General features: G+C 68.8%; 51 protein-coding genes and 2 pseudogenes (1 of these 53 running past the window's edge). 19 read left to right on the top strand and 34 right to left on the bottom strand.

What is annotated here, in order from left to right; all coding sequences use genetic code 11:
• Positions 1 to 385 carry the final stretch of a phosphodiesterase gene (locus CA951_RS16725; protein WP_087557907.1) on the top strand. 545 nt of this gene lie to the left of the window's left edge, so the window shows 385 of its 930 coding nt (coding positions 546-930); its start codon lies off the left edge, out of view; its stop codon occupies positions 383 to 385.
• Here CA951_RS16725 and CA951_RS16720 read toward each other — a convergent pair whose 3' ends face one another.
• Positions 386 to 739: a helix-turn-helix domain-containing protein gene (locus CA951_RS16720; protein WP_087557906.1), complete on the bottom strand. Its 354-nt coding sequence runs from the start codon at positions 737 to 739 to the stop codon at positions 386 to 388.
• A gap of 57 nt (positions 740 to 796) precedes the next feature.
• Between CA951_RS16720 and ppk2 the strand changes: the two genes are divergently transcribed.
• Positions 797 to 1,741 carry a polyphosphate kinase 2 gene (ppk2, locus tag CA951_RS16715; RefSeq protein ID WP_087557905.1) on the top strand — a complete coding sequence of 315 codons (945 nt, stop codon included), beginning with the start codon at positions 797 to 799 and terminating at the stop codon, positions 1,739 to 1,741.
• Here the strand turns inward: ppk2 and CA951_RS16710 are convergent, their stop codons facing one another.
• From CA951_RS16710 to CA951_RS16660, 11 genes are all read right to left on the bottom strand, one after another.
• On the bottom strand, positions 1,742 to 3,238 hold the full coding sequence (locus tag CA951_RS16710) for a stealth family protein (RefSeq protein ID WP_373413924.1): 1,497 nt from the start codon (positions 3,236 to 3,238) through the stop codon (positions 1,742 to 1,744).
• Positions 3,239 to 3,402: 164 nt separating this feature from the next.
• Positions 3,403 to 3,828 (bottom strand): hypothetical protein, encoded by a 426-nt coding sequence (locus tag CA951_RS16705; protein WP_087557904.1) that lies wholly within the window; start codon positions 3,826 to 3,828, stop codon positions 3,403 to 3,405.
• 64 nt (positions 3,829 to 3,892) lie between these two features.
• The gene (locus CA951_RS16700; protein WP_218780499.1) at positions 3,893 to 4,519 is read right to left on the bottom strand and encodes a type II toxin-antitoxin system RelE/ParE family toxin; all 627 of its coding nucleotides are present in this window, start codon (positions 4,517 to 4,519) and stop codon (positions 3,893 to 3,895) included.
• Positions 4,516 to 4,842, bottom strand: coding sequence for a type II toxin-antitoxin system Phd/YefM family antitoxin (locus CA951_RS16695; RefSeq protein WP_087557903.1), 327 nt, complete (start codon positions 4,840 to 4,842; stop codon positions 4,516 to 4,518). Before CA951_RS16695 ends, CA951_RS16700 begins: the two co-directional genes overlap by 4 nt.
• 57 nt (positions 4,843 to 4,899) lie before the next feature.
• Complete coding sequence (locus CA951_RS16690) at positions 4,900 to 5,322, bottom strand: thioesterase family protein (protein WP_087557902.1); 423 nt, start codon at positions 5,320 to 5,322, stop codon at positions 4,900 to 4,902.
• Positions 5,323 to 5,374: 52 nt separating this feature from the next.
• Complete coding sequence (locus CA951_RS16685) at positions 5,375 to 6,526, bottom strand: Wadjet anti-phage system protein JetD domain-containing protein (RefSeq protein WP_087557901.1); 1,152 nt, start codon at positions 6,524 to 6,526, stop codon at positions 5,375 to 5,377.
• On the bottom strand, positions 6,523 to 9,810 hold the full coding sequence (locus CA951_RS16680) for an ATP-binding protein (RefSeq protein WP_087557900.1): 3,288 nt from the start codon (positions 9,808 to 9,810) through the stop codon (positions 6,523 to 6,525). The genes CA951_RS16685 and CA951_RS16680 overlap by 4 nt, the downstream gene beginning before the upstream one ends.
• Positions 9,807 to 10,412: a DUF4194 domain-containing protein gene (locus tag CA951_RS16675; RefSeq protein ID WP_087557899.1), complete on the bottom strand. Its 606-nt coding sequence runs from the start codon at positions 10,410 to 10,412 to the stop codon at positions 9,807 to 9,809. The genes CA951_RS16680 and CA951_RS16675 overlap by 4 nt, the downstream gene beginning before the upstream one ends.
• A complete protein-coding gene (locus tag CA951_RS16670) occupies positions 10,409 to 11,905 on the bottom strand; it encodes a DUF3375 domain-containing protein (RefSeq protein ID WP_087557898.1) in 1,497 nt (498 codons plus the stop codon). The genes CA951_RS16675 and CA951_RS16670 overlap by 4 nt, the downstream gene beginning before the upstream one ends.
• 15 nt (positions 11,906 to 11,920) lie before the next feature.
• Positions 11,921 to 13,243 (bottom strand): DUF2786 domain-containing protein, encoded by a 1,323-nt coding sequence (locus CA951_RS16665; RefSeq protein ID WP_087557897.1) that lies wholly within the window; start codon positions 13,241 to 13,243, stop codon positions 11,921 to 11,923.
• 19 nt (positions 13,244 to 13,262) lie between these two features.
• Positions 13,263 to 16,475, bottom strand: a complete 3,213-nt coding sequence (locus tag CA951_RS16660; RefSeq protein ID WP_087557896.1) for an SNF2-related protein — start codon at positions 16,473 to 16,475, stop codon at positions 13,263 to 13,265.
• 155 nt (positions 16,476 to 16,630) lie between these two features.
• Between CA951_RS16660 and mddA the strand changes: the two genes are divergently transcribed.
• Positions 16,631 to 17,413: a methanethiol S-methyltransferase gene (gene mddA / locus CA951_RS16655; RefSeq protein WP_087557895.1), complete on the top strand. Its 783-nt coding sequence runs from the start codon at positions 16,631 to 16,633 to the stop codon at positions 17,411 to 17,413.
• Positions 17,414 to 17,416: 3 nt separating this feature from the next.
• Here mddA and CA951_RS16650 read toward each other — a convergent pair whose 3' ends face one another.
• From CA951_RS16650 to CA951_RS16640, 3 genes are all read right to left on the bottom strand, one after another.
• Positions 17,417 to 18,145 (bottom strand): SDR family oxidoreductase, encoded by a 729-nt coding sequence (locus CA951_RS16650; protein WP_087558083.1) that lies wholly within the window; start codon positions 18,143 to 18,145, stop codon positions 17,417 to 17,419.
• A gap of 27 nt (positions 18,146 to 18,172) precedes the next feature.
• Positions 18,173 to 18,661 carry a hypothetical protein gene (locus CA951_RS16645; RefSeq protein WP_087557894.1) on the bottom strand — a complete coding sequence of 163 codons (489 nt, stop codon included), beginning with the start codon at positions 18,659 to 18,661 and terminating at the stop codon, positions 18,173 to 18,175.
• Positions 18,662 to 18,740: 79 nt separating this feature from the next.
• A complete protein-coding gene (locus CA951_RS16640; protein ID WP_087557893.1) occupies positions 18,741 to 20,252 on the bottom strand; it encodes an ATP-dependent DNA ligase in 1,512 nt (503 codons plus the stop codon).
• A 92-nt stretch (positions 20,253 to 20,344) separates the two neighbouring features.
• Between CA951_RS16640 and CA951_RS16635 the strand changes: the two genes are divergently transcribed.
• Positions 20,345 to 21,640 carry an NtaA/DmoA family FMN-dependent monooxygenase gene (locus tag CA951_RS16635; protein WP_087557892.1) on the top strand — a complete coding sequence of 432 codons (1,296 nt, stop codon included), beginning with the start codon at positions 20,345 to 20,347 and terminating at the stop codon, positions 21,638 to 21,640.
• Here the strand turns inward: CA951_RS16635 and CA951_RS16630 are convergent.
• Together CA951_RS16630 and CA951_RS16625 are read right to left on the bottom strand one after the other, a co-directional pair.
• Complete coding sequence (locus tag CA951_RS16630) at positions 21,637 to 22,419, bottom strand: DUF427 domain-containing protein (protein ID WP_087557891.1); 783 nt, start codon at positions 22,417 to 22,419, stop codon at positions 21,637 to 21,639. The genes CA951_RS16635 and CA951_RS16630 overlap by 4 nt on opposite strands.
• A gap of 45 nt (positions 22,420 to 22,464) precedes the next feature.
• A complete protein-coding gene (locus CA951_RS16625; protein WP_256973898.1) occupies positions 22,465 to 23,112 on the bottom strand; it encodes a DUF998 domain-containing protein in 648 nt (215 codons plus the stop codon).
• A gap of 130 nt (positions 23,113 to 23,242) precedes the next feature.
• On the opposite strand from CA951_RS16625, the gene CA951_RS16620 reads away from it, so the two are divergent.
• The 5 genes from CA951_RS16620 (at position 23,243) to CA951_RS16600 (ending at position 30,127) form a co-directional block, all read left to right on the top strand.
• A complete protein-coding gene (locus CA951_RS16620; RefSeq protein WP_087557889.1) occupies positions 23,243 to 26,152 on the top strand; it encodes an FAD-binding and (Fe-S)-binding domain-containing protein in 2,910 nt (969 codons plus the stop codon).
• 1 nt (position 26,153) lies between these two features.
• A complete protein-coding gene (locus tag CA951_RS16615; protein ID WP_087557888.1) occupies positions 26,154 to 26,582 on the top strand; it encodes a pyridoxamine 5'-phosphate oxidase family protein in 429 nt (142 codons plus the stop codon).
• Positions 26,583 to 26,738: 156 nt separating this feature from the next.
• The gene (locus tag CA951_RS16610; RefSeq protein WP_087557887.1) at positions 26,739 to 28,334 is read left to right on the top strand and encodes an FAD-dependent oxidoreductase; all 1,596 of its coding nucleotides are present in this window, start codon (positions 26,739 to 26,741) and stop codon (positions 28,332 to 28,334) included.
• Positions 28,331 to 28,669 (top strand): ferredoxin family protein, encoded by a 339-nt coding sequence (locus CA951_RS16605; RefSeq protein ID WP_087557886.1) that lies wholly within the window; start codon positions 28,331 to 28,333, stop codon positions 28,667 to 28,669. Before CA951_RS16610 ends, CA951_RS16605 begins: the two co-directional genes overlap by 4 nt.
• Before the next feature lie 90 nt (positions 28,670 to 28,759).
• Complete coding sequence (locus tag CA951_RS16600) at positions 28,760 to 30,127, top strand: bifunctional lysylphosphatidylglycerol flippase/synthetase MprF (RefSeq protein ID WP_087557885.1); 1,368 nt, start codon at positions 28,760 to 28,762, stop codon at positions 30,125 to 30,127.
• A 9-nt stretch (positions 30,128 to 30,136) separates the two neighbouring features.
• Here the strand turns inward: CA951_RS16600 and CA951_RS43455 are convergent, their stop codons facing one another.
• From CA951_RS43455 to CA951_RS16590, 3 genes are all read right to left on the bottom strand, one after another.
• The gene (locus CA951_RS43455; RefSeq protein WP_179220219.1) at positions 30,137 to 30,289 is read right to left on the bottom strand and encodes a hypothetical protein; all 153 of its coding nucleotides are present in this window, start codon (positions 30,287 to 30,289) and stop codon (positions 30,137 to 30,139) included.
• 124 nt (positions 30,290 to 30,413) lie between these two features.
• Complete coding sequence (locus CA951_RS16595; RefSeq protein WP_087557884.1) at positions 30,414 to 30,821, bottom strand: nuclear transport factor 2 family protein; 408 nt, start codon at positions 30,819 to 30,821, stop codon at positions 30,414 to 30,416.
• Entirely contained in the window at positions 30,814 to 32,265 is a 1,452-nt protein-coding gene (locus CA951_RS16590; RefSeq protein ID WP_087557883.1) for a cytosine permease, read from the bottom strand. The genes CA951_RS16595 and CA951_RS16590 overlap by 8 nt, the downstream gene beginning before the upstream one ends.
• A gap of 121 nt (positions 32,266 to 32,386) precedes the next feature.
• Here CA951_RS16590 and CA951_RS16585 point away from each other — a divergent pair, with 121 nt between their 5' ends.
• Positions 32,387 to 33,898: a PucR family transcriptional regulator gene (locus tag CA951_RS16585; protein ID WP_087557882.1), complete on the top strand. Its 1,512-nt coding sequence runs from the start codon at positions 32,387 to 32,389 to the stop codon at positions 33,896 to 33,898.
• Between the two features lie 3 nt (positions 33,899 to 33,901).
• Here the strand turns inward: CA951_RS16585 and CA951_RS16580 are convergent, their stop codons facing one another.
• Positions 33,902 to 34,957, bottom strand: coding sequence for a 2,3-butanediol dehydrogenase (locus CA951_RS16580; RefSeq protein ID WP_087557881.1), 1,056 nt, complete (start codon positions 34,955 to 34,957; stop codon positions 33,902 to 33,904).
• A 190-nt stretch (positions 34,958 to 35,147) separates the two neighbouring features.
• Between CA951_RS16580 and CA951_RS16575 the strand changes: the two genes are divergently transcribed.
• Positions 35,148 to 35,789, top strand: coding sequence for a restriction endonuclease (locus CA951_RS16575; protein WP_087557880.1), 642 nt, complete (start codon positions 35,148 to 35,150; stop codon positions 35,787 to 35,789).
• Positions 35,790 to 35,867: 78 nt separating this feature from the next.
• Here CA951_RS16575 and CA951_RS16570 read toward each other — a convergent pair whose 3' ends face one another.
• Both CA951_RS16570 and CA951_RS16565 read right to left on the bottom strand, forming a co-directional pair.
• The gene (locus CA951_RS16570) at positions 35,868 to 36,329 is read right to left on the bottom strand and encodes a 6,7-dimethyl-8-ribityllumazine synthase (protein ID WP_087557879.1); all 462 of its coding nucleotides are present in this window, start codon (positions 36,327 to 36,329) and stop codon (positions 35,868 to 35,870) included.
• 23 nt (positions 36,330 to 36,352) lie between these two features.
• A complete protein-coding gene (locus CA951_RS16565; protein ID WP_072945874.1) occupies positions 36,353 to 36,865 on the bottom strand; it encodes an Lrp/AsnC family transcriptional regulator in 513 nt (170 codons plus the stop codon).
• Between the two features lie 137 nt (positions 36,866 to 37,002).
• On the opposite strand from CA951_RS16565, the gene CA951_RS16560 reads away from it, so the two are divergent.
• A complete protein-coding gene (locus tag CA951_RS16560; RefSeq protein WP_087557878.1) occupies positions 37,003 to 40,515 on the top strand; it encodes an indolepyruvate ferredoxin oxidoreductase family protein in 3,513 nt (1,170 codons plus the stop codon).
• Positions 40,516 to 40,521: 6 nt separating this feature from the next.
• On the top strand, positions 40,522 to 41,616 hold the full coding sequence (locus CA951_RS16555; RefSeq protein ID WP_087557877.1) for a Glu/Leu/Phe/Val dehydrogenase dimerization domain-containing protein: 1,095 nt from the start codon (positions 40,522 to 40,524) through the stop codon (positions 41,614 to 41,616).
• A gap of 66 nt (positions 41,617 to 41,682) precedes the next feature.
• Here the strand turns inward: CA951_RS16555 and CA951_RS16550 are convergent, their stop codons facing one another.
• The 6 genes from CA951_RS16550 to CA951_RS16525 form a co-directional block, all read right to left on the bottom strand.
• Positions 41,683 to 42,096: an ester cyclase gene (locus CA951_RS16550; protein WP_087557876.1), complete on the bottom strand. Its 414-nt coding sequence runs from the start codon at positions 42,094 to 42,096 to the stop codon at positions 41,683 to 41,685.
• 91 nt (positions 42,097 to 42,187) lie between these two features.
• The gene (locus CA951_RS16545) at positions 42,188 to 42,652 is read right to left on the bottom strand and encodes a helix-turn-helix domain-containing protein (protein WP_087557875.1); all 465 of its coding nucleotides are present in this window, start codon (positions 42,650 to 42,652) and stop codon (positions 42,188 to 42,190) included.
• Positions 42,653 to 42,767: 115 nt separating this feature from the next.
• The gene (locus CA951_RS16540) at positions 42,768 to 43,343 is read right to left on the bottom strand and encodes a TetR/AcrR family transcriptional regulator (protein ID WP_087557874.1); all 576 of its coding nucleotides are present in this window, start codon (positions 43,341 to 43,343) and stop codon (positions 42,768 to 42,770) included.
• Between the two features lie 40 nt (positions 43,344 to 43,383).
• On the bottom strand, positions 43,384 to 44,586 hold the full coding sequence (locus tag CA951_RS16535; RefSeq protein ID WP_087557873.1) for an acetyl-CoA C-acyltransferase: 1,203 nt from the start codon (positions 44,584 to 44,586) through the stop codon (positions 43,384 to 43,386).
• 69 nt (positions 44,587 to 44,655) lie between these two features.
• Positions 44,656 to 45,843: an acyl-CoA dehydrogenase family protein gene (locus CA951_RS16530; protein ID WP_087557872.1), complete on the bottom strand. Its 1,188-nt coding sequence runs from the start codon at positions 45,841 to 45,843 to the stop codon at positions 44,656 to 44,658.
• Positions 45,844 to 45,886: 43 nt separating this feature from the next.
• Positions 45,887 to 46,630, bottom strand: a complete 744-nt coding sequence (locus CA951_RS16525; RefSeq protein ID WP_087557871.1) for an SDR family NAD(P)-dependent oxidoreductase — start codon at positions 46,628 to 46,630, stop codon at positions 45,887 to 45,889.
• 297 nt (positions 46,631 to 46,927) lie between these two features.
• Here CA951_RS16525 and CA951_RS16520 point away from each other — a divergent pair, with 297 nt between their 5' ends.
• The 3 genes and pseudogenes from CA951_RS16520 to CA951_RS16510 all read left to right on the top strand — a co-directional run bounded on the left by CA951_RS16520 (position 46,928) and on the right by CA951_RS16510 (position 51,061).
• Positions 46,928 to 48,217 carry an MFS transporter gene (locus CA951_RS16520; RefSeq protein ID WP_087557870.1) on the top strand — a complete coding sequence of 430 codons (1,290 nt, stop codon included), beginning with the start codon at positions 46,928 to 46,930 and terminating at the stop codon, positions 48,215 to 48,217.
• A pseudogene (locus CA951_RS16515) lies at positions 48,217 to 49,858 on the top strand (AMP-binding protein). Before CA951_RS16520 ends, CA951_RS16515 begins: the two are co-directional and overlap by 1 nt.
• A gap of 81 nt (positions 49,859 to 49,939) precedes the next feature.
• On the top strand, positions 49,940 to 51,061 hold the full coding sequence (locus CA951_RS16510) for a class I SAM-dependent methyltransferase (RefSeq protein ID WP_087557869.1): 1,122 nt from the start codon (positions 49,940 to 49,942) through the stop codon (positions 51,059 to 51,061).
• A gap of 131 nt (positions 51,062 to 51,192) precedes the next feature.
• On the opposite strand, the gene CA951_RS16505 is transcribed toward CA951_RS16510, so the two are convergent.
• The 4 genes from CA951_RS16505 to CA951_RS16490 form a co-directional block, all read right to left on the bottom strand.
• Positions 51,193 to 51,483: a hypothetical protein gene (locus tag CA951_RS16505; protein WP_087557868.1), complete on the bottom strand. Its 291-nt coding sequence runs from the start codon at positions 51,481 to 51,483 to the stop codon at positions 51,193 to 51,195.
• 491 nt (positions 51,484 to 51,974) lie between these two features.
• Positions 51,975 to 53,333, bottom strand: a complete 1,359-nt coding sequence (locus tag CA951_RS16500; RefSeq protein ID WP_087557867.1) for a hypothetical protein — start codon at positions 53,331 to 53,333, stop codon at positions 51,975 to 51,977.
• A 70-nt stretch (positions 53,334 to 53,403) separates the two neighbouring features.
• A complete protein-coding gene (locus tag CA951_RS16495; RefSeq protein WP_087558082.1) occupies positions 53,404 to 54,069 on the bottom strand; it encodes an ESX secretion-associated protein EspG in 666 nt (221 codons plus the stop codon).
• A gap of 14 nt (positions 54,070 to 54,083) precedes the next feature.
• Positions 54,084 to 54,989: a hypothetical protein gene (locus tag CA951_RS16490; RefSeq protein WP_087557866.1), complete on the bottom strand. Its 906-nt coding sequence runs from the start codon at positions 54,987 to 54,989 to the stop codon at positions 54,084 to 54,086.
• Between the two features lie 123 nt (positions 54,990 to 55,112).
• Here CA951_RS16490 and CA951_RS16485 point away from each other — a divergent pair, with 123 nt between their 5' ends.
• On the top strand, positions 55,113 to 56,324 hold the full coding sequence (locus CA951_RS16485; RefSeq protein ID WP_087557865.1) for an MFS transporter: 1,212 nt from the start codon (positions 55,113 to 55,115) through the stop codon (positions 56,322 to 56,324).
• 3 nt (positions 56,325 to 56,327) lie between these two features.
• Here the strand turns inward: CA951_RS16485 and CA951_RS16480 are convergent, their stop codons facing one another.
• Positions 56,328 to 56,870: a hypothetical protein gene (locus CA951_RS16480; protein ID WP_087557864.1), complete on the bottom strand. Its 543-nt coding sequence runs from the start codon at positions 56,868 to 56,870 to the stop codon at positions 56,328 to 56,330.
• Positions 56,871 to 57,170: 300 nt separating this feature from the next.
• On the opposite strand from CA951_RS16480, the pseudogene CA951_RS42820 reads away from it, so the two are divergent.
• Both CA951_RS42820 and CA951_RS16475 read left to right on the top strand, forming a co-directional pair.
• Positions 57,171 to 57,287: pseudogene (locus CA951_RS42820) on the top strand (FAD-dependent oxidoreductase); the annotation flags it as partial.
• A gap of 240 nt (positions 57,288 to 57,527) precedes the next feature.
• Positions 57,528 to 57,671: helix-turn-helix domain-containing protein (locus CA951_RS16475; protein ID WP_179220218.1), on the top strand; the 144-nt coding region annotated here is incomplete at its 3' end.

Genomic DNA, 57,671 nt, shown 5'->3' with positions numbered 1-57,671 from the left:
CCTGGCGGTGCTGGTGGAACTACGCGACCAGCCGCGCCTCGCCGACGTGCTCCGCGGCAGCGACGTCCGGTCCATCCTCGCGGGACACCTGCACTACTCGACGACGGCGACGTTCGCGGGCATCCCCGTCTCCGTCGCGTCGGCCACCTGCTACACCCAGGACCTCAACGTCCCCGCCGGGGCACTGCGCGGACGCGACGGCGCCCAGGGATACAACCTCGTGCACGTGTACCCGGAGACGATCGTGCACTCGGTGGTCCCGATGGGCAGCTACGACACCGTCGGCGAATACGTCACCGCCGAGGAAACCGAGCAGCGGCTCGCGGCCGAGGGCGTGCGAATCCCCGACGCCGGCGAGCAGGCCGTCAAGCCCGTCCGGGTCTGATCAGCTGCTGCGCGGGAACTGCTCCCGGTAGGCCATGACGTCGGACAGCCGGAACCGGCGATGGGTGCCGCGCATCTCGATGGGCAGCGCGCCGGAGTCGGCGAGCCGGCGAACGTAGGTGTCGGAGACGCCGAGGATCTCCGCGGCCTGCGACGTGGTGAGCAGGTCGGCCACCGCGCCGAGCGCCACGCTCTGACCGTCGGCGAGCAGGGTGAGCAGTTCGAGGACGGCATCGCGCGCGGAGTCGGGCAGCACCATCCCGTCGAGGGTGACGACCGGCGACCCGTCGAGGGCGGTCCGAAGCTCGGCCGCGACCTTGGAGCCGAGCGCGGAAACGATGTGGTCGATGCTCATGTGGTCCACGATCTCATGAGTCCCGCCGGCGAGGCCTCACAGCGGTAGCCTTTGGGAATGGACGAGTTGCACCATCCCACTGCATTCGAACTCGCGCGCGCCGACCAGATCGACGTGACACCGGAGATCGACGAAATCGGTGAATTGCTGCGCAAGTCCGGCCGGAAACACGCGGTCGACGACGAGGACGAGCCCTGGCGGCACGGCTACCCGTACGACAAGAAGATGACGCGGCGGCAGTACGAGAACCGCAAGCGGAAACTGCAGATCGAACTGCTCAAGTTCCAGGCCTGGGTGAAGGAGAACAGCGAGAAGGTCGTCATCATCTTCGAGGGCCGCGACGCCGCAGGCAAGGGTGGCGCGATCAAACGGTTCACCGAACACCTCAACCCTCGTGGCGCGCGCGTGGTGGCGCTCGAGAAGCCCACCGAACGCGAACGCACCCAGTGGTACTTCCAGCGGTACGTACAGCACCTGCCCGCGGGCGGGGAGATCGTGATGATGGACCGCTCCTGGTACAACCGGGCCGGCGTCGAACGCGTCATGGGCTACTGCACCCCCAACGAGTACCTCGAGTTCACCCGGTCTGCGCCGGAGTTCGAGCGGATGCTGGTGCAGTCGGGCATCCACATCGTGAAGTTCTGGTTCTCGGTGGGCCGCGAGGAGCAGCACGCGCGGTTCGTCTCCCGCAGCACCGACCCCGTCAAGCAGTGGAAACTCTCACCCACCGACCTCGCCAGCCTCGACAAGTGGGACGCCTACACCGAGGCGAAAGAGGCCATGCTGTTCTACACCGACACCCCGCACGCGCCGTGGACCGTCGTGAAATCGAACGACAAGAAACGGGCGCGGCTCGAGGCGATCCGCTGGATCCTCGCCCGGTTCGATTACACCGGCAAGGACGACCGCGTCGTCGGCAAACCCGACTCGCTCCTCATCGGTTCTCCCGCAACGGTCTACGACGAGGGCGAGCGCCCGGCCGACGCGTTCCCCAACGTCTGATCAGGCCCCGGTCTCCCACGGCGCCGGGATCGGGTAGTAGTTCTCCAGGAACTGCGTCACCTTCCGGGTCCGCAATTCCAGGTCGATCTCGGGTGCGCTGCCGTCGTTGAGGCAGAAGAAGTCCATCGACCGTTTCGCGAGCAGCGAATCCATGTCGCGCAGCCCCGACTTCATGGTGGTGTCGACGTACTTCACCCGCGCCGCCGTCTGCACCACCGCGCGGCCGCTCATCAGGGCGTAGTAGTGATACAGCGAATTCGTCACCGAAATGTTGGAGCTGGCGCGGAAAGTGCTTGCGGCCGTGGCGGCGAACTCGTCGGGGAACTCCTTCTCCATCTCCTCCATCACGGATTTGCGGAGCGGGGTGGCGGCGTGCTCGAGGTGCCGAGTGGTCATCAGCCCGAACCGGTCCTGCAGCAGCCGGCGGTTGACGCGGGCCGCGTTCTCGAAGCCGCTGCGCTCGTCGTCGTTGTGGCCCAGCCCGATTCGGGTGGTGGCCTCGATGAACATCGTGATCCCGCCGGGGGAGAAGAACATCTGCGGGCCCACCGCGCGGCCGAAGAACATGTCGTCGTTCGAGTACAGGAAATGCTCGGCGAGACCGGGGATGTGGTGCAGCTGGCATTCCACGGCCTGCGAGTTGTGGGTGGGCAGCACCGACGGGTCGGCGAAGAACTCCTCGCTGGGCACGAACGTCACCCGCGGGTCGTCGGCCAGCCACGCCGGACGGTCGGAGTCGGTGGCCACGAAGATGCGGCGGATCCACGGCGCATACATGTGCACCGAGCGCAGCGCGTACTTCAGTTCGTCGATCTGCCGGAACCGGGCGGCGGAATCGTCACCCTCACCGACCACATAGTTCTGCATCCGCTTCGCGCGCTGCGCCTGGAACTCCGCCGAGGAGCCGTCCACCCAGGAGAACACGAGGTCGACGTCGAAATTGATGTCCGACGCGTGGTCGGCGAACATGTTCTCGATGGTCGGCCACACCCGCCCGAACCGCTCCACGGTGCCGCGGACCGCCTCCTCCGACCGCACCACACGGCGGGTCAGCGAATTCTCCATCGGCAGCACGATCTCGTCGTCGCTGATCGACCACAGTTCGATCTGCACGCCCGTCGACGCCCCGTACGCCAGACCGCTCGTCAGGTGCACCCGCGGCCGGAACAACCGGAAGATGCGGGCCTTCGACGTCGCGGACAGCCGGCCGTCCGAAACGAGCAACGCCGGACCCTTGGAGTCGACGGTCTTCGAATAGAACGGGCGGTCCTCACACGCGGCGACGAGCGCGGCGCGCAACGCCTTGCGCTGCGCCCAGTTGATCGCGATCACCGGGCGTTCGTCGTTGCCCCGCACCAGCAGGTACTCGATGCCGGCCGCGTCGAGAACGTCGCGGACGAACAGCAGGTCCTCGACCATCGCCTCGTGCGGCGTCGTATGCGTGATCGCCAGCGCGAACCGGCCCCTGAACCGCACCACGTCGGGACGGTCCCGCAACCGCGACGACGCGGCGGCGGAGGCATGCGCGACAGCGTCGGCGGTCTCCTGCTCCGGAGGAACCAGGTACACGTCGTGCGGAGCAGAAGAATGAGTAATGTCGGGCCTTCCGGTGAGGGTCGCGAGTGCGAACAGTGCCAGTGTAAGCCCAGGTTGCGGGGCGGTCAGTCGAGGACCGTGAAGAACGAGTCGCCGTCCTCGGCCGACCCGTCGATCTGACCGCGGTCGGTGCGCGAGTCCTCCACGATGACGCCCTCCACGACGGAGGCGTGCTTGGTTCCGAACACCGGAATGTCGATCTCCTCGTCATCGATGACCCGGTCGACGTCCTCGGTCAACTCGTCGTCGGGCAGATCCCGCAACGACACCTCCCGCTGCTGCTCCAGCGGGGTATCGGGCTCCTCCTCGGACAACTTCTCGTCGAGCGACTCACCCTCGCGCTCCTCGTTCAAGGTGGTACCGAACCGGTCGGCCTCACTCCAGCCGTCGGGCGGATCGACGACGTCGTCGCCGTCGTTGTTGCGCACGTCGTCGGAGTCCAGGCTCTCGCTGGGACTCAGCGTGTCACCGGGCCCGTCTTCGATACTCATAACGATCAAATGCCCAGATCAGGCCTGGTTGAAACTTCGATGGTCGAGGGCGGGCGACACCTCGTCAGGTGCTGGGACGGGCGGACCACTCACCCCACACGTCGAACGCTTGCTCGAGGGAAAGGCCGGCAATCTGGTCGTTCTTCAATCCGACCTGTTGCCGTAGCCGCGTTACAAGCCAGTCGGGAAGTTTCTCGGGCGTGGGCTCTGGAGTCGGATCAATTGCGGCAGCAGTCTTGCCGAATCGTGCAACCACCTCGGCCAGCGCAACAGCGGTCGGGGTTACCTGGTCGAGAGCTGCCACGCGATTACGCATCTCCTCATACACCTCGGCGTCGCTGCGAACGCCGACCGCCCAGACCTCGGCGACATCGACAATGACCGTCCCCGACGAGTCATGGGTAACGCGCCACACGATGCGCCAGTCACGATCTCCGACAACGATCTTGCGCCACCCGATGAGCGTTCCGCGGAGCGGCTCTCCAGCTTCCGGGTTCTTCTCCAGAATCAGCATCTTGGCGAGCGCCGCGCGGACGATCTGCGGGTCACGGCGGTGGAGTGCATCCAGGTCGTCGATTGCCGCGTCGGTCAGTCGAACGACCGTGGTCTGGGCGCTGGGGTGGCGCTCACCGGCCCTCGGCTCAGGGGTTGCCTTCGCACCAGGGTGCCGCGACCGTTTGCGTGCCGTCACTGCTTGTCAGAGTCTGGATCGCCGGTTGAATCGGATTCCAGTTCTGCGCGAGTGAAGCCGTACCGCTCGATCGCTGCATCGAGATCCGTGCGCCGACCGGTGTCGGTCGCTGCACGGGTAAGTACCAGTGCGAGGTCACGCAGGTCATTCTCCAGTTCCTGAAGTTCACCCAGGCGGCTCACCCCGACAACGGCAGCGACGGGCGTTCCGTGGCGTGAGACAACCACATTTTCGCCATTCTCTGCGTCCTTGACCAAACGGGCGATCCCTCGGCTGCTCGCTTCCGTGACGGTAAGGGCGTGGAGATCGCTCAAGCTCGTCATGAGAAGAACTATACAGATTTCTACACAGATTTGTTATGGGTGGCCGAGTGGGCTCGGTCAGGGCGTCTGAACAGCCAGTTCGCTCCGCAACGTCTCGAACGCCGCAATCTGCGCCGGCGACCACGGCGCCGAGTTCACGCGGCTCGAATCGAGCTGAACGAGTGTGGCGGTCACCTCGGCGGCCTGCACGCCGTCCTGCTCGATGGTGATCAGCAGGGTCAGCGACGTGGTGCCGATCCGATCCACCGTGACGTCGACGTCCGCGTCGCCGGTGAACAGTTCGCGCCCGAAGTTGCTGACGACGTTGACGACGGCGGTCTGCGTGACCGGGTCGAGCAGGTCGCCGCACGCCTCGCCGATCGCCCGCGTCCACGCCCCGGCCGCCGCCTCATGCGCGCAGTAGAACGGCACATGGCGGCTCACGGACTCCGGGGCGTCCGGGCGCGGGTTGTTCCGCAGGGGGATCGTGTAACGAGGCATGGATCGGACATTACTGGCTCCCCGGACGGGCGTCGCAGTCGGAGGACGCCGATCACAGGCCCGGGGCGAAGGCGGCGAGCAGTTGCTCGAGCACGTACGGCCAGGGGATGCGCTCCTGCTCCAGTCGGAGATCACCCTCGCGCAAGCACTCCAGGGCGGCGGCTTCGGACCTGGTCAGGTGGGACACGTCGTTGAACGTCGGTGACTGTTCCCGGACCGCGAGACCCCGCCACCGATCCAGGGTGGCCTGATCCATCAACAGGCTCCGCACGTGCGGAAGGTGCCGGCGCAGACGGTCGAGGATGGCGAACCCGTGACTGTCGAGGTCGCCCCAGTACCAGACTTCCGAGTCGACCACCCATGGGACTTCGGCCAGTTCGTGCACCGTGTAGCCGCCACCGTGCAGTGCCACAGTGCCCGCAAGCCGAGGCAGCGCGTACAGGCCCTCCTTGTTCTCGAGAATCAGGACCCGCGCGGGGTTCAGCGGCAACGTTGTGAGTTCCTCCAGCGAGGTGGCGAAGCGCCGCGGACTGCCGACCAGCAGATCGGGGTCGCACAGTGCGACGTCGCGCAGGTGGGGAAGACTTCGGATGCCGAGGTCCCGGCTGCCGCGAACGCCTTCGAGCAATGTCTCCACCGCGCCGCGGTGACGCGCGAGCCATTTCGTGTCGACCCCCGGAACCGGTAGCTGACGGATGAAATAGCCGGCGTCCGGGTGATCGCTCAACCACCGCGCAATGGTTGTCAGCATGCCGAAGTCGTCGTCGTCCAGTTCGAGCCACTTCGCCGCGGTCGCGGCAACCGCGGCCGACAATGCCGGAGTGCCGGGGCCGAGCCGGTCGACGAGGGCATCACGGCGCATCACCAGGGCGCGCCATTCGGATCCGCGGCCACCCTCGGACGCGATCTGACCGGCCCCGGCCAGCGTCAGCCGCACCGGCACCTCCTGGGTGCCGAAGCTCGGCCACCGCCGCGTCGCCCACTCCACCCGGCCGTCGCCGGTGTAGCCGCGCCAGGCGCGTACCCACGCGACCACCGTGTCGGGATCCTCGGCAATCTGCTGCTCGGACGGCGGATGCAGCGCCACCGTCAGCGAATCCTGATCGGCGAGTGCGGAGTCGGCCAGCCAGCGTCGTCGGCGACTCGAGTAGGTGGTCTGCGCCTTCGCCGCGGCGGCGGGCGGCAGAACACACCGTGCACTCATGTGTCACTCACATCGTCGAATTCGATGAGGCTGAGTTCGGTGTGCATCCGGTCGCGGATACTCACGGTCACCGCTCCGCCGATGTACTCCTCGAGTGTGCCGAGCAACTTGAGCGGCGTCGCCAGCACCATGTGGAAACCGAACTGCGCGAACACATCCAACGCCCGGCGTGTGTACGCGGAGTCGGCGCGGTCGAACGCCTCGTCCAGGATGACCGTACCGTAAAGGGGAAGCTCGGCGCCGTCGGGTGCGAGCTGATACCGCAATGCCGCTGCCAGACAGAAGAACACGAGTTTCTGCGCCTGACCGCCGGACAGTCCGGAGCTCGAATCGTGGTAGTTGCGAGCCTCTCCGGCGCCGTCGATCTCGACGCCGATGAATCCCACGTGCAGGCGAGTGTCCAGGACCTGCCGTTGCCATCGCTGATCCGCGGGTTCCTTCGAGGCCAGCCGCTCCAGCACCGCCGCCATCCGCTCGAATCGCTCCTCGGCCGCGGGGCGCTGCTCGATGTCCCAACCACCGCTCGTGATCCGGGTCAGGTCGTCCAGCAGGTCGGCCGCCGCCGGCGACCGTCGTTCGCGGACGTCGATGCGCAACCACCGGTCGGTGTCGAACGCGGAGCGGCGCAGCGAGTCGTTCACCGGGTCGATCCGGGAACGGATCTCCGCCGGGGCCTTACGGATCGTGCGCGCGAGTTCGCCGATGTTGCGGTGTGACTGGTCGTGCAACAGCTGGAAGAACCGATCTTCGTACCGGGGGAGCCCATCGGAGCGCAGCCGTTGGAGAATCGCCAGGGCGTCGTCGACGTATTCGGCGTCGACCCGCAACTCACCGCCGCGGGACTCCCACCGCGCCAGGTACTGGGACAGGATCCGGACGATCGACGCGCCGGCGGCGGACACCGCGCTCTGCGCCTCACTCCTGTCCTTGCCGATGCCCTGGCCGACCTCGAACAGCGCCCTGTCGATATTGTCCGACGTGACGCGGCGCGCGAACTTCTGAAACCGCGCCTTGATACGGGCGGCCACCGCATCGGGAGCCGTCTCGCCCGCGTCGAGTTCGGCCTGCGCGATCCTCGCCCCGAGTTCCGTCAGCGCCGTCCGGTGCACCGTCAACGCCGTGTCCGCCTGACGCCGGGCCGCGTCGGCCTCGTTCTCCGCCTTCCTCGCGAGCTCGAGGGCAGCCGACACCGCGGAATGCTCCGGGTTGTCCTGCTGCCAGGAGTCGAGCCGGCCGTCCACCGCGTCGACGGCGGCCTGCGCGGCGCTGACGTCGACATCCGTCCACTGCGCATCGAGGATCGTCTGCGCTGCGCGATTCTGCCGGGCGATCCGCTGATCCTCACGGTCCAGCGCGTCGAGTCGGCTCGTGACGCCCGCGATCGTGACGTCGAGATCCGCGATTCGACGGCGAATGTCCTCGAGCTTGGTTTCGTTGTCGAATCCGAGCACCCACCGCCGTCGGTCGTCGATGCCGCTGCGGTCATCCTTCTCGTGCCGCTCCGAGGAGTGCTTGACCTGCCCGGCGCGTGTCACGGCGCGGGCGTGATCCGCGAAGCCGGCCGCCGAGTCGACGCACGCGTAGTCGTAGCGGTCGGCGAGATGGTGGTGGATCCACGGGGCGAGCGGACCGTCGGTGACCTCTACTCGGCGCACCAGCGACAGCGCCCCGGTCTTCGGCACCGCCGACGGTGTGGCGCCGACCCGCACCCGGCGATAGACGAGCCGCGCGCCGAGGTGGGTGGCATCGACGGCCGCCGCGACCACCGGATACACCTCCTCCGGGACCAGGAGGGTGCGGCCGAGGCCGCCAAGGACTCGTTCGATGGGGCCGGTCCACTCGGAGTGCTCGTCCCGGACCGCGATCAGCTCACCCGCGAACGGCACGGCGTCGTCCGGCACACCGGCCGCGGAACAGATCGACTCGCGGGCGCGCAGCAGACCCGGATCGATGTTGGAGCGTCTGCGGGCGATGATCTCACGATCGGTGATCAGCTCGGCGCGCTCCTTCTGGGCGGCGCCGCGCTGTTCGGCGAGGGGATAGCGGTCACCGAACCACTCCTCGTGGGTGGTGGACGCCTGACGCAACTGGTCCTCGAGTTGCCCGCGCAACCGCGCGAACTCCTCGGCGGTCTCGGGAACGGTTCCCTCCCAGGCCGACACCGCCTCGGCGATCTGATCCCGCCTGGCACGCACCCGGGCCAACATCTTCAGCTCTGCGTCGCGTTGCGCGTGGAGGGTGGCCAGCCTGCCGCCCCCGATGCCCTCGAGTTTCACGGTCAGATCGAGGGTTTCCTGGCGGGCGCGTTCGGCTGCTGCCGTGGCCTCGGTCGCGCCCGACTCCAGCAGGGGAGTCAGGGCGCGGCGTTCGGTGCGATCACCGCACAGCAGCGACAACGTCATCTCGGCGTGGACCGTCCCGAGATGTGCGTTCTCCTCCTCCGTGTCGTGCAGGGACTGCAGGCCGCGTCGCCGGGTGTCGGCGAGCTCGACGAGTGGGGTGAGCATCTCGACCTGAAGTCGTGCATCGACGACGACGCGGTGGGCCTCCTGCAGATCGTGGAACTGGTTGACCGCACGCTCGGCCATCGCGAAGGTGCTCGGGGTGTCGAGCATGTAGTCGCGAAACAACTGGTCGAGGCTGCCGAGGCTCTTCGCGGACAAGGTGCGGTGCAGCAGCCGCTGCGCGCCTTCCGTCGAGATGCCCAGGCGGGAGCGGAAACTGCGGGCAAACGGCGCGTACGTCGGGTTGACGGCCGCCTCCGGCCACCGTTTGCGTATTCCCCGCGTGTCGATTCCGCGGGCCATGAAGGCGCCGAACTCCGTCAGGTCGAGTTCGTGGTCGAGAATGAGGTGGAGGTGGCTGACATCGCCGGCCGCGTTCTGGCCCCGCCCGAGCTGCATGAGCTTGACGAGGGTGATCGGCGGATCGTCGGTGTCCGTGCGGTAGGTGAGGGCGATGCCACTCCACGTCGCGCCGGTGCGCAGGTATGAGGCGACCAGACCCTCCGTGTCCGCGCCTGCTTCCCGCCGCCACGCACCACGGATGTATGTGACGAAGTTGCGTCCCGAGTTCGTGGCCTCCTGCGCTGCCGCGTTGAACCGCAGTTGATTGCCCGGGACCAGCACCGCCGAGATGGCATCGATGAGCGTGGACTTGCCGGAGCCGGAATTGCCGGTGATCAGGAAACCCTTGCGGGCCACCGCGAGATCGTGGTGGCCGTGCAACGTCCCCCAGTTGACGACCTGCACGCGCGCGAGGCGGCGTTGACCGGGATGGATCACGGTGTGCCCTCCTCCAGAATCCGCCGGAACTCCGCCTCGACGAGCGCGACCTGTTCGGCGTCGAACAGCTGCCGCAACACCGGGGAGACCTCCATCCGGTCGTCGGTCGTCGTCTTCGTGAGCAGCGAATACTTGTCGAGTTTCTTCCACGACGCGTTGATGCGCTTCGCGTAGCCGGCGGGATCGGTGTCGCTCGCCGCGCGATACATCTCGAGCTGTTCGCGCAGTTCGTCGAGATCGACGATCACCCGTTCGCCCGGTTGCGCGCGCAGCAGACGTTGGCGTAACGCCAGCAGCATGACCGTGTCCATGAAGGTCAGACGCTCGGTGCGCAGCACCGTGGGAGTACCGGGGTCGCCGGTTTCGGCGGGGCGGGTGAACGCCAGCTCGTTGTCGTCGTCGATGACGAGAACGAGAAACACGTCGGCGAGCCGGGACCGGAGGAGGCGCTCGTCCCGGATCACCGCGCGCCACACTTCGGGGTGCTTGGCGGCGGTGACGAGCGGGCCCTTGAGCAGCTGCACGAAGGCGCGCCGTGTCTCCAGGTCCAGTTCGCCGGTATCCCCGGGGTAGTAGCCGCGGGTGGTCGCCTCGTCGGTCATGTCGGGCTCCCCGTGGGTTCGAATGCCGGTCGGGTGGTGAACTCGTCGGCCGCCGGATCGAACAGGCGACGGCGGATCGTCGCCCGACGTGCGACTCCGGCTCCCGACACCCACTGAATGTCCTCGGTGCCGTCGATCGCGTGCCCGTGGTGAGTGGCGAGGACCATCAATCCCACCGCGCTCGCGAGTCCCTGAGTGGCGGGGTGGTCGCGCAGGACGTCACCGATCGTGGCGTGACCGTGCGCACGCAGAGTGGCCGCGACGTTGTCGGACAATTCGTCCATATCGATCTCCGATTCTCGGACGAGCCTTCGAAGTTCGTCGAGATCGACGGTGCCGGCGTCGTTGGTGAGCACCGGTTCGGTGACGAGGTTGTCGGCGGGATTGTGCAGGCGAAGAGCTGCGACCGATTCGAGGGTCATGCCCACGCGCACCAGGTCGAGATCGAGCAGGTCGTAGGGCCGACGACGTTTGGCCACGGCGACGGCGCTCTGCTGCGCGCTGCGCAGCAACCGCTGCAGCCTGCGGTGTTCCTCGTAGTGACGTGACTGAACAAAGTGCCGCAGCGACCGGGACAGTGAGGTCATCGTCGAATGCACCTCGGAGCCGGCCGTTTCCATCTCCGTCAGCAGCGTCCGGAACCGTAATCTCTGGTCGGTGGTCAGCATGGCGGCGAACGGCCGCTGCAGCACCGCGTCGATCCACTCATCGATCTGAGACGACCGGGCCGGATCGAGAATCATGTCGTAGAACGCGGTGAAGCTGCGGCCGGCGTCGGAGTCGCCGATGAGGTCGACGCCGCGGAACACATCTCCCAGGGTGTCGCCGCGGTCACCGTCGTCGTCGAGGATCCGGGCCCGCAGATCGCGGTTGAGGTCCTCGAGTTCAGCGCGGACCCGGGCGAAGTCCGCGGGGACCTCCGAGGCCAGCGCGAGAATCTCCGCGGAACGCTCGACGGCACGGTCGCCGTCGAGGACCGGGAAGACCCCCGACTCCACCGCCGCGATCTGCCGATCGATCGCCGCTCGTTCGGTCAGCAGCGCGGTGAGACGAGTTTCCGTGCGGGGATCGGAATCCCGGGCCAGAGCCTGCAACTGGGTGGAGAGCGTGGTCAGGCGGGATTCCGTGGCCGAACTCGCCTGACTGGTGAAATTCGCGACGAACGCCATCGCGGCGAACGCGCCCTCGGTCGGTTCCAGAGTCTCCTCACGGGTACCGACCGCGGCTCGGCGGAGCAGATAACCGGACCGCACCCACTCGGTGCAATACGCCTGACCGGTGCGCGGGAAGTCGAGGCCTTCGTCGCGCATGGTCTGAAGGTCGGAGTCCAAGCGGGCGAACAGTTCCGGAGCCGGGAGCCGTCGGGTCCCGTGATCGAAGTGCCGGCCCAGCAGCGCCAGAATCGCCGGTGCCGTGTCGGCCCGCAGCAACGTCCACGCGGCGTGGTCCTGGCGCAGGCGAAGAAGCCGATGGACGTCGGCGGTGATGGACATCGGACTCCTCTCGGTTCAGCCGGTGATGCGTTCGCGGCCGCCGGTCAGATCGGCCAACTCGGCGGCCACCCGACCGGCCTGCCAGCCGTGCGCATTGGTCACGGAATGCGCGATCGGGACGGTGGACGGGAACTGATCTTCGAACACCGATCCGACCGCCTCGGTCCGTTCGGCCATGATCGGCACCAGTTCCTTGCCGTACTGGCTGGACGCGTCACGGCCGGCCTGATCCCGGGCGATCGCCAGCCGTTCACCCACCCGGGTGGCGAAGGCGAGCAGGAACGACCGACGGAAGCTGGGGGTTCGCTTCACCCGGTCGCCACCCGCCTCGCTCAGCGCGTGTGACGCCTGAACCAGGAGTGAGGTGAACAGCATCTCGCAAAGGTCCAGGTCGATCGGCATTCCGACCATGCTGACGAGACCGAATCGCTGATGCCAGATGACGCGGACGCTGTTGGTCTCAGCCACACAGTTCAGCAGCTGAACCTTCGCCTCGGGGTACGGGTTGTCGACGAGCAGCCGGCGGGTGACGACCTGATCGCGCAGCGAGGTGTGCGCGGCAGCGTCGATCACAGCGCTGTCGATGGCATAGCGCGTCATCAGATCCTGCGCCTTCGCCGAGAGGGTTTCCGCCTCCTCTGCGTAGGGCGTCGCTTCGGCCTTGGCCAGCAGGCCGCGGATGCGGGCCAGAATCTTGGGTTCGGGCCCCCGTGAGGCGGATGACGCGGCGGCCATGCCCTCGCTCCAGTTCGCCGGGGCCGCGAGCAGCGGCGTCAGGGGTATCAGGTAGCTGCAGTAGCCGAGGAACGACAGGATCGCAGTCCACGTGTCGGCGGGGTCGGCGTTCTCCGAGGCACACCACGCGGACAGGTAGCCACGGGCGGGTGCGCTGTCCGGTGCGATACCCAGCTCGTCGAGCTGCTCCCGCCACTGAGCCGGCGCGATCTTGCGCGCCGAGGTGCGGCTCGCGTGCGCGCCGATCACGGTGACCGTCAGCCGAGCGGTGCGCGCACCGAATTCCCGGCGCACCGCGTGAACGAATTCCGTCGGCTGCCACCCCGTGCCGAACACGTGGTCCATCGACCCGTCGAGAATCCGTGAGACCCACTCCAGAACAGGCTCCGCAAACCCGGAACCCTCGAGATCTGCCAGCTCACGGACCGTCCGCCGTAGCGACTCGGGATTCGCCGCAGGCCCGTACGCGAACTCGATTCCGGCGAACACCAAGGATTCGGCAGCCTCGATGCCGGGACGGGGCGCACGCTGCTCCCGGGCATTGCCACGGTGCTGCTTCTTGCGTTTGCGTGCGGCGCGGTTCTGCTGACTGTTTCGGCTCAACTCGCACTCCTCACTCTCATCACTCGAACAGGCTGCGGATGTCGTCGGCGTCGAGGGTCGAGCTGAGCAGGGTGTCGGCGTCCATGACGCTCGCGAACAGCGCCGACTTCTTCGCCTTCAGTGCCATCACCTTGTCTTCGATGGTGTCCTTCGCGATCAGCCGGTACACCATCACGTTGCGGGTCTGCCCGATGCGATGCGCCCGGTCGACGGCCTGCGCCTCGGTGGCGGGGTTCCACCACGGGTCGAGGATGAAGCAGTAGTCGGCCTCGGTGAGGTTCAGCCCGAAGCCGCCGGCCTTGAGGCTGATCAGGAAGACCGGGGCGTCGCCCTCCTTGAAATCGCGGAGCACGTCGCCGCGGCGCCGGGTGCCGCCGTCGAGGTAGGCGTGCGCGATGCCCGCGTCGTCGAGACGGTCGCGGACCTTCCCGAGGAACCCGGTGAACTGGCTGAACACCAGCGCCCGGTGACCGCCGGCGACGACGTCTGCGAGCTGTTCGAGCAGCGCGTCGACCTTGGCGGACGGGACGTCCCGGTACTCGTCGTCGACCAGTCCGGCGTCGAGACTCAGCTGCCGTAGCAGGGTCAGCGACTGCAGGATCGTGAAGCGGTTCTTGTCGACGTCGGCGAGCAGGCCGAGGATCTTCTGCCGCTCACGCTGCAGGTGGGTGTCGTAGATCTTGCGGTGCTTCGCGTGCAGGTCGACGTCGAGCACCTGCTCCTGCTTGGCCGGAAGATCCTTCACCACTTGCTCTTTGGTGCGGCGCAACATCAGCGGCTTGACGCGGCGGCGCAGCTGCGCGAGGAGTTCGGCGTCGCCCTGCTGCTCGATCGGCCTGCGGTAGTAGTCGGTGAACCGGGCCGGATTCGGGAACAGTCCCGGGGCGGTGATGGAGAGCAGCGCCCACAACTCCATCAAATTGTTCTCCATCGGCGTGCCCGTGATCGCAAGCTTGAACGGGGCCTCCAGCCGGCGGGCGCACTGGTAGATCTTCGATTTGTGGTTCTTCGTGAACTGCGCCTCGTCGAGGATCAGCCCCGACCACGTGCACCCCGCATACGCCTCGAACTCCAAGCGGAACAGCGTGTACGACGTGACGACGATGTCGGCGCCCTGCACCAGTTCGTCCAGCGGAACCTTGCGGCGTTTCAGGGTGTCGGCGATCGCGACGACCTGCGCGCCGGGGGCGAAGCGCGCCGATTCGGACTCCCAGTTCGACACGACACTGGTGGGGGCCACGATGAGGAACGGTGGCGCGGCCGGATTCGACTGCCGCGCATGGCAGATCATCGCCAGCGCCTGCAGGGTCTTGCCGAGCCCCATGTCGTCGGCGAGGATGCCGCCGAGCCCGTGCTCCCAGAGGAACGCCAGCCAGCGGAACCCCTCCACCTGATACGGGCGCAACTGCGCGTCGAGCGTCACCGGGACGTCGACCTCGTGGACGGTGCCCGGGGCCAGCAGGCCGTCCACCTGCTGCCGCCACGCCTTCGCCTGGCGCTCCACGGTGCCGAGGGATGCGAACTCTTCCCACAGGCTCGCCTGGAACCGGCTGAGCCGCAGCGACCCGTCGGGGCGGTCGTGGAGGGCGCGGGCCTCGTCGATCAGCTTCCGCAGCGTGTGGAGTTCGGGTTTGTCCAGGGAGAAGTATGCGCCGTCGGGCAGCAGCAGTTCGGACTTTCCGGCGCTCAGGGCGGAGAAGACCTGGTCGAACGGGACGTCCCTGCCCTCCACGGTGAGGGTGACACCGAGGTCGAACCAGTCGGTGCTGCCGGTGGACGCCGCGGTGGACACCCCGATGGCGAGCGAATCGCCGGCCTCGCGGTAGTCGGCGCGGTCGCCGGAGACGTCGATGGACACGTCGGTCTTGCCGTCGAGCAGAGGCAGGATCTCGGTGGTGAAACGCATCGTGTCGAGTCCGCGCAGCGCCGTCGACTCCGGGCCGTCCGACCCCAAGCCGTATCTGTTCCAGTCGATGTCGAGTTCGGCGAGCAGGGCACGTTCGCGCTCGTCGTCGCGGAACTCGCCGCCGGACGTCGCCGCGAGCGGCACACGGTGCTCGTCGTCCCCGACGGTGTACAACCATTCCCAGTCGACGGTGACGTCGTGGTCGGGCAGATACCTGGCCCGCAACGCCAGGGAGGGTGCGGAGATCGCGGGTGGGACGAACGAGCCATCCGAGGAGATGACCGTGGCCAGATTGCGCAGCTTCGGCAGAAAGTCCGTCAGGAACCGGGACCGTTCGTCGTCGGGGATCTCGATGCGCGTGCGACGGCGCACCAGATCCTGCAGGGCGGCGTGCACGGGGGTGTCGAGCCGCGCGAGCTGGATGCGTTCGTCCGCGTCGACGTAGAACAGGCCGTGGCCGCGGAGTCCGAGGAAGCCGACGGTGGTCGCGTCGACCCGTTCGCCGTCGACCCGGACCACCGGCCGCACGACGAGGGCGTCGAGGGTGTCGTCGTGGGTGGCGTCGAGGCAGATCTCGGCGGAGCGCACCGGGGCGAGCGCGCCCAGCCGCTTGGAGGTGTGGATGAGCTGCACGCCCACCCGGGCCGCCTCGTCGAGGAGCGACCACAGCTGGCGGCTGGGGAAGATACTGAGGTTCAGATCGATGTTGTTGTCGCGGCGGTAGCGCAGGCCCCCGTCGGCCAGCAGGTGGATCTCGTGAAGCACGCGGATGTGCTCGGCGGGATGTTGAGACGGGCTGCCGAGCTTGTTCCAGGCCAGTCCGCCGACGATCCAGTCCTTGCTCCCGGGCTGGACGGGCCGCACCAGCAGTTGTGGTCCCGATTCCACCGCGGATGCCGACACCCGGAACTGGATGGCGAGAGGCGCACGCCGGGCGGAATCACCGAACGCGTCGAGGGGGTTCAGCAGTGAGCTGAGCGATCGGTCCCAGGTGGGTGCGACCGCGTCCGGCGCCTCGGACCGCGCCTTGTTCATCGCTGTGATCAGCACGGCGGCGACATGCTTGCAATTCATGGCGACCGGGCACGTACAGAGTCCGTACCGGTACACGGTGCGGCCGGCAGTGGACGTGACGAACGCGGTGGCTGCGTACGGTTTCGTCGCGGTGCCCATCACCTCGCCCCACAGCACCTTGGCCGCCGGATCCCAGGCCACCACGGACACCGCGCCGGCCTGCGCATACTGCGCGCCGCGGGTGAAGGTGGTGGTGCCGAGGACCGCCCTGATCGACGCCACGTCGACGTCACGGAACTCCGGTGGCAGCATGCCGACAGGGTAGTCAGTCGGTGCGACACGGTCGCGGCGTCCCCGCCGACGGCCGGGGTGCGCAGACCGTCACCCCAGGGTTACTGGTCGCGCCCGCCGTGGGGTCGGAGACTTCGGTGCGTCGGGGGAAGTGCACAGCGATCGGAGAGAACATCATGGCCGAGATGGTCGAAGCACGGCACGCCCACCGCCCGGGCGGCGTCGCCAGAGGACTGATCACCGCGTACGGGCTGGTCGTCTACGCGATGTTCCTCGTCGTGTTCCTGTATGCGATCGGATGGGTCGAGGGCCTCGTCGTGCCCTATACGATCAACGACGGCCCCGCCGCCCCCGTCGCGGTGGCCGTGGTCATCGACGTGGTGCTGCTGACGGTGTTCGCGATGCAGCATTCGGTGATGGCCCGACCGTGGTTCAAGGAGCGGTGGACCAGGATCGTCCCGCAGCCGATGGAGCGCTCGACATACGTACTGTTCGCCACGGCCGCGCTGGCTCTGCTGATGTGGCAGTGGCGTCCGCTACCCGAGCAGATCTGGGACGTGGAGACGAGCTGGGTCCGCGTCGTAATCTACGCCGTATCGCTCGGCGGGTGGGCGCTCGTCTTCGCGGCGACGTTCGCCATCGACCACTTCGACCTGTTCGGACTGCGCCAGGTGCTGCGGAACCAGAGCGGGAAGTCGGATCCGCCCAGCATCTTCCGGACACCGATGCTCTACCGGATGGTCCGGCACCCGCTCTATGCGGGGTTCGTGATCGCGTTCTGGGTGGCGCCGACGATGACGTGGGGGCGCCTGCTGTTCGCCGTGGGCACCACCGGCTTCATCCTGGTCGCAGTGCGGTTCGAGGAGCACGACCTGATCGACACGTTCGGCGACGACTACCGCACCTACCGCACGCGGGTGCCGATGCTCGTCCCGAGGTGCGGCGCGCGGCGGGGGTAGTCGTCACAGGCCGCCGGCGACGGCGATGGTCGTGGCGGTGACGTAGGACGCCTGGTGGGACAGCGCCCACAGCACCGCCTCGGCGATCTCCTCGGGTGTCGCGACCCGGCCGAGGGGGATCCGTCCGGCGACCCGTTCGGGTCGCCCCGGGTCGCCCGCGGCCGCGTGGATGTCGGTGTCGGTGGTGCCGGGAGCGACGCCGACGACCCGGATGTTCGCGCTCGCCAGTTCCCGCCCGAGTCCCGTCGTGAGACTGTCGACGGCCGCCTTCGAGGCCGCGTATCCGACGTATTCGCCCGGTGCCCCGGTTCCCGCCGCGACCGAACTGAGGTTGACGATCACGCCGGGGCGCCCCTCCCGGACCCAGTGCTCGGCCGCCGCGCGGGCGTAGTTGATCGTCCCGAAGACGTTGACGTCGAACACCTCCCGCAGCGACGCGTCCGCGGTGGAGAGGAAGGGGCCGACTGGCCCGGTGGTCCCCGCGTTGTTGACCACCGCGGTCAGTTGTCCGCGTTCGTCGGCTGCGCCCACTACCGCCGCGGCGAGTGCGGCGTCGCGCACATCGGCGCGCACGGCGGTGGCGCGGATCCCGCAGTGGTGCACGAGGTGGTCGGCGGCCTCGTCGTCGTTCTGATAGGTGAACGTCACCTGATAACCGCGATGGACGGCCAGACGCACGACGGCGGCGCCGATGCCGCGCGATCCACCGGTGACGAGGATGTGTTCGCTCACCATACGAGCGTATCCGGGTGGGCGCCGTCAGCGCGTGGGCCTGCCGAACGTGATGCTCGGCGCCGTCACCGTGATCGACGCGATACGGACTGCGAGACCGGGGGCGGGCGGCGGTTCGGCGTCGATGACGGTGGGGTGATAGTCGACCTGCTCGGGCGCCGGACGGGTCGACCCGAAGACACTCCGGACCACCCCGATCGGCGTGCGGGCGATCGCGTCGGCCGACTGCTGGATCTGCTCGAGCGTCCGGAACATCGTGTCGAAGTTCTCGGACTGCCGGCCCGTGCTCACCGCCTCGACCACCGGCCGCATCGTCCGCAGCAGGAACACGACCTCTTCGAGCAGTTCCTCGGTGAGCCGGAGGATGTGGAACGACGTCTTCGCCACCTCGATCGGCACGGTGACGGTGCACACGGCGACGCGGACCGGACCCTCCGCGGCCTCGGCCGCCCTCCGGTACGCGTCCTCGATCACCGGGGCGACCCACGAGGGCACGAAGCGGGAAACGAATGTCACGGGTCGACCCCCTCGCGGCACGGCGACTTGTTTTGCCGGGGAGGCTACCGCCCCGGCGCGCGCCACGCAGGACGAGCGCTCACCCGGGCAGCAGGGCCCGGACGGCGTCGATGGTGTCGGCGTCGGCGGCCGCCTTGTCGGGGCGGTACCGCAGGACGCGGGCGAACCGCAGGGCGAGCCCGCCGGGGTAGCGGGAACTGATCTGGACGCCGTCGAGTTCGATCTCCACGACGAGGTCGGGGTTCAGGTACACCGTGTGGTCGTCGCGGCGGCGTTCGTGGCGGGGGAATTCGTCCGTCTGCCACTGCAGCAGCGCGTCGGTGAGGCCCTTGAACGTCTTGCCCACCATGATCGGTTCACCGCCGTCCGGGTCGCGCGCCCCGAGGTGCAGGTTGGACAGGTACCCGGTGCGCCGCCCATATCCCCACTCCGCGCCGAGCACCACCAGGTCGAGGGTGTGCTCCGGTTTCACCTTCTGCCAGGCGCGGCCGCGCCGTCCCGCCGCGTACGGGGCGGTGAGCGACTTGACCATGACGCCCTCGTGTCCGGCGGCGAGTGCGTCGTCGAAATGGGTTTCGGCCCCGTCGCTGTCGGGGCGGATGAGGCCGGGGATGCGGTGTTGCGGCGCAACCCGTTCCAGCGCGTCCATCCGTTGCTCGAGGGGTGCGTCCAGCAGGTCGACGCCGTCGAGATGCAGGCAGTCGAAGAAGTACGGGTGCAGCAGCAGGTCGCGGGAGGACTCGGCGCCGAACCGGCTCATCGTCTCCTGGAACGGGCGGGGCCTGCCGCTGTCGGTGAGCGCCAGCGTCTCCCCGTCGAACACCGCCGACGTACAGGGCAGGCCTGCGACGAGTTCGACCAGTTCCGGCACGCTGCCGGTGATCTCACGCAGTGTGCGGGTGAAGATCCGCACCTCGTCGCCGTTGCGGTGCACCTGGATCCGCGCGCCGTCGAGTTTGTACTCGACGCTGACGTCGCCGCCGAGTTCGGTCCACGCGTCGGCGAGCGATTCGGCGGGGGAGGCCAGCATCGGCCGCACCGGACGGCCCACCTCCAGCCGGAACGCGGTGAGCGCGTCGACCCCGCCGCCGAACGCCGCGACCGCGGTCGCGGGCAGCCGTCCCGACAGCATGAACGCCCGGCGCACCGGTTCGACGGGCAGATCGGCGGCCGCCGCGATCGCGTCCGTCATCACCCCCTCGAGTGCACCCTGGCGGAGGTCGCCGGTGACCAGCCGGATCAGGAAATCCCGCTCGTCGGTGGTGGTGCGGGAGAACAGGTCCGCGAGCAGTTCACGCCGGCGTGCCGCCGACCCGGAGCCGGTGGCCGCGGCGACGGCGGAGATGGTCCCGTCGACCTCGGACACCGTGACGGACCCGGCGTCGACGGGCGTCGCCGGAATGTCCGCGACTGTCCGCCAGCCGATTCCGATCCGGCCCTGCCGCAGTTCCCCGGACAGCCACGCGACCACCGGTTCCACCTCGGACGGCTCCAGCCGGGTGAGGACCTCGCGGAGCGCCCCGACCTTCACCTTCCGCGATCGGGTGGCACCCACGTCTCGGGACGTCGCGACGATCTGCGAGAACAGCACACCCCGACGGTAGCGGGACGGTGTGACAAGCGGTCAGAATCCGGCTGATCCGAACGCTGGGCCGACCGACCCGCCGTTCCTAGGCTGGGCGAATGAGTACTGCGCGACGCCGCCCACTGAAGACGGTGACGGGAGTCAGCGGCGCCGTCAGCACCTATGCGGCGGCGATCGACCCGCAGCAATCCACCGTCGCCTCCTCGATCGAGATCGCGAAGATCGCGGAGGCGAACAAGTTCGACGCGCTGTTCGCCGCCGACCTGCTGAGCTTCGGGGCGCAGGGCGCGATCGGCGCGCAGGAACCGCTGATCTTCCTGTCGGCGCTCAGCGCCGTGACCTCGCACGTCGGGCTGATCGCGACGGTGACCACCACGTTCCATCACCCGTACAACCTCGCGCGGCTGTTCGGCACCCTCGACCACGTGAGCAACGGTCGCGCGGCCTGGAACGCGGTGACGTCGTCGCTGGGGGAGGAGAACTACAGCGACCGCGACCTCCCCAGCCCCGAGGAGCGGTACGCCCGGGCAACGGAATCCCTCGAAGTCATCAACGCCCTGTTCGACAGCTGGGAACCCGGGGCGCTCACGTCCGACGGTGCCGGAGGTACCCGGCTCGACGCCGACCGGGTGCGGCCGATCGACCACACGGGCACCTATTTCACGGTGAAGGGTCCGCTCAACATCCCGCCGCTGCCGCAGCGCCGGCCCGTGCAGTTCCAGGCCGGCCAATCCGCGGCCGGCGTGGAACTCGGCGCCCGCTTCGCCGAGGTCGTGTTCACGTCGCTGCCCACCCTCGAGGACGCCGTCACCTACACCAAGAGCATCCGGGCGCGGGCCGCCCAACTCGGCCGCGCCGACGGGCTGCCGCTGATCATGAGTTCTTTCCACGCCACCTACGGCGCGTCCGAGGACGAGGTGCGGCGGCTGGTCCGCGAGCAGGAGGAGGCCACCGACCTGGACGCAGGCCGGATCCGGCTCGAGGACATGTTCGGTGGCGGCATCGACCTGTCCGGGCTGCCGCTCGACAAGCCGGTCCCGGCCGACGTGCTGCCCGACGTCGGATCGGTGAACCGCCGCCGGGGCCGGGTCGAGATCTTCAGTCGGCTCGCAGCGTCCGGTCGCACGCTGCGCGAGCTGATCATCGCGTCCAAGGACACCGGCCACTGGGCGGTCGCCGGCACCCCCGAGCAACTCGCCGACGCCGTCCAGGAACGCTACGACGCCGGTGTTCTCGACGTCATCTCCCTCGGCGGGCTCGCCGAGGAACGCACCCGGGACTTCGTCGTCAACGGGTTGCTGCCCGAACTGCGGCGCCGCGGAATCGTCGGCGACGACTACGTGGGCGGCACGTTCCGGGACAACCTGGAACTGCCGCCGCTGCCGGCCCGCTAGTTCTCCACCGGTGTGCCGTCGACGACGATCCGCACACGGTCCGGGTAGAACGAGACGTGGTCGTCGATGCCCGACGCCTCCGCGGTGGTGAACGGGTAGAGCCAGGCGGCGTCCTCCACAGGATCCGTGCCGTCGGTGCCGGTGAACGACAGATACGACGCCGTCCCCTTGTACGGGCAGGACGTCCTGGTGTCGGAGGCGGTGAAGAACTCGGACCGCACGTCGATGCGAGGAATGTAGTAACGCACCGGCAGTGACGTCTCGAACAGCAGACGCGGACGGACCGTGTCGGCCACCAGGGTGTCGCCGACGAAGACCTCCACGTGCCGCGACGACGGCAGCACATCCACGCGGACGTACGGGTCGCGGGCGTGGACGAACACCTGCTGATCCTCCTCGTACCAGGCGTCCATCCGGTGCCAGTAGAACGCGACGTACGCGCTGAGGTCGAGGGAATCCGCGAGTTTCTCGTCGTAACCCCACACCGACTGCTCGGCACGACGGTCGCCGACGACGAGATCCCAGTACCGCGCCTTGCCCTTCCACGGGCAGGTCGTGGACGCGTCGACGGGCTCGAGAACGTCGAAGTTCACGTCGTCGCGGGGAATGTAATAGACGGGCAGGTGTCCCTTCTCGAACAGGTACACCGAACGGGTGGTATCGGCGACCGCCTGGCCGCCGAAGAACACCCGGATGCGCTTGTGATTGGGTTCGATCGAGATGCGGCCGTTCTCCGCGACCTGCTGAGCAGCGGCGGCATGTGTGAGGGCTGTGGACATCACTCCATGGTGGCACCTTCGCCGCCCCGTGCGCCTTTTTGGTAGTCAGGGCAACCAGAACGGCGCACGGGCGCGAAGCGCACTGAACCCGGCGGTCACGACCCACACCGTGAACGGGTAGAGGGCCAGGCGTTCGGTGATGCCGAACGGTGTGCCGGGAAGCAGGATCGCCGCCGTTCCGAGAATCCCGACGACTCCGCAGAGACCGGTCCACAGTGCGAAGACGCGCCACCGTTCGTACAGCCCGACCGCGACGACGAGCATGGCGGCGTTGCGCGCGACGAATGTCGGGGTCGCGACGATCTGATGGAGGTGGGCGTCCACGTCGATCGGAACGAGACCCGTCAGCGCGGCGCTGACGGCGGCCACACCGAACAGGGCCAGCGCGACGCGTCGGAGGAGGCCCGGCGGGAGGAAGTCGCGCAGGCACACCGCGCCCACGAGGATGAGCACCCCGGTCAGCACGAAGGCGCTGTTGATCACCGCGTGCAGCGGCGAGCAGAGCCTGGTGGCTGCAGACCCGTCGCAGCCCGTGACACCCAGATTGCTGATCGAATTCGTCCGCACCCGGTACGGCCGCGGCCAGGCTCGCGCGGTCACGATCTCCGCGACGAAATACAGGGCGATCAGCACCCACGCGGCGCCTCCCACCCGCACGGCCAACGGTCGCCGGGCGGGCGCGGATGTTCGCACGACGCTCACCCCTCCGTACCGTACCGGCTCACGGAGTGGATTGTTGACAATCTTCGGGGGCGGCTCGACGATGTAGCCATGGCCCCGCTGACGACGATTCCGGTTGCTGACTCCGAGGGCAGGGCTGCGCGTGGCTGAGCTGACGAGCCCCGCCGCCGACCTGCATGCCGAGCTCGCCGAGCTGGGCATCGACCTCGACACCGGAACGCGCCGGCGCGCCGAATACTCGTTCGACGCCTCCAATTACCGGGTGCCGCCGCTGGCCGTGGCGTTTCCGCACACCCCCGCCGACGTGGTGGCGATCGTCCGAGCCTGCACCGACCGCGGCATCCCCGTCACCAGTCGCGGCGGCGGCACCTCGCTCGCCGGCAACGCGATCGGCAGGGGAGTGGTGCTCGACTTCTCCCGGCACATGAACCGGGTGCAGGCCGTCGACGCGTCCGCCCGCACCGCCGTCGTCGAACCCGGCATCGTGCTGACGGACCTGCAGAAGGACGTGCAACTGGCGACGGACGGCGCCTTCACCTTCGCGCCCGACCCGTCCAGCAAGTCCCGCGCGACCGTCGGCGGCGCCATCGGCAACGACGCCTGCGGCAACCACTCCGTGCGCTACGGCCGCACGTCCGATCACGTCGTCGCGCTCGACGTGGTGACCGCGAGCGGGCACCGGCTGACCGCCACCCGCGACGGGCTGCGGGCCACAGATCCGGACGACATGTCCGCGGTGGGCGTGGCCGCGCGGATCACCGCCGGACTCGACGAGCTGACGCAGGAGCATCTCGGCGACTTCCGCCTCGAGCTCGGCCGCATTCCGCGCCAGGTGTCGGGATTTCACCTGGCGAACCTGTTGCCCGAGAACGGCTTCGACGTGGCCCGTGCCCTGGTGGGCAGCGAGGGGACGTGCGCGGTGATCGTGGCCGCGACCGTCGCGCTGGTGCCGGTGCCGCCCGCGGCGATGCTGCTGTGCCTCGGATATCACGACCTGGTGGACGCGGCCCGTGACAACGCGATCATCCTCGACTATTCACCCGCTGCCATCGAGGGCATCGACTCGGCGATCGTCGACACCATGCGGCACCTCCGCGGCGCCGACTCCGTCGTCGGGCTGCCCGACGGTCAGGCGTGGCTGTACGTCGACCTGGACGGCGACGACCTCGCGGAGGTCGAACTCCGCGGGGCCGAACTGGTCTCGAAGCTGCGCGCGGCCGGACGCCTCGTCGACTCGCGGGTGGTGGGCGACCCGGCCGAACGCGCGTCGCTGTGGCGGGTCCGCGAGGACGGCGCCGGACTGTCCGCCCGGCTCGTCGAGGGCGGCGAATCCTGGACGGGCTGGGAGGATTCCGCCGTCGCACCCGACCAGCTGGCCGACTACCTCGTCGACATCAAGGCGCTGCTCGCCGAATTCGACCTCACCGGCGTGATGTACGGGCACTTCGGCGCCGGCTGCATGCACATCCGCATCAACTTCGACCAGCGCACCGACGAGGGCCGGGACGTGATGTCGCGGTTCATCCACCGCGCCGCCGAACTCTGCGTACGGTTCGGCGGATCGATGTCCGGTGAACACGGCGACGGCCGCGCCCGGTCGGCGCTACTGCCGATGATGTACACCCCCACCATGATGGCGGCGTTCGCCACGTTCAAACGGCTGTGGGATCCGGCGGCCGTACTGAACCCCGGCAGCATCGTCGAGCCCGAACCGCTGCTCGGCAGCCTCGCCCTCGACGGCGTGAATCCGCGGGCGTGGCAGACCAGTTTCGACCTCACCCCCACCAGCGACGTCCCCGTCGCACCGTTCGTCCACGCCGTCCAGGGATGCATCGGGGTGGGCCGCTGCCGCGCCTCGACCGGCGGCGTGATGTGCCCCAGCTACCGCGCCACCGGCGACGAGAAGGACTCCACCCGCGGCCGGGCCCGCGCCCTGCAGGAGATGGTGCGCAACTCGCCGACCGTCGCCGACGGCTGGCGGTCCGAGGACGTCAAGGAATCCCTCGACCTGTGCCTGTCCTGCAAGGCCTGCTCCACCGACTGCCCCGTCGGCGTCGACATGGCCACGTACAAGTCCGAGTTCCTCGACCACCACTACCGCGGCCGGGTGCGGCCGCTGTCGCACTACTCCCTCGGCTGGCTGCCGGTGTGGCTGAAGGTCGCGGAACGCTCGGCGCCCGTGGTGAATCGGCTGACCGCCGGCCGGCTCGCGAAGGTCGCGGCCAGGCTGGGTGGTCTCACCCCGCACCGGTCGATGCCGGAGTTCGCGTCCCGCAAGCAGATCCGCCGCGAGGTCGGGGAAACGTCGCGGGACGGCACCGCCGACGTCGTGGTGCTCGCCGACACGTTCACGCGCGGGTTCCGCCCCGAGGTGGTCGGGGCGGCGTCGCGGGTGCTGGCCGACGCCGGCCTGAGCTCGCAGTGCCGCAGCGACGTGTGCTGCGGGCTCACCTGGATCTCCACCGGACAGCTGAAGCAGGCCACCAAGACCCTTGCAAAGGCCGCCGAACTCCTCGACGACGGCACCGACCGGCCCATCGTCGTCCTCGAACCGAGTTGCGCCGCCGCATTCCGCAAGGACCTGCCCGAACTCGTCCACACCGACGCCGCACGACGCGTCGCCGCCCGCATCCGCAGCTTCGCCGCTGCGGTGCTCGAACGCACCGAGGCAGGGTGGAGCCCGAGCGTGCCCGTGCCCGAAGACGTCACCGTGCAGACCCACTGCCACGAATACGCGGTGTTCGGCGCGGCGGCCCAGCGGAAGGCACTCCAGGCCGTCGGGGTGCCGCGTGTGCGGGAAGCCACCGGATGTTGCGGCGTCGCAGGGAACTTCGGATTCGAGGCCGACCACTACGACCTCAGCATGCAGGTCGCCGAGCAGGCGCTCGCCCCCGCCCTGCGTGAGAGTCCCGAAGATGCAGTCATACTGACGGACGGATTCAGCTGCCACATGCAGGTGCGGCAACTCGACCCGAACCGATCGTCGAAACACCTCGCCCAACTGCTCGACCCCGCACCACCATCGAAACCCGATCACCAGAGCGGAGACTGAAATGTCGCAGTTGTCGATGACCAGTGACGAACGTCAGAAGTTCCTCGCCGACGTGCACGTGGGGGTGATCGCCGTCGACCGCGACGGACGCGCCCCCCTCGCCGTGCCCATCTGGTACGGCTACGAACCCGGCGGCCAACCGTTCGTCTGGACCGGGCGCGGCTCGCTGAAGGAGCGGCTGATCCGCGCCGCCGGCCGCTTCAGCCTCGTCGCCCAGCACGAGAAGCCGCCGTACCGGTACGTCAGCGTCGAAGGTCCGGCGGAGTTCGACGAATCACCCACCGCCGACGACATCCGCGGACTCGCCGCCCGCTACCTCCCCGCCGATGAGGTCGACCCGTTCGTCGAGCAGGCGTACGACGACAACGCGATCATCATCCGCATGCGGCCGGAGCACTGGCTGAGCGTCGACTACGGCAAAGGTGCGTAGCACTCGTGCGCCTTTTTGGTAGCTGGGACAACCAGAAAGGCGCACGGGTGGCGGAGCCGCCTACGTTCGGTTCACGCTGATTCTGACGATGGCGGGGCGGCCCGAAGTGCGGAAGCGTTGAAGGGCAGTTGTTCCGCCTCGACAGGAGCGCCCTTCATGACCGAACTTCTCGACCTGAGCACCGACGTCCTCGTCATCGGCGGCGGCCCCGCCGGCACGTGGGCCGCCCTCCGCGCACGCCAAGCCGGGGCGGACGTCGTCCTCGTCGACAAGGGGTACTGCGGAACCAGCGGCGCCACCGCGCCTTCGGGCACCGGCGTCTGGTACGTCGACCCCGACCCGTCCGCGAGGGCGAAGGCCAAGGCCAGCCGCGAAGCACTCGGCGGCCACCTCGCCGACCACCACTGGATGGACCGTGTCCTCGACCAGACGTACGCGAACATGAACCTGCTCGCCGAGGAGGGCCGGTACCCGTTCCCGGTCGACCCCGACACCGGCAGGCAGATCCGCACCGGACTTCAAGGGCCCGAATACATGCGACGCATGCGCGCGTGGGTCAAGAAGGCGGGCGTCCGGATTCTCGACCACTCACCCGCCCTCGAACTGCTCGTCGACACCGACGGCCGGGTGCGCGGCGCGGCGGGCTACCAGCGCCACGACGACCGTGACTACCGGATCAGCGCGGGCGCCGTCGTGATCGCGAGCGGCGGTTGCGCGTTCCTGTCCCGGGCGCTCGGCACGAACGTCGACACCGGCGACGGCGCGCTGATGGCGGCCGAGGTGGGGGTCACGTTCTCCGGCATGGAATTCTCCAATGCCTACGCGATCGTCCCCGCCAACTCCACCATCACCAAGACCGCCTACTACGGCTACGCCACGTTCTTCCACGCCGACGGCAGCGTCCTCGAGGGCGCCGGCTCCACCAAGGGGCGGTCGGTGATCGCGAAAACGCTGTTGTCCGAACCGGTGTTCGCCCAGCTCGACCGCGCCGACGACGAGGTGCAGTGCCAGATGCGGCTCGGGCAGCCGAACTTCTTCCTGCAGTTCGACCGTCGCGGGATCAACCCGTTCACCGACCGCTTCGAGGTCAGCATGCTCGCCGAGGGCACGGTCCGCGGAACCGGTGGCATCGAGGTGGTCGACGACACCTGCGCCACCTCGGTGCCCGGACTGTTCGCCGCCGGGGACGCCGCCACCCGGGAACGGATCTGCGGCGGCTTCACCGGCGGCGGCAGCCACAACTCGGCGTGGGCGATGTCGTCCGGCAGCTGGGCCGGGACCGGGGCCGCTCGGTTTGCGCGAACCGAACGTCGGGTCGCGGCGGGCGAACTGCGTCCCGCAGGCCGGGCCGGGCTGCGGCCGACGGGGCAGCCGGGGCTGGAGGCGTCCGCCGTCGTCGCGGCCGCGCAAGCCGAACTCATCCCGTACGAGAAGAACTACCTGCGGGACGGGACGCGGGTGCAGGGTGCGCTCGGCGAACTGGAGTCGCTGTGGACGGCACTGTCCGCCGGCCTCGGCGGCGACTCCGGCGACGAGCGGGTCCGCGCCCGGCAGGCCGCCGCGATCACCGCGGTGGGCCGGTGGATGTACCACTCGACGCTCGCGCGGACCGAGACCCGCGGAATGAGCAAGCGCGCCGACTATCCCGACCTCGACCCCACCCAGCACCATCACATCCTCACCGGTGGCCTCGACGACGTCTGGACGTCGACCGCCGCGGTGCACGACGGGCTGTTGCGGGTGGCCTCGTGATCGAGGTGCTGCTGGCCGACGCCTGCATCGGCTGCGACAAATGCGTCGACGCGTGCCCCACCAACGTGTTCGACCGCGCCGACACCGGGATCCCCGTGATCGCGCGCCAATCGGACTGCCAGACGTGCTTCATGTGCGAGGCGTACTGCCCGGTCGACGCGCTGTACGTCGACCCGCAGTCCACCCCGCTCGTCGACGGGCAGCGGATCCCGGAGGACCACATCGGCCGGTACCGCGAGAAACTCGGCTGGGGGAAGGGGCGCGCCGCCGGCTCGCTCACCGCGGTCGGGCCGTCCCTGCCGCACGGTGCGCCGCCGCCCAGGCTCCACCCGTGAGTGCGTAACGAGTCCACGGACTCCTTCCGCACTCACGGGCGGCGGAGCCGCTAGATTGGAGGTACGGAACAGTCGCTTCCGGGTGCAGGGGTGCGCGTGCAGAATTCGAAATCGACACCGACGACCGTGCCCGGGCTGCGGGTCTACCGGCCCGAATCGCCCGCGGCGCGGATGGCGCTCGTCGGCGCCACCGTCGTGGTCGGGCTCGTGCTCATGTGGATGGCCGGACGGTCGGGTCCCGTCCGCACGTCGATGGTGGCGGCCGGGATCGCCGTCCTGCTCATCGCCCGGGGATTGCACCTGCGACGGCCCGTCACCCTGACGCATGCGGCCGCGGCGGTGCTGATCGTGGCGGCCTCGGATGCGGCGTATTCGAGCGCACATTCGACCCCGGGGTTCCTGCTCCTCGTAGCCACCGGACCCGTCCTGATGCTGCCGGCGCGCAGTGTGCCGCAGCCCGAGGACCGGGCCCGAGTCTTCGCACTGATCCAGCAGACCACGAACGACCCGTTGTCGCCGTTCGCCCTCAATTCGGCGAAGTCGTACTTCTTCAACGCGTCCGGCACCGCGGCGATCGCCTACCGGGCCCGGTCCGGGATAGCCGTCGTCTCCGGCGATCCCATCGGCAACCCACTGGAGTTCGGCGCGCTCCTCGACGAATTCGACGAGTTCGCGGCCGAACGGGGTTGGCGCGTCGCGGTGCTCGGGGCGGGGGAGCGGGTCACGCGGCTGTGGGAGATCGGCGGTGACACCCGAAAGCCGTTGACGGCGGTCCCGATCGGCCGCGACGTGGTCATCGACGTCGGATCCTTCACCCTGCACGGCCGGAAGTTCCGCAACCTCCGGCAGGCGGTGCAGCGCACCCGGAACGCCGGGCTCACCACCGAGATCGTCCCCGAAGCCGCGCTCGACGAACCGACGCGCCGGGAACTCACCGACATCGTCGACGACGCCCGCGCCGGACATCAGCGCCGCGGATTCTCGATGATCCTCGACCACCTGCTGGACGGCGCGCTCCCCGGTGTTGTCCTCGTGGTCGCCCGCGATTCGGCCGGTCGCGCCGTCGCCTTCCAGCGGTACGGCACCGCAGATTCCGCCCGCGAACTGAGCCTCGACGTGCCGTGGCGCGGTGACGGCGCACCGAACGGCACCGACGAACGCATGACCGTCGACATCATCCGGTACGCCGAGCGGACCGGCGCACGCTCCGTCTCGCTGTCGTTCGCCGCGTTCCCCGAACTCCTCGATCCCCACGCACCCGGTGCGGGTGCCCGACTCTTCCGCCGACTCCTGCACCTGGGCGACGCGTTGATCGCGCTGGAGTCGCTGTACCGCTACCTCGGCAAGTTCCATGCGACGGGGAACCGGCGCTACGTGCTCCTGCGCTTCCGCTACCTGCTGCCCGTGGCGTTCGCGTGCCTGACGTTCGAGTTCGTGCCGCACCGGGAACGGGGCTGACGCGAGGGTTCAGAAGTCGTAGTTCTTCTCGTTCGTCGCCGTGAGCGCGTCGACGACGGCCGCGAGATCGGTCTTGGAGACGTCCGCGGTGTCCTCCTTCGGCGTCGATCGTGTCGCCTTGTCCGGTCGGGTCTGGCTCTTGGCGGGCCGTTCGTCCGTCATCTGTGCACCTTCGCGATAGGCAGAGCCGGGCAGGTTACCCACGAGTACACCGTCAGGCGCGCGTCTCCGCAACCCGGCGGGGTCCTGATGTGACGCGGTCCACGCAGAGCCAGCTATCGACTAGCTATTCAGCCGGGTGGAATTGCGGCGACAGGTGCTCGTGGACGGCGATCCACCCCGAGCCTTCGCGGTGCCGGAACATGATCGTCTCGCGTTCGTCGAGTTCGACCGTTCCGGACGAGTCCCGCACGGTGGTGCCCACCCGGTGCGTCAGCACCGCGACCTCCGGGGCCGGGAACGTGACGTTCTGCTCGCTGGAACGGCACGCCAGGACGCGGAACCCGTCCGACTCCCACTCGGTCCACAGGTCGCGGTAGGCGTCGCGACTCGGCAGCGGCACCGGGTGCGTGTAGAAGACGAACGTCGCGTCCGGGCTGAACGACGAGAAGTAGGCGGTCGTGTCGTGTTCGCCGAACGCCCGGATCAGTGCGTCGATCGTGTGCTGGAGGTCGGCGGTGTTCGTGTCAGCCATGAGCGTGGGTCTCCTCGAGCGCCAGTGCGGCTTCGCTGTCTTCGATGAACCGTTCCTCGGTGCCGAGGTCGAGCGAGCGGGACAGGGCCCAGTACGCGATCCCGGACACCGCGAGTCCGACCGCGAACGCGACGTCGACGTCACCGAGGGCCGCGGCGATCGGCCCGACGTAGAACGGCAGCACCATGAACGGAACGGAGGCGACGATGCCGGCGAAGAAGGCGGTCATACCCCGCCACGACCACATGCCGTACAACCCGTCGGGCGTGAACAGGTCGGTGATGGCGTAGTGCCCGCGGCGCACGAAGAAGAAGTCGGTCAGATTGACGGCGGTCCAGGGCACGAGGAGATACAGCATGATGAGCAGCGTCGTGTTCAGGACGGTCGTCGAATCGGTGAACAGCAGGCTCAGTACCAGCCAGATCGCCGCCAGCGCGAGCACGGTCACTACCCGGATCCGGCGGGAGGGGGTGACCTTCCGGAAGGAGTCGATGCCGGTGATCACGGTCAGCATGCCGCTGTACGCGTTCAGGCCCATGGTGGCCACCAGCACGAGCGTCGCGACGAGTGCGAGCACACTGCCGAGGAGCGGGACCACCGAGTTGCCCGCGTCGTGGATCCCGGCAAGTGCATCCGTGGCCCCCAGTCGGGTGGCCATCCACGCGCCCACCGGGATCAACCAGACCGGCGACGCGGACGCGCCGAGGAACACGGCCGACACGATCGCCGACGTCCGGGTGTTGCGCGGCAGGTACCGCGAGTAGTCCGACACGTACGGCGCGTAGGTGATGTTGTACGAGGCCGCGACGCTGAACTGCGCGATGAACGCCAGCAGGGTGAACCCGCCCGTCGCGGCGCCCGCGTCGCCGCCGGCGTGCCCGAACACGACGCCCCATGTGAGTACGGCCCACAGCGGCAACGACAGCCAGAACAGCACACGGAACGACAGGTGCAGCAGATCGTGGCCGAAGATCGCGAGCAGGGTCGCGACCGCGGTGATGACGACGGCGACGACGGCCGCGTTCCACCCGAAGATGCTGTGCAGTCCGGTCTTGATGATGACGACGTCGACGACGTTGAAGCCGACGTAGGTGAACAACGTCCCGATCAGGGCGAGGACCACACCGCGATACCCGAACTGCGCGCGCGACTGCACCATCTGGGGGAGTCCGAGGACCGGCCCCTGTGACGCGTGGAACGCCATGAACAACGTGCCGAAGAAGATGCCGAGAATGCCCGCGACGACCGTCCAGCCCAGCGACAGGCCGAGGGCCGGGCCGACGAAGCCGATGGCCACCGTGAAGGGCTGGAAGTTTCCGACGAACCAGAAGGGGCCCTGGTCGCGGACCTTTCCGTGGCGTTCGTCCTCGGGGACGTAGTCGATCGAGCGGGTCTCGATGGTGCCACCGAGGGTCGCGGCGGTGTCGCCGGAGTGATCTGTCACTGAAACTCCTAGAAGGTGCGTGGCTCTGATCACTACTCTGCGCACTGCACCCCGCCCCGCACCAGAGGCGAGATGTACAGTTCGTCTATTACGGTTGGGCAATACGTACAAGGGGTTGCCGGTGATCACCGTCCAGGACGTCCTGTCCGCCCCCACTTTGCGGCTCACGTCGATGAGCGGGACGGCGGGGGTGAACAACCCCATCACCGCGGCCCACGTCTCCGAGTTGACGAGGCCGCGGGACTGGTTGCAGGGCGGCGAGTTGCTGATGACCGTCGGCCTCATGCTCCCGACCACCGAGTCCGGGTGCCGGGACTACGTGCGGGACTGCGTCGCGGGTGGGGTCGCCGCACTGTGTCTCGGCCTGGGCCACGGGCTGCCCTATCAGGCGCCACCGGCGCCGCTCGTCGCGGCGGCGCGGGAATTCGGCGTCCCGCTGCTCATCGCTCCCGACTCGGTGCCGTTCATCGCCATCACCAAGTGGATCTTCTCCCGGATCGCCGAGGAGGAGAAGCGCGCGCTCGAGGACGCCATCGAACTCAGCTATCAGCTCACCGCGGTCGCGGCCGGACCGTCGCCGCTGAGCGGACTGCTCGGCACGTGGCGTTCCGTCAGCGGCTCACTCTGCGCGGTGCTCGACGCGTCCGGCGGGGTCGTCCAGCTCTCCGACGGCGTCGATGCGGCATTCCTGGAGGACGCCCGGTATCAGGTCGGTCGCTACACCACCCGCGCGAAGGGCTGGACCGCGTTCGGCGGCGCAGGCAGGAGGGAACTCGAACTGCACCCCGTGCGCATCGAGAACCCGCTCGCCTTCGTGGTGCTCGAACGGTCGGCCGACAGCGCGCTGCGTCACGCGTCGAATGTTCTCGTCTCGCTGCTGTCACTGGAACTCGAACGCCGGCACGTGGCAGGCGAACCGGAACGGCAGCGGCGGGCGGCGGCGCTGGCGCAACTGCTGCGGCCCGGCCTCCGGCGGGAGCGCGCACATCAGATCGCCGCCGGCATCGGGCTGTCCCGGGACCCGCTGCAGATCGCCGTGGTGCGCTCCACTCCCGAGGCGGTGGCCGACCTGACCGCCCGGATCGGTTCTGCCCTTCCGGATTCCGTCCTGAGGCAGCGCAATTCGGACATCGAGATCGCGCATCCCGAGTCCGCCGGGCTCGCGGAACGACTGTCCGGCGTCGCCGAGGGATGCGCGATCGGGATCGGCGCACTGGTTCCCGTCGACGCGCTGGCGGTGTCGGCCATGCAGGCGCGATCGCTCGTCGCCGTCAGTGCGCGACTCGGCCGGGCCGTCGACGCCAAGGAAGGGGAGACTGTCCAGTTGCTGCTGCGCCTCGGCTCGGCCGACGTGCTCAGCGGCTTCTCCACCGCCGTCCTCGCACCCCTCGATCAGCTCGAGCCGCGCGAACGCGTCGAACTCCAGAGAACCCTCGAGGAATGGCTGCGCGCCAACGGGGCATGGGACCCCGCGGCGGCCGCCCTCTCCGTGCACCGCAACACCGTCCGGAACCGGATCGACAAGATCGCGGCGCTGACCGGGCGGAACCTCGACCAGGCCGACGACCGCATGGAACTGTGGCTGGCGCTCAAAGCCAGGGCGGTGACCCCGTCGACCGACGAACCCGACTGACGGTCACGCCCGGACCAGGATCTTCACCGCCGTGTCGTTGTGCTCGATCAACGTGGTCAGCCCCTCGGAGACCAGGTTGTCGAGTTCGATCCGGCCCGTGATGAACGGGGCCAGGTCGATCACCCCGCTGCGGACCATCTCGATCACCGCCCCGTGGTCGCGGACGTAGGCGATGGTGCCGCGCAGGTCGATCTCCTTGAGGACGAGTTTCTGCATGTCGACCGTCGCGGGCTTGCCCCAGATCGACACGTTCACCACCACCGCCGCGGGGCGGACGGCGTCGAGGATGGTGTCGAGGACGGCGTTCACCCCCGCGCACTCGAACCCGAGATCGGCGCCGACGCCGCCGGTCAACTCGAGCACCCGGGCCTTCACGTCCTCCGACGACGGGTCGACGACGTGATCGGCGACCCCGCTGGACAGCGCCTTCTGCTTCCGGGCGTCGCTGAGTTCGGTGACGATCGTGGTGACACCCAGACCCTTCAGGACCGCGGCGACCAGGAGTCCGATCGGCCCGGCACCGCCGACCAGCGCGACGTCGCCGGCCTCGGCCCCGCTGCGGACGACCGCATGATGCGCGACGCTGAGCGGTTCGATGAGGGCCGCCTCGTCGAGCGGGATGTCGCCGATCTTGTGCACCCACCGGCGGTCGACCACCACCTTCTCGCTGAGTCCGCCTCCGCCACCGGCCAATCCGATGAACCCCATCTTCGTGCACAGGTGATAGTTGCCCGCCTTGCAGGACGCGCACTCGTTGCACACGAAGTACGGCTCCACCACCACGTTGTCGCCCACCGCGACATCGGTGACGCCCTCACCGACCTCCTCCACCGTCCCGGAGAACTCGTGGCCCATCGTCACCGGCGCATTCTCGTGCGACAGCGGATGCGGATGCCCCGGCGGGGAGATGAAGATCGGGCCCTCCAGGTACTCGTGCAGGTCGGTGCCGCAGATGCCGCACCACCCGACCCGGAGTTTCACGGTGCCCGGCCGCAATTCCGGTTCGGGGATGTCGTCGATCCGGATGTCGCGTCGTCCGTGGAACCGTGCTGCTCTCATGGATCCGCCCTCACCTCGTTGTGAACGTGCTGATGGGCCGAACGGTACGACGCCGCAACGCGGCCGGGAAGGGTTGCACTGCGTTGCAATCCGACGACGACTGTGTGACGTTCACCGGCGGATAGCTGGTTTGGCCGGATCTGCGGGTACCTTCGAGAGGAAAGACTGGTTCGATCTGGGGGAGTGAGGCATGGCACGCATACGCACGGCGGCTGAAGCTGAAATCAATGCCGCCGAGCAGATGCAGAAGCTCGGTTACGGCGACGCGACAGCGCTACTCGGCGGCACGGACGGCGGCATCGACGTCTACTCGTCGCGCGCGTACGCGCAGGTGAAGTGGCGTGGCGGCAGCGCAGGCAAATCGGATCTCGAGAACCTCTACGGCACCCGCGGAACCAGCCACGCCCGGAAACTCCTGTACTTCTCCGGCCCCGGATACACCGACGAGGCCGTCGACTACGCGGACGCCGTCGGCATCGCCCTGTTCCGGTGCGAACCCGACGGTGAAACCCCGCCGCTCGGTGCCCACGCCCCGAAACTGGTGACCGCCGCGCGTAACTCGACGGTTGCGGTGGCCCCGTCCCCGCCGCCCCCACCCGAGCCCGAGTCGCCGGCGCGCATCGTCGCCCGCAACGCATGGGCGATGGTCGCCGGCTTCTTCGGCGCGCACTGGCAGCTCCTCGGCGCCGTCCTCTGCACGATCGTCCTCATGATCGCCCCCTTCGGCGAAGGGAACGTCGGGCTCCGGGTCTTCGCGACCATCCTCGCCGTCGTCGGCGCACCGGTGTTCTGGCTCCTCTTCGTCCAGCACCGGGGCGCGTCGCGCAGATAGTTCGACTCCGCAAATGCGAGAACACCACCGTCGGTAAATACCGGCGGTGGTGTTCTCGTTGCGGATTCGGGAGGCGGGTCAGTTCGCGGTCGGCAGCGACTTCAGCGATGTGACGGTGGCGACGCAGGCCCGTGCGGCCTCGGCGCCCTTCTTGACGAAGTGCTCGCCGAAGTAGGTGAGGTGCTCGTCGTGCTCGTGGAAGTGGTGCGGGGTCAGCACAACCGAGAACACCGGCACATCGGTGTCGAGTTGCACCCGCATGAGGCCGTCGATCACCGCGGTCGCGACGAACTCGTGCCGGTAGATGCCGCCGTCCACGACGAGCGCGGCCGCGACGACGGCGTCGTAACGCCCCGTGAGGGCGAGGCGGCGTGCGTGCAGCGGGATCTCGAACGCGCCCGGCACCTCGAAGAAGTCCAGGTCGTCCTTCGAATAGCCCAGCGTGGTCACCTCGTCGGTGAAGCCGTCGCGTGCGCGGTCGACGATGTTGCGGTGCCACGTGGCCTGGATGAACGCGATTCGTCCCTGACTCTCACTCATGGTCTGAAACTACTGCACCGGTCCTAGCGGTGTGAACGGGGCAGTGCCGTCGACCGGCCCCACCCGGAGTCGTCGGTGAGGTGCTCGAGCAGCGGCTGAATCCGGTACGGCAGCGGACTCGTCAGCGCGATGGTCGTCGTCGAATGCGTGATGCCGGGCAGGTTCGCGATCTTCTCCAGCAACTTCTGCAGCTCCGCGTGCGTGGACGTGGCCACCCGCACCAGCAGGTCCTCCCGGCCGGTGGTCGCGTGGATCTCGATGACCTCCGGCAGGTCGACGAGCCGGTTGCCGACGGCGGTCAGCTTGCCCTGTTCGAGTTCCAGTCCGACGAACGCCTGGATGGGAATGCCGACCTCGGCGAGGTCGAGGTTGGGGCGGAAGCCGGTGAGTAGGCCGCTGGTCTCCATGCGCTTCATCCGGGACTGGACGGTGTTGCGGGCGACGCCCAGCGAGTTGGCGAGTTCGGCCACGCTCATGCGTGAGTCCTGGCCGAGCAGTCCGAGCAACTGCACGTCGAGCTTGTCGATGCTGAGCACTTTGGGTACCTCCGGGAAGTGACCACCGTCACCTGTTGCGTGAACTGATCAGTTGATCCGATTTGCGTTGACCAAATCATAGAGCAGATACAGGATCAAGCTCACGAAATGCTCAACGCGACGGATCGGGAATCGCAATGACTCAGTTAGACGACGCTCGCACCAGTGCAGCATCCTTTGATCTCGCCGACCGATACCGGGCCGACTCTGGTCCGGTGTTGATGACCGGTGTCCAGGCCATTGCCCGCCAGCTGGTGGAGCAGCACGAACGTGACCGCCGCGCGGGCCTGAACGTCGCAACGTTCGTCTCCGGCTACCAGGGCAGCCCCCTCGCCGGCCTCGACCGCACCATCGCCGCCATCCCCACGCTGAGCACCGACCACGACGTGAAGTTCGTGCCCGGCATGAACGAGGAACTCGCCGCGACGTCCGTCTGGGGCAGCCAGGTGGACCTCCCGCAGGGCGAGCGCACCCACGACGGCGTCGTCGGCGTCTGGTACGGCAAGGGTCCCGGCCTCGACCGCGCCAGCGACTCCATCCGGCACGCCGCGATGTACGGCGCCAACGCCCGCGGCGGCGTCCTCGTCCTCGTGGGCGACGACCCCAACGCCAAGTCCTCCACCATCCCCTGCGCCAGCGAACGGTCCATGGCCGCGATGGGCATGCCCGTGTTCTTCCCGCGCAACGCCGAAGAGGTCATCACGTTCGGCCTCTACGGGGTGGCGCTGTCGCGGATCTCCGGCTGCTGGTCGGGCATGAAGATCGTCGCCGACGTCGCCGACGGACTCTGGACCCTCGACCGCGACTTCGCCGGCCTCGACATCGTGCTCCCCGAGATCGAGTGGAACGGCAAGCCGTGGTCGTACCGGCAGCGCGTGCTCGCGTCCCCGCCCGACAGCGTCTACGCCGAGGCCGACCTCTACGGACCGCGCTGGGCGATGGTCGAGGCATTCAACGCCGCCAACGACATCGACGCGATCGAGGTCAACCCGCGCACCGCGTGGCTGGGCATCGCCGCTGTCGGCACCGCGTACGACTCGCTGCGCCAGGCCCTGCTCGACCTCGGGCTCGGCGACTCCCAGCTCGAGGACGCCGGCATCCGCATCCTCCGGGTCGGCATGCCCTACCCGCTGGGCGCCGACAAGGTTCGCGAACTCGCCGACGGCGTCGAGCAGGTCCTCGTCGTCGAGGAGAAGATGCCGTTCGTCGAGTCCCAGCTCAAGGAGATCCTCTACGGCGGCACCAGTGCACCCGCCGTGCTGGGCAAGAAGAACGCGCAGGGCAAGAACCTGATCCCCGTCGACGGTGAACTGACCGCCGCCCGGCTCACCGGACCGTTGCGACGCGTCCTGAAAGACCGGGTCGCGCTGACCCCGGCCCCGCCGCCGCGCCTCGAACTGACCGTCCTCCCGACGTCGCGCACCCCGTACTTCTGCTCCGGTTGCCCGCACAACCGCTCCACCGCGGTGCCCGAGGGATCGATCGCGGGCGGCGGCATCGGCTGCCACACCCTGGTCACGATGTCCGGCCGCACCGACAGCGCCGTCACGATGCTCACCCAGATGGGCGGCGAGGGCGCGCAGTGGATCGGGCAGGCCCCGTTCAGCGACGTCAAGCACATGTTCCAGAACGTCGGCGACGGCACCTACTTCCACTCCGGCCAGCTCGCCGTGCAGGCGTGCGTCGCGGCCGGCGTCAACATCACGTACAAGGTGCTCTACAACTCCGCGGTCGCGATGACCGGCGCCCAGGACGCCGAGGCCGGGCTGACCGTGCCGCAGCTGACCCACAAGCTGGCGTCCGAGGGCGTCAAGCAGATCATCGTCTGCGCCGAGGACCCCAAGCGGCACAAGGGCGCCCACTTCGCCGCCAACACGCTGCTGTGGGACCGCACCCGGCTCGACGAGGCCCAGCGCGTCCTGCGTGACATCGAAGGCGTCACCGTCCTCATCTTCGACCAGCAGTGCGCCGCCGAGGCCCGCCGCAAGCGCAAGCGCGGCAAGCTGCCCGCCCGCCGCACCCGCGTCGTCATCAACGAGGCCGTCTGCGAGGGCTGCGGCGACTGCGGCGTCAAGTCGAACTGCCTGTCCGTGCAGCCCGTCGACACCGAGTTCGGCCGCAAGACCAAGATCGACCAGACCAGCTGCAACACCGACTACTCCTGCCTCGAGGGCGACTGCCCGTCGTTCGTGACGGTCGAACTGCCCGAGGAGGGCGCGCCGAAGACGCTGCGCGAGATCCCGGTTCCGCCGGAGGTCGGCGACCCCGATCCCGCCGTGTGGACCGGAACCCACAACCTGTTCATGGCCGGTGTCGGTGGCACCGGCATCGTCACCGTCAACCAGGTGCTGGGCATGGCCGCGCTGCGCGCCGGGCTGCACGTCGAGGGACTCGACCAGACCGGCCTCAGCCAGAAGGCCGGACCCGTCACGTCGCACCTGCGGCTCAGCGACCAGAAGACGCGGTCGGGAAGCTCGGCACCGTCCAACCGGATCAGCCCCGCCACCGCCGACTGCGTCCTCGCGTTCGACCTGCTGACCGCCGCCGACGCCAAGTACGCCGGGTTCGGCAGCTCCGACCGCACCATCACCGTCGCGTCGACGAGCCAGACCCCGACCGGCGACATGGTCTACGACCCCGCCGTCCGCTACCCCGACGAGGACAAGCTGCTCGAGCGTCTCGACGTCTCGGCCCGCGAACTCACCGCGATCGACGGGCTCGCCGCCGCCACCGCGCTGTTCGGCAGCACCGCCGCCGCCAACTTCCTGCTGGTCGGCGCCGCCTACCAGGCCGGCGGGCTGCCCGTCCCCGCCCGGTTCATCGAGGAAGCCCTCGAGATCAACGGTGTCGCCGTCGAGTCCAACAAGGCCGCCTTCCACTGGGGACGCGTCGCCGTCGCCGACCGGGCCGCGTTCCTCGCCGCCACCAGTTCCGCCGCCGTGGCGCAGCGCAGCGACTCCGTCGTCCCGGCCCACCTGTTCGCCGGGTCCACCCTCGACGGCGTGACCCGTGAGCTCACCGAACGCCGGGCCGCGAACCTCGTCGCCTTCCAGGGTGACCGCGTCGCCGCCCGCTACATCGCCCTGGTGCAGCAGGCGTGGGACGCCGAGCGCGCACTGGGCGACCGGACCGAGTTCAGCGAGGCCGTCGCCGCCGGGCTGCACAAGCTCACCGCGTACAAGGACGAGTACGAAGTGGCCCGGATGCTCACCGACCAGGCGTTCCTCGACGCCGCCGCAGGCGAGGTCCCCGGCGCGGGCAAGCTCACCTACAAGCTGCACCCGCCGGTCCTCAAGGCCATGGGTCGCAAGACCAAGATCGGATTCGGCCCCCGCTCGCACGTCGCGCTCAAGACCCTCGCCAAGGCGAAGTTCCTGCGCGGCACCGCGTTCGACCCGTTCGGCTACGCCAAGGTCCGTCGTCTCGAGCGTCAACTGCTCGCGCACTACGAGGCCACCGTCGCCGGCCTGATCGCCGACCTCACCGCCGACACCTACGACACCGCCACGCTGATCGCCGCGACTCCCGACCTCGTCCGGGGCTACGAGGACGTCAAGCTGCGCAACGTCACCGTCTACCTCCAGCGTCTCGCCGAACTCGGCGTCGACACCTCCACCATCACCATCGCCACCCCTTCGGAAAGGTCCTGAGAAGACATGACTCTCACCGCGGAACGTCACGCCACCGCACCGCTCCAGAACGCCGGAGTGTTCGAACGGACCGATTTCCCCACCGACACCGCGCACGAGCAGGTGACGTTCTTCCAGGACCCCGCCACCGGACTCAAGGCGATCGTCGCGATCCACGACACCACCCTCGGACCGGCGCTCGGCGGCACCCGCTTCTACCCCTACGCCGACGAGGCCGCTGCCCTCAAGGACGTCCTGCGGCTGTCGCGGGGGATGACCTACAAGTCGGCGATCGCCGGAGTCGACCTCGGCGGCGGCAAGGCCGTCATCATCGGCGACCCGGCCACCGCCAAGTCGGAGGCGCTGCTCGAGGCGTACGCCCGCTTCGTGCAGACACTCGGTGGGCGGTACATCACCGCCGGTGACGTGGGCACCAACTCCGACGACCTCGACGTGATGGGCCGCGCCACCGACTACGTCGTCGGACGCAACACCGCCGCAGGCGGGTCCGGCGACAGCGCCCCGATGACCGCCCTCGGCGTGTTCCAGGGCATGCGCGCCGGCGCCCAGGAGAAGTGGGGCACCGCGAGCCTCGCCGGCCGCGTCGTCGGGGTCGAGGGCGTCGGGAAGGTCGGCTACCAGCTGATCAAGCTGCTGCTCGCCGACGGCGCCTCGGTGGTCGCCACCGACGTCAACGCCGCCGCACTCGACCGCGTGGCCACCGACTTCCCCGACGTCAGGATCGCGTCCAGCGTCATCGACCAGGAACTCGACGTCTACGCACCCTGCGCGATGGGCGCCACCCTCACCGACGAGTCCGTCGCCGCGATCACCGCCCAGGTGATCTGCGGGGCCGCGAACAACCAGCTCGCCCACCCGATCGTCGAGCACGACCTCGGTGACCGCGGCATCACGTGGGTCCCCGACTACGTCGCCAACGGCGGTGGGCTCATCCAGGTCGCCGGTGAGCGGCTCGGAACGTCCGCCGACGACGTCCGCGCGCAGGTCGAGAAGATCTTCGCCACCGTCGTGCAGATCCTCGACGTCGCGAAGCGGGACGGCATCCTCGCCGGCGCCGCAGCCGACGCCGTCGCCGAGGCCCGGATCGCGGCAGCGAAGTAGGCGCTTCGCGCTCGTGCGCCTTTTTGGTTGCTCCCACAACCAGAAAGGCGCACGGGCGCGTAGCGCCTAGGCCGTCAGCCGGCGGTGCAGCTCCCAGGCATTGCGCTCGACGCGGTTGGATTCGAGCATCCCGTCGGCGCGGACGTTCCACACCGCGGTGCCGATCAGGTGGATGGGCTGCCCGTCGGATTCGGTGCCCATGAAGCCGCGATTGCGGCCGGTCATCTCCCAGAGCGATGCGACGCGGGAGCCGTCCTCGTTCTGGAACGTTTCGACGGGGATGAACTCCAGATCCTCGACAGTCGACTGGAACTTCAGCACCCATTCCTTGAAATCGGCCCGGCCGCGGATCGTCTCGCCGCCGCTGACGATGACGAAATCGTCGACCACGAGCTCGTCGATCGCGTGGGGGTCCTGGGGTGACTGCCACACCCGGGCCCAGAAATTCTCGACAGCGTGAACTCCGTGTTGATGGGACATGCGTTTTTGCCTCTCTCTGGCTTGGATTTTCCAAGTTAGCATGGGTATGGCGAGGTAGAGCCGTCGTTTTCTCACGATGTGACCGGCTGCGTCAGTCGCCCGCGGGCGCCGGTTCTCCGCGCTGCACGTGAAGGGTCGATGCGGACACGCGCCGGCCGTCGTCGGTAACGAAGGACAGGGACACGGCCTCGCCGGTGGTCTCGTCGCTGTATTCGGGGGAGGTGCTCCCCGGGCGCGGCAGGTGGTCGCGACCGAACTGGCCCAGCGCCCCGATCACGACGTGCAACTGCCGTCCCTTCTCGGTCAGCACGTACTCCTGACGTTCCCGCGACCCCGCCTGGCGATACGCGCGGCGCTCGAGTATGCCCTCGTCGACGAGCAACGCCAGCCGGGCGGTGAGCACATCGGACGCGATGCCGAGGCTGCGCGTGAACTCCGAGAATCGGCTGAGACCCCAGAACGCGTCACGGACGATGAGCAGCGTCCACCGGTCGCCCAGGACCTCGAGCGCACGCGCGATGGAACAGCGGGCAGGCGTGGCCGAGGACGGACTCATATGACGAGAATAGTCGCGTCAAGCTTGGCAGGTCCAAGCCAGCGTCGCCGTCCGTCCGTCCGTGCGTGGGGAACGAGTGCAGAGACTCCTCAACCACGCACGGGTGCGGAGCGCCTCACGCCCGCATCCCGATGATGACGGCGTCGAGGAACTCGTCCGCGATCTCCTCGGGCGTTTCCGCGCCGCCGGGGGTGATCCACAGGTAGCTGTAGTTGAACATGCCCAGCAGGCCCTTGACCATCAGCCGCGGGAGCACGCGGAAATGCCCGTCGCGAATGCCCTGTTCCAACGCGTTCCGCCAATGGGATTCGTAGCGTTCACGTTCGGCGATGATGCGATCACGACGCTCGTCCGTCAGTGCGTGGTACTCGCGGAAGAAGACCGTCCACTCGGCGCGGTGTTCGGCGATGTTGCGCATCAGCGCCCGGGCGAGGCCGCGCAGTCGTTTCTCCGGATCGGCCTCGGACAGCGCGAGTTCGTCGGCGACCGTGTTCATCTGGGCGAGTTGCCTGCTGCTGATCTCGTAGAGGATGGCCTCCTTGCTGCCGATGTAGTGGTACAGCGCCCCGCGGCCGAGCCCGACCGCCGTGCCCAGGTCGGCGATGCCGGTGCCGTGGTACCCCGACTTCGCGAACAATTCGGCAGCCACCTGCAGGACCCGGTCCCGGTTGGCGTCGTACTTGTCGCTCATCGAAGGGCCCCTTTGTCTCCCGGCGGTCGAAGGTGTGAGTCTAGATCCCGGTGTGTGCGACGTGCACGATCAGGGCCTGCCCCTGGCCGCCGCCCCCGCACAACGCCGCCGCGCCGATGCCGCCGCCGCGGCGTTGCAACTCGAGCGCGAGGTGCAGGACGATCCGCGCCCCGGACACACCGATCGGGTGACCGAGCGCGATCGCGCCGCCGTTGACGTTCACCCGGTCCGAGGGGACGCCGAGGCGTTCGGACGCGACGAGCGTCACCGCGGCGAACGCCTCGTTGATCTCGACGAGATCGAGGTCGCCGGGCGTGATCCCCTCGCGCCTGCAGGCGGCCAGGATGGCGTTCGACGGCTGCTCGTGCAGACCCGAATCGGGCCCGGCGACCACCGCGCCCGATCCGATCTCCGCCAGCCACGGCAGGCCGAGGCGGACGGCCGTCGACTTCCGCGTGACCACGACGGCGCAGGCACCGTCGGAGATCGGGGACGAGTTGCCCGCGGTGAGCGACCCGTCCGCGGCGAAAGCAGGACGCAATCCGGCGAGGTCCGCCGCCGACGTGTCGCCCCGGACGCCCTCGTCGTCGCGCACCTCGCTCGACTCACCCCACCCGACCGTGACCGGGACGGGAACGATCTCGGCCGCGAAGACGCCGTCCTTGCGTGCCCGCGCGGCCGCACGGTGCGATCGTGCGGCCCAGGCGTCCTGAGCCTCCCGCGTGACGCCGTACCCGGGATTTCCCGCCTCGGTCAGCGCCCCCATCGACAACCCGGTGAAGGCATCGCGGAGTCCGTCGAACGCGAGGTGATCGATCAGGACCGCGTCGCCGTACCGGTGCCCACGTCGACTGTCCCGGAGCAGGTGCGGTGCGGTGCTCATCGATTCCTGACCGCCGGCCACCACGATGTCCGCGTCGCCGGCCGCGATCATCCGGTGCGCCAGCGTGATCGCGTCGATTCCCGACAGGCACATCCGGTTGATGTTCAGTGCCGGTGTCGTCAAGGGGATTCCGGCATCTGCGGCCGCGACACGCGCGGGCAGCTGACCGCTGCCCGCCGTGAGTACCTGGCCCATGACGACGTGGTCGACGTCGCGGGCGTCGAGGCCACCGGACCGCAGCGCACCGCCGATCGCGTGGCCGCCCAGTTGCTGGGCGGTGAGACCCGACAGCGATCCCATGAAGCGTCCGAACGGGGTTCGTGCCCCCGCCACGAGGACGGTGGGGTCTGCGTTCGTCATTGTCATCTCCTTCGAGGGCGGTGCCGACCCGCAGCCCAGTCCCGGCTGCAGGTCGGCGGATGGTGAGCGTCAGGGTCGACGCGAGGTCTCGAACGCGTCGGAGAACGCGTACCCGTCGAGCAGTCGTCCCGCCGCGACCAGGTACTGGATCGTCGGCGTGCCCTCCTCGAGCCAGTTGAGGCGGGCATCCCGGTACAGGCGCTCGATCGGATGCGCACGCGTGTAGCCGATGCCGCCGTGGACGAGCAGCGCCCGGTCGGTCACCCGGCCGACGGCCTCGAGACCGAACAGCTTGCACATGCTGGCCTCGGCCGGAATCCGTTCGCCCGCATCCCACTTCCTCGCCGCGTCCGCCAGGATGCCGCGCAGGGCGTAGACGTCGGTGGCCATCTCCGCCAGGTAGCGCTGGACGGCCTGCCGCGTGCCGATCGGTTTCCCGAATGTGACGCGGCTCTTCGCGTGCGCGATCGACAGTTCGAGGGCGCGCTCGGACGTGCCGAGCGAACTCGCCGCGATGAAGACCCGGCTGATCTCCAGCGCGCGTTCGAGGTGCTCGTTGCCCTGCCCCTCGGCGCCGACGAGCGCGGTGGCGGGAACCCGGACAGCGTCGAGGGTGACGCGTCCGTGTTCGGTGCCCTTGCAGCCCATCGTCTCGGGCAGCGCCGCGATCGACAGGCCGTCGGTGTCGCGGGGGACGAGGAACGCGGACACCTCGCGGTCCGTGGTCTTCGCGAACACGATGAAGTGAGACGCGATGTCCGAGTTGGTGATCAACCACTTCTCGCCGGTGATGACGTAGTCGTCGCCGTCCCGTACCGCGGTCGAGCCGAGGTCGGCTCCGGTCCCGAATCCCGGTTCCGTGAGCGCGAACGCGACCGAGTTCCGGCCCGTCGCCGCGCCCGGCAGCACCGCCGCCTTCTGCTGCTCGTTCCCGATTTCGGAGAGCGCGTGGGCGAACGAGTTGTGCACGTGCACGATGACTCGCAGGCCGCCCTGCACCTTGGCGAACTCGGCGATGATCGGCAGGTATTGGGCGATCGAGAGTCCGCCGCCGCCGTACTCGCGGGGCACGAGCAGGCCGAGCGCGCCGATCCGCGTGAGGATCGGCATGACGATGTCGTGCGGTACCTGCTCCTCGTCCTCGATCCGCCGTTCCAGCGGATCGAGTTCGGACCAGATCGCCTCGAAGATGCGGTCCCGGAGCGTCAGGTACTCCGACTCCGGAATTCCGACCGATTGCGTGAGTGTCGCGGTCATGGTGTTGCTTCCCTTCGTTGTGGGTCGTCACAGTCGTGGTGTGTCACAGCGCCCAGCCTCCGTCGACGGTAAGAACGGAGCCGGTGCAGAACGTGGCGTCTTCGCTGAGAAAAATTGCGGCCTTGGCGATTTCGCCGACGGTGCCGAATCGGCCCAGGACGGTGTCCTGTTCGATCCGCCTGCGCGCGGATGTGGGCACCGCGTCGGTCATGTCGGTGGCGACGAAGCCGGGGGCCAGGATGTTGACGCGGATGCCGTCACGGGCGACCTCCTTCGCGAGCGACCGGCCGAAGCCGACCATCGCCGATTTCGCGCTCGCGTAGGCGGTGTCGCCGGGGTGACCGATCACGCCGACGACCGACGACACCAGAACGATGCTCGGTGACGTGCCGTTCGCAAGGTGGGGTAGCGCGGCCCGGGCGAGGGCGACGGTGCCGCGGAGGTTCGTCTCGATCACGCTCCACCAGGCATCCGGGTCCGTCGCGGTGAGCCGCCCGCCCGACCACTGGCCCGCGTTCAGGATCAGAGAATCGAGTCGTCCCCAGTGGGAGACGACGCGCTCCACCGCGGAGGCCGCCGTGGTGTCGTCGAGCAGGTCGAAGTGGACCGGGAGCACCTGTTCCGGGGCGTCCGCGGTGAGCTTCTCGGCCTCGTCACGGCCGGTTCGGTACGTGCACCCCACCCGGCAGCCGCGCTGCGTCAGTCCGATGGTGACCGCGGCCCCGATGCCGCGGGAGCCGCCGGACACCAGTGCGACGCGGAGATCCTCGTTGTCGTTCTCGTTCATGTCCGGAAATGTACTGATCGATCCAAAAATAGTCCAGAGCTGTCGAGAAATGCCACGTGAAGGTGCAAATTGCTCGATCAAACGGCGCGCACCGAAATTGGATCAATCGGTACAAAAATGCTTGCGGCCGACGTGGCGGCTGTGCTAAACCTGTGACTGCGGCCACACGGGGCGACGTCGCGGACACGAGGTCCCCTCGGCGAACTTCGAGGCCCGACCGCTCGATCACAACCGCGGTGGCACCGGGCCGACACGGCAACCACACCGCCCCACATCAGCAGCGATGGGAGATTCGATATGAGAGTCATCGACGACCTGGAGGTCACCCGGGTCGAAACTCGGAAGGTCGCCTTCGCGTCCTTCGTCGGAACCGCGATCGAGTGGTACGACTTCTTCATCTTCGGGACCGCGGCCGCCCTGATCTTCGGGAAGGCGTTCTTCCCGTCGCTCAGTCCGCTGTCGGGAACGCTCGCCGCGTTCGCGACGTTCGGTGTCGCGTTCGTGTCCCGGCCTGCCGGCGCCATCGTCTTCGGGCACTTCGGAGACCGGATCGGCCGCAAGAAGATGCTGGTGTTCTCCCTGGTGCTGATGGGGTCGTCGACGGTCGCCATCGGCCTGATCCCCACGTACGGCGCGATCGGTCTCGCGGCGCCCGTGCTCCTCGTCCTCGCGCGCCTTGCCCAGGGCTTCGCGGTCGGCGGAGAATGGGGCGGCGCGGTCCTGATGGCGGTCGAACATGCACCGCGCGAGAAACGCGCGTTCTACGGCAGCTGGCCGCAAGCCGGCGTTCCCGCCGGACTCGTGCTCGCCACGCTCGCGTTTCTGCTGATCGAGCAGCTTCCGGAGGATCAGGTGCAGGCGTGGGGTTGGCGGATTCCGTTCCTGGCCAGCGCGGGGCTGGTCGCGGTCGGCATGTACGTGCGGCTGAAGGTCGTCGAATCGCCGGAGTTCGAGAACATCAAGCGCGACAAGAAGATTGCCGACTTCCCGATCCTCGCGGTTCTGCGGGGCGAGAAGCGCGCACTGGGCGTCGGGATTCTGACCCAGGCCGCCTCGCTCGTGCCGTTCTACCTCGTCACCGTCTTCGTGCTGTCGTACGGTCCGAAGGAACTCGGCATCTCCCGGCAGACGATTCTGCTCAGCATCCTCGTCGCCTGCGTCCTCGACATCGTGTCCGTGCCCTGCGCGTCGATGGTCGCGGACCGGATCGGGACCCGGAAGATGCTGATCTACGGCTCCCTCTACATGGCCGCGATCGCGTACCCGTTCTTCTGGTTGCTGTCCACCGGCATGGGTGCCGCAGTGCTGCTGGCGATGATTCTGATCATCACCATCGGCCACGCCGTCACCTACTCCGCGGTCGCCGGATATGTCACCGGTCTGTTCCCTCCCGAGGTCCGGTACACGGGCGCGTCCGTCGCCTACCAGTTCGGCGGTGTCGTGTTCAGCGCTCCGGCACCGTTCATCGCGGTGGCGATCGCGGCCGAGACGGACGGTGCGTGGGCACTGGCCGCATACATCGCCGCGGCGTGCGCGATCACCGTGCTCGTTCTGACCCTGACGAAAACTGCAAAGGTGAATCACTGATGTCTCTCGACGGATCCGCGTCGCCCGCACTCGCCGCTGCTTGGCAGGACATCGAATCCCTGCTCGACCGCGACCCGTTCGGCGGCGACTTCAACACGGCACACGAGATCTGCACCCGCTACGCCGGAGACCCGAATCGGGTGGCGCTGACCGTCCGGCACGAAGACGGGTCGGCCGACAGGTGGACGTACTTCGAACTCGACCGGCTCGCCGCCAAGGCGGCACGGGTGTTCGCCCGAGCGGGCCTGAAGCGGGGAGACCGCGTCGGCGGACTGCTGTCCCGACAGGTCGAGAGTTGGATCACCGCGCTGGCGGTGTGGCGATCCGGACTGGTGTACGTGCCGTTGTTCGGTGGTTTCGCCCCGGACGCGATCGGTCTGCGCCTCGACGCGGCGGGAGTCCGCGCGATCGTGGTCGATCAGCGGTACCGGCCGGCGCTCGCGGAGGCGCAGGCGACCCACGGACTCGACCCGGCCGTGTTCGTCGTCGGAGACGGTGCGGTCGCGGGGACCGACAAGTCGTTCTGGACCGAGATCGACCTGGCCGCCGCCGACGGTCCCCTCGAGAAGACCGCGCTGGGCGACACCGCCACTCTGCTGTTCACCAGCGGAACATCCGGAACACCGAAGGCGTGCACCATGACCCACGCCACGTTCGTCTCGGTCATGCCCTACGTGAAGTCCGTTCTCGGGGCGACCCGCGACAGCGTCGTCTTCTCCACCTCGGACCCGGCGTGGGCGTTCGGGCTGTTCAGCACCGGCGCCGCCGTGATGGCGCTGGGCGTGCCGCGGGTCATGTACTCGGGCAAGTTCGTCCCCGAGGCCTGGCATCGCGTGATCCGGGAGGAGAAGGCGACGATCCTCACCACCGCGCCCGCCGCACTGCGGCGACTGACGGCGACATTCGCGCAGGAAGGGGTACCGCCGTGCGCTCCGCACCGTCGCCGCTGCCGGTGAACCGCTGACCGCAGCGGTCGCCGCGGACTGGGCCCGCACCGGTGCACCCGCAGTGCGCAACGGATACGGACTGTCCGAGGTCGGCATGCTGCTCGGCGACACGCAGGGCACCGAAACGCGGTCCGGCCCGGGTTGGATGTCCGCCGGGATCCCTGGGTTCGACACCTTCCTCGCCGACCGGGACGGACAGCCGGTCGGCGAGGGCCTGCCGGGACTGATCGCGGTACGGCAGCCCCGCCACCAGATGTCCAGCGGGTACGAGAACGCCCCCGCGCTGTGGGCCGACCGCTGGCGCGGCGACGTGTTCCTCACCGAGGACCGCGCCGTCACCGACGCCGACGGACGGTGGCAGATCCTGGGCCGGGACGACGACATGATCATCGCGTCGGGGCACAACATCAGCCCGGTGGAGGTCGAGAACGCGCTGTTGCAGCACCCGGCGGTCGCGGACGCCGCGGCAGTCGCGTACGAAGATCCGGTCCGCGGCGGCGTGGTCCGGGCCGTCGTCGTCCGCGCGGACCCCCCGGGTGACGACAGCGACCTCGTGACGCAACTGAAGCAACTCGTCGCGCAGCGCGTCGGGCTCTACGCGGCGCCCAAGGTCGTCGACTTCCGGCCCGACCTCCCGCGCACTGAAGTCGGCAAGCTCCGCCGCGCGGCGGTCCGCGCACTCCCGACCACCTGAGAGGCGCTTCGCGCCCGTGCGCCTTTCTGGTAGTTGCAGCTACCAAAAAGGCGCACGGGCCGTAGGCCTAGGCTCTCCCTCATGGAAACCGAGTTCGTCCGCTGGACCGAGGACGGCACCGAGCATTCGGCGGTGTGGCGGTCCACCAGCGGGGCGGCGCCCCCGAAGAAGATCAGGGTCGCCGACGACTCGATGACCGCCGACGAGGCCTACCGACTGGCGTGCGAGGGGACGGCACTGCTGTGGCGCGGTGATTTCCACAACGCCCGCCAGCTCGGCACGGCCGTCGCCGCCCGCACAGACCGCAAGGCCCGCAAGACGTCCACGGACCCGGCCACCGCGTTTCATCTGCACCGGCAGACGCAGTCGCGGCGGGCGGGCATCCTCGGGATGCTGCTGGTGCCGTTCGACGCCGACCAGACCGTTCCGTTGCGCCGCGCCCCCGACGTGCGGCAGGCGGTGCTCGCGGCGTACGGGCCGACGGACCAGCCGACGGTCACCACGCTGCGGGATCTGCTCGGCGCGATCGGCGCCCACGAGTGGCAGAAGAAGGGCGTCGAGATCCCCGCCCTCGGCGCGCGCATCCATCCCGGCTACGGCGTGTTCTCACCGATTCGCGGCGAATACGTCGACCTCGTCGCCGAGACCCCGCTCCCGACGCTTGCGAAAGCGTTCGACATCGGCACCGGCACCGGTGTGCTGGCGGCCGTCCTCGCGCACCGCGGCGTCGAGAAGGTGATCGCGACCGAACTCGACGCGAACGCGCTGGCCTGCGCGCGGGCGAATCTGGACCGGCTCGGCTACGCCGATCGGGTGCAGGTGGTGGAAACGGATCTGTTCCCCGACGGCCGGGCGCCGCTGGTCGTGTGCAACCCGCCGTGGATCCCGGCCCGGCCCACCTCGCCCATCGAGTTCGCGATCTACGACCCGGACAGCCGGATGCTCCGCGGATTCCTCGCCGGCCTGGCCGAGCACCTCGAACCCGGGGGAGAGGGCTGGCTCATCCTGTCCGACATCGCCGAGCACCTCGGACTGCGGACCCGCGAGGAATTGCTGGCCCTGATCGATGACGCCGGCCTCACCGTCCTCGGGCGGCGGGACGTGACGCCCCGGCACGGCAAGGTCGCAGACCGCTCGGATGCGTTACACGCCGCCCGCAAGCGGGAAGTGACGTCGCTGTGGCGGCTCGGCGCGCAGGACTGACGGGCACATGGCGACTCACTTCGCCGAACCCAGCCCGACCATCGACCCCGACGTCATATATGAGAACGACGATGGGCGCCTTGCGGATACAGCGGACCTCGGTTGATGTGTCCAGTTCCCGAAGTGGCTCGTCAACGAACCCATTTCCACGGCTTGTCCCAGAGTCCGGGCGGCGGCACGAACGGTAGTTGGCCCAACTGTCCCGGCGGTGGGAAGAACGGTAGCTGGTTCAACTGTCCCGGCGGTGGGAAGAATGGCTGCTTCGCCGGTTGTCCGGGCGGTGGCCCCAAGTCGGGTACCGAGATGCCAGGCACCGGCGGTGGCCACGGATCAGCATTGGCCGGACCGGCGCCGAGTCCCAGTGTGGTGAAACCCAGCACACCGGCGACCAGGGCACGCGCCGCACTCGTTTTCAAATTCATCGTGACTCCTTCGGCGTCTGCTCGACCACTGGCTGTGGTGGGCAGACCACCGATATGCACGCTTTCAGTGTGCGCCTGTGCGCAGTTTCGTGGGTTACGGATCGGATTGTTGCGAAGTGGCGGCACCACCGCGCTTCAGGAGCCTCAGCCGAGCGCGAAACCATCGACGGCTGCCGCTGCCCACCGAAGGTATCGCCGTCGAGCGTAGGAAGAGGGTAGTCGTGGCCTGACGGCCTTGTGCGCCTTTGTGGTTGCTGCCGCTACCAGAAAGGCGCACAGGCGTCAGCGCTTTTCTGGGTCGCTCTGTCCGGTCGACTTCATCTTCTTCTCGGCGCGCTTCTCCTTCAGCGACTTGCCGGACTTCTTCGACATGGAATTGCGGGGCGATTTGTCAGCCATGGACCATCCCTGAATGCGGAACCTGGACGGCTCCGATGGAGCCGACAGTACGCCACATCCCGGGAAACCCGGACCGATCGTCGAAAGGGCGGCTACTGGGACGGATCGTCGAACAGCGTCTGCTCCTCGGGGTTGTTGAACAGTCCCATCTGCTCGGGCCGCGGCTTGGTGTCGGGAGCGTTCTCCGGCGGCGGCAGTACGACGGTCCGGAGGGCGTTGCGCAGGGTGCGGACGACGCGCTCCCAGTGCTCCACCGACGCGTCGTCCGTGTCCCGTAACCGGGACAGCCACGCGGTGCCGGTGTCGAGGAGGGCGAGGATCCGGTCGCGGTCGTGACCGCACACGTCGGCGACGACGGCGGGGTCTGTGTCGCCACCGCACCCGGGATCGAGATGGAACAGCGTCTGGAGTTCCTTCGGCAGATCGGTCGTCGACGTCCCGTTCTCGGTGTGGGGTGCCGACGCCGGTTCGGTTTCCTCGTCGGGGCCGGATTCCCGGTTGAAGAACAGTTCGCCGCCGAACCGCGCCGCGAAGTCGCTGTCGACGGTGCGCAGGAAATCGGCGAACGACTTACAGCTGTCCGTGAGGTGCTGGGGGACGAACGGGTTGCCCGACACCTCCAGGAACGCCGACAACCGGTCGTCGACCAGTACGAACTTGATCCGCGACCAGGTGCGGTTGAGGTCGGCGGTGACCTCGGCCGCCCGGGTGCGGTCGCTGATGTCGTGCACCAGCGGTGCGAACAGTTGCACGTCGACGGTGTCGGCGAGCGGCCCGACGAAGAGGATGGTGTTGCCCATCCGGATCGGGACGTCGCCGTCGGGGTCGCGTTCGGGCAGCAGCCCGAGCATCGGCACCAGCGAGAGCGTGATCAGCTCGTGCAGGTGCTCGACGTCGCGTGGGACCACGGCGGCCGCGGGGTCGAGTTGCGCGACCAGCGGCGGCCGCACCGCAATCGGGTCGAACGTCGCCTCGGGATCGGTGCTCGACGTCTCGGTACTCAGGAACGCGGGATGCGTGATTCCCCAGACGTCGCGGAACGCGGCCACCGCCATCGCGGCCAGCTGATCCGACCACGACAGTTTCTTGTCCACGTAGAACGCGGGGGAGCCGTCGTCGGGTTCGTCTTCCGGGCCGCGGGTCGGACGGTTCCAGCCCAGCTCGCTGAGGTAAGTTTGCTCGGCCTCGGTCAGCGCGCGGTCGGGGTGCAGGTAGTGATTCGACGGCACTTCGCAGCGCACCGTGTCGCCGTCCCACACGACGAACTGGATGCACGGCATCAGCCCCTGGGATTCGTCGAGTTCTTCGAATCCCGATTCGAGCACCAGAAGGTCCTCGTCCTGCATCGCCGCCAGATAGTCCGCGAGGCGCCGCTGGAACTCCGCCCAGTCGCGGTTCACGCTCGAATCCAGATCGAAGTCCTGCATGTCTGCTCCGTCCGGGTCGGCCACGAGTCACCTACTTCCGCTGTATACGGTAGCGGCGATCGCCGACACCGCAGCGCAGGAGGGGGTGCGGGGCTCAGACGGGGTGACCGGCCGCGATCCGTCCGGTCAGCCGGGTGACGGTGTCGAGAAGGTCCCACGACGTGCCCGGTTCCACCGCCACCGCGGTGTCGCCCCACACGAGATATCTGCCGTCGCCCTCGATGTCACGCCACGCCAGACCGCCGCCGGCGGGGCGCGGCGAGTGCCGCGCGCCGCGGACGACGGTGACGACGCCCTGACCCGTCGACGGCCGGTCGAGGATCCGGGCGACCGCCGCCTGCCGGTGCCCGGCAGCAGCCCGGTCGACCACGACGCCGCGCCGCGTGCCCGCGTCGGTGTCGGGAAGCTGCGCGATCAGCTGCCTGCCGACGTCGTACGGTTCACAGCTGCGGATCACCACCTCGCCGCCCGGATGCTGCACCGCCGCGACCCCGTGCCCGCGCGCGAGCGCCCCGATCAGGCGCATCGAGGTAGAGCCCTGCGAACCGGAGATCTCGATCCGGAGGTCGGGTTCGGCGAGCACCAGCAGCGCCGACGCGAGCGGGTCGTGTTCCGGCCCGGAGAAGTCGGAGCGTATCCGGCCCTGCTCCGCTTCGTACTCGCCGGCGGTGGCCAGCGTGCTCGTGACCTTGAACGGATAGGGAATGCGGTCCTGGCCGGTCCGCGCCCATGCCGCCGAGAACTGCGGACCGCTCAACACCCAGTGCCCCACGACTATTCGCCGATCACCGCGGGCGTGACGAGGGGCAGTTTGCCGACGAGTTCGCTTCCCGCGTCGATGCTTTCGAGGTAGGTCCGCGGCTCCTCCTCGTCTTCTCGCGCCGCGGGCAGGGCCGGACCGCCGGGCCGGTCGGAGGTCGGTGCCCGGTGCGCGGCCACGATGCCGTGCGCGTACTGCGCCACCCCGCCGCCGACGGCCCCGGCCAGCGCCGCACCGGCGATCGACCCGGGAGCGGCTTGCGCGTTCTGGGGCGGGACCTCGTCACTCTGGCGAGGATCGGGGTCCGCACCTAGTTCGGATTCGGACTCGGCCACCTGCTGATCACTGGGTATGCCGTGCACGCCGTTCGGCCCGATGTCGAAGCCCACAGGCTGCCCGTGGGCCGTCGCGGCGGCGTGGGTCGCGGCGAGACCGTCGGTGGGGAGTTGTTCGTCCGCAACCCGATACGCCGACGCGTACAGGGTGTCCATGGCGGCCTTCGCGTCCTGTTCCGCGGCGTCGGCGTCGGCTTCCGCGGTCCAGTTGCCGGGTAGCACCCGGGTCCAGTCGATCGGGTGGTCCCGGGGCGAGCCGACCGCGCCGCGCACCGCTTCGGCGCCGGCGCTCGCGTGCCGCAATGCGTCTCCCACGTCGGTGAATCGGCCGCCAACCTGTCCGGCCCGGGCGGCGTAGTCGTCGAGTGCCGATACCACCGCGGTCGCCGACTGTCCGCGCCATCCGGTGTCGACCGCGGCCCGGGTCGCGTCGTGGAACGCGGCCACCGACTCCTCGAATTTTCGTCCGAGGTCGTCCCACGACGCGGCGACCGCTTCGGACTCGGCGGGCCTCAGCGCGTCGACAGCGTTGCTGATGGCGCGGTGATCCCACGCGCCCGAGTGAAAGTTTTCCCCGCCGTTCATCCCCGACCTCCGATGCTGGACACTCTCGGTCCCGGAGTGGACCCCCCAATCCGGCGGGAAGCCACCTTACCGACTCCCGCCTCCGACTTGTCACCGCTCCTCGACTCCGAAAGGCTCGGGGCCATGCACGCGTTCTCACCCGCAGCGTCCACGACGCGCGCCGGCCGGTCACCCGCCCTCGCCATCGGCGCCACCGCGTTCGCGTTCCTCGTCACGATGATGGGAACGACACTGCCCACCCCGCTCTATTCGATCTATGCGCAGGAACTCGCGTTCAGTCCCCTCACCGTCACGATCCTGTTCGCCGTGTACGCGGTCGGGGTCGTCGCCGCGCTCGCCGTGTTCGGGCGGCTTTCCGACGACGTCGGCCGGCGCCCGGTGCTCTTCTTCGCCGTCGCCCTCGCCGCGGTCAGTGCCGTGCTGTTCCTGCTGCCGTCGACGCTTCCGGTGTTCGTGGTGGCCCGGGTGATCTCCGGCCTGTCCGCAGGCCTCATGACCGGCACGGGCACCGCCGCGGTGATCGACCTGTTCCCACCCGACCGGAAGGCAGTCGGCGGCATGCTCGCGGTCGCGGTGAACACCGGTGGTCTCGGACTGGGCACGCTCAGCGCGGGGGTGATCGCCGACGTCACGTCGAGTCCGCTGACCATTCCCTACGCGGTGAACCTCGCGCTCGCCGCGGTCGCCGCCGCCGGGCTGTGGATCTTCGCGCCGGCGCCGGCCACCCGGCCGACGTGGCGCATCCGGCCCCGCCGTATGCAGGTTCCGGCGTCGATCCGCGGCGCCTTCGTCACCGCGGTGCTTGCCGCCGGAACGGCGTTCGCGGTGACCGGCGTGCTCACCGCCGTGTCGGCGCTGTTCCTGACGAGATACCTGGGGACGACGAGCCACTCGATGGCCGGGCTCGTCGTGTTCCTGACCTTCCTGTTCATGGCCGCCGGCCAGCTCCTCGCACGCCGGATGTCGACGGCCACCGCGATGCTCGCCGGGTGCCTCGGATTGGTCCCCGCCGCCGGGTTGCTGGCGCTCGCGCTGGCGACCACCGTCCTCGCGCCGCTGCTCGCGTCCGCGGTGGTGCTCGGCGTCGCCGGAGGCCTGTGCCTCAATGCGTCGCTCGCCACCACCGTCGAACGGGTCGAACCGCAACTCCGCGGTGGCGTGTCCTCGGCATTCTTCGCCAGGATCTACGTGATGCTGGCCGTTCCCGCGGTCGGTGTCGGTGTGCTCGCGCGATTCACCGACCTGCGGGCCGCCGGGATCGTCTTCAGCGCGCTGGTCGCCGCGCTGGGTGCCGGCGTGGCCGTCGCGCAACTGATCGCGCGCCGACGGGCCTGAGCGTCAGCCTCGCGGTCTGGTGGTGACCGGCGGGATCGTGATCACCGGACGCGTCGTCGTAGTGGTGGTGGTGGTCGGCGCCAGTGTCGGCGCCACGGCAGCCTGAGACGGAACGGTCACCTCAGTCGTCGTGACGACCGGGGGCCGGGTCACCGGCGTAGTGACCGGGGCGAGGCTGATCGTCGGCGGCGGAGGCGGCGCGATCGTCGTCCGGACCGGCGGCGGGGGAGGCGGTGCGGGGGTCGTCGAGGGGGCGGGCGGCGGCGCGGTGGTCACCGGCGCCGGTTCGGTGGTGAGCGTGACGGCCCGTGGGGTGGTCAGTTCCGCCATCTGCCAGGTGGGAGTCGGCGGGACGAACACCTGGAACGTCGCCGGTTCGGCGCTGTGCGGTCCCGCGGCCTGCAGACCCTCCGACGAGAGCGGTGGTGGTACGACTGCCGGTCCGTGACTGCCGAACGCGCCGCCCGCGGCGCCGATCATCAGCCCGGAGACCGCTGAAACGGTGGCGATCGCAAGCGCCCCGATCGCTACAGTCCTGTCGTCCATGCGTTACCCGTCGTCGGCGTGCAAATGCGTCCACCATAGAGGGCGTTGCCCCCGGCCGGTGCACGTGTCCGCAATCGAGTTGCCCGGGAGGGGTTCGCTCGAAGGTTGCCGGGCGGCCGCCGGGGTTCGGCGCACGCTGACGAGAACCCTTGCCCGGACGGGGTCGCGAGCCGACGATCGAGCGGTGTCCATACCGCTCCTACCGGGGGTAACGATGTCTCTGCTCGACAGGTTGTTCCGCCGCCCGCTGTCCGAACGAGCCGGGGCGGCCGTCGCCGTGACGGCGATGCTGTTCGCTTCGTGACCGCACTCGAGATCGTCACCGACGTCCTCGTCCTCGGCGGCGGACCCGCCGCCACCTGGGCGGCACTGTCCGCGGCCCGGGAGGGTGCCCGGGTGGTGTTCGCCGACGAGGGGTGCATCACCAGGTGACTGACCATCGCGGCCACGGCCCAGACATTCTCTAAACTAAACAGGAGTCCACGCCTACCGGCTGGCTCCAAGTTCCCGAACTAGGACACCGCTCGACCAGACACCGAGCCCGCAGACGACCACTCAAAAAGCCGGGGATCACCCAGTGTCCCGGTCGGACGTTCGGCACGCCTACGGTCTCGCCGCCAAGGCTAAATGTCGGACTGTGTGGCTAGTGTCTGGCTCATGGTGGGGAGGGTGGTGAAGCGGGCGTTCAAGTACCGTTTCTATCCGACTGCGGTGCAGGCGGAACAGCTTGCGCGGACGTTCGGGTGCACCCGGTATGTTTACAACCGGGCGTTGGCCGAGCGGACGCGGGCGTGGTCGCAG

This window comes from Rhodococcus sp. NCIMB 12038 (assembly GCF_002165735.1).
Taxonomy (GTDB): Bacteria; Actinomycetota; Actinomycetes; order Mycobacteriales; family Mycobacteriaceae; genus Rhodococcus_F.
This window is presented reverse-complemented; position numbering and strand designations above follow the sequence as displayed.

Coding starts and splice junctions, on each gene's coding strand:
- CA951_RS16510 (WP_087557869.1), top strand. CDS start 49,940: ATGGAAACCGAGTTCGTCCGCTGGACCGAGGACGGCACCGAGCATTCG.
- CA951_RS16690 (WP_087557902.1), bottom strand. CDS start 5,322: ATGCCTCGTTACACGATCCCCCTGCGGAACAACCCGCGCCCGGACGCC.
- CA951_RS16480 (WP_087557864.1), bottom strand. CDS start 56,870: ATGGACGACAGGACTGTAGCGATCGGGGCGCTTGCGATCGCCACCGTT.
- mddA (WP_087557895.1), top strand. CDS start 16,631: ATGGCCGAGATGGTCGAAGCACGGCACGCCCACCGCCCGGGCGGCGTC.
- CA951_RS16635 (WP_087557892.1), top strand. CDS start 20,345: ATGAGTACTGCGCGACGCCGCCCACTGAAGACGGTGACGGGAGTCAGC.
- CA951_RS16615 (WP_087557888.1), top strand. CDS start 26,154: ATGTCGCAGTTGTCGATGACCAGTGACGAACGTCAGAAGTTCCTCGCC.
- CA951_RS16555 (WP_087557877.1), top strand. CDS start 40,522: ATGACTCTCACCGCGGAACGTCACGCCACCGCACCGCTCCAGAACGCC.
- CA951_RS16720 (WP_087557906.1), bottom strand. CDS start 739: ATGAGCATCGACCACATCGTTTCCGCGCTCGGCTCCAAGGTCGCGGCC.
- CA951_RS16705 (WP_087557904.1), bottom strand. CDS start 3,828: ATGAGTATCGAAGACGGGCCCGGTGACACGCTGAGTCCCAGCGAGAGC.
- CA951_RS16570 (WP_087557879.1), bottom strand. CDS start 36,329: ATGAGTGAGAGTCAGGGACGAATCGCGTTCATCCAGGCCACGTGGCAC.
- CA951_RS16575 (WP_087557880.1), top strand. CDS start 35,148: ATGGCACGCATACGCACGGCGGCTGAAGCTGAAATCAATGCCGCCGAG.
- CA951_RS16595 (WP_087557884.1), bottom strand. CDS start 30,821: ATGGCTGACACGAACACCGCCGACCTCCAGCACACGATCGACGCACTG.
- CA951_RS16550 (WP_087557876.1), bottom strand. CDS start 42,096: ATGTCCCATCAACACGGAGTTCACGCTGTCGAGAATTTCTGGGCCCGG.
- CA951_RS16670 (WP_087557898.1), bottom strand. CDS start 11,905: ATGTCCATCACCGCCGACGTCCATCGGCTTCTTCGCCTGCGCCAGGAC.
- CA951_RS16520 (WP_087557870.1), top strand. CDS start 46,928: ATGAGAGTCATCGACGACCTGGAGGTCACCCGGGTCGAAACTCGGAAG.
- CA951_RS16695 (WP_087557903.1), bottom strand. CDS start 4,842: ATGACGAGCTTGAGCGATCTCCACGCCCTTACCGTCACGGAAGCGAGC.
- CA951_RS16535 (WP_087557873.1), bottom strand. CDS start 44,586: ATGACGAACGCAGACCCCACCGTCCTCGTGGCGGGGGCACGAACCCCG.
- CA951_RS16540 (WP_087557874.1), bottom strand. CDS start 43,343: ATGAGCGACAAGTACGACGCCAACCGGGACCGGGTCCTGCAGGTGGCT.
- CA951_RS16685 (WP_087557901.1), bottom strand. CDS start 6,526: ATGAGTGCACGGTGTGTTCTGCCGCCCGCCGCCGCGGCGAAGGCGCAG.
- CA951_RS16485 (WP_087557865.1), top strand. CDS start 55,113: ATGCACGCGTTCTCACCCGCAGCGTCCACGACGCGCGCCGGCCGGTCA.
- CA951_RS43455 (WP_179220219.1), bottom strand. CDS start 30,289: ATGACGGACGAACGGCCCGCCAAGAGCCAGACCCGACCGGACAAGGCG.
- CA951_RS16505 (WP_087557868.1), bottom strand. CDS start 51,483: ATGAATTTGAAAACGAGTGCGGCGCGTGCCCTGGTCGCCGGTGTGCTG.
- CA951_RS16580 (WP_087557881.1), bottom strand. CDS start 34,957: ATGAGAGCAGCACGGTTCCACGGACGACGCGACATCCGGATCGACGAC.
- CA951_RS16545 (WP_087557875.1), bottom strand. CDS start 42,652: ATGAGTCCGTCCTCGGCCACGCCTGCCCGCTGTTCCATCGCGCGTGCG.
- CA951_RS16530 (WP_087557872.1), bottom strand. CDS start 45,843: ATGACCGCGACACTCACGCAATCGGTCGGAATTCCGGAGTCGGAGTAC.
- CA951_RS16630 (WP_087557891.1), bottom strand. CDS start 22,419: ATGTCCACAGCCCTCACACATGCCGCCGCTGCTCAGCAGGTCGCGGAG.
- CA951_RS16560 (WP_087557878.1), top strand. CDS start 37,003: ATGACTCAGTTAGACGACGCTCGCACCAGTGCAGCATCCTTTGATCTC.
- CA951_RS16675 (WP_087557899.1), bottom strand. CDS start 10,412: ATGACCGACGAGGCGACCACCCGCGGCTACTACCCCGGGGATACCGGC.
- CA951_RS16610 (WP_087557887.1), top strand. CDS start 26,739: ATGACCGAACTTCTCGACCTGAGCACCGACGTCCTCGTCATCGGCGGC.
- ppk2 (WP_087557905.1), top strand. CDS start 797: ATGGACGAGTTGCACCATCCCACTGCATTCGAACTCGCGCGCGCCGAC.
- CA951_RS16490 (WP_087557866.1), bottom strand. CDS start 54,989: ATGAACGGCGGGGAAAACTTTCACTCGGGCGCGTGGGATCACCGCGCC.
- CA951_RS16660 (WP_087557896.1), bottom strand. CDS start 16,475: ATGCTGCCACCGGAGTTCCGTGACGTCGACGTGGCGTCGATCAGGGCG.
- CA951_RS16525 (WP_087557871.1), bottom strand. CDS start 46,630: ATGAACGAGAACGACAACGAGGATCTCCGCGTCGCACTGGTGTCCGGC.